Source organism: Aquabacterium sp. (assembly GCF_036273115.1).
Classification (GTDB): Bacteria; Pseudomonadota; Gammaproteobacteria; order Burkholderiales; family Burkholderiaceae_C; genus Aquabacterium.
Window position 1 is genome coordinate 1 of record NZ_DASUIN010000024.1, and the last position, 56600, is coordinate 56600.

49 protein-coding genes, 2 tRNA genes and 1 pseudogene (1 of these 52 running past the window's edge) are annotated in these 56600 nt (G+C 59.8%); 37 read left to right on the top strand and 15 right to left on the bottom strand.

From position 1 onward, the window contains the following. Positions 1-386: 386 nt before the first annotated feature. Positions 387-1373 (top strand): integron integrase, encoded by a 987-nt coding sequence (locus tag VFW72_RS10175; protein WP_329674186.1) that lies wholly within the window; start codon positions 387-389, stop codon positions 1371-1373. Positions 1374-1511: 138 nt separating this feature from the next. Next, a complete protein-coding gene (locus tag VFW72_RS10180; protein ID WP_329674187.1) occupies positions 1512-2411 on the top strand; it encodes a recombination-associated protein RdgC in 900 nt (299 codons plus the stop codon). Positions 2412-2433: 22 nt separating this feature from the next. On the opposite strand, the gene fabI is transcribed toward VFW72_RS10180, so the two are convergent. After that, positions 2434-3222: an enoyl-ACP reductase FabI gene (fabI, locus tag VFW72_RS10185; protein WP_329674188.1), complete on the bottom strand. Its 789-nt coding sequence runs from the start codon at positions 3220-3222 to the stop codon at positions 2434-2436. A 210-nt stretch (positions 3223-3432) separates the two neighbouring features. On the opposite strand from fabI, the gene rimP reads away from it, so the two are divergent. The 7 genes from rimP (at position 3433) to dusA (ending at position 13154) form a co-directional block, all read left to right on the top strand. Continuing rightward, complete coding sequence (gene rimP / locus VFW72_RS10190; RefSeq protein ID WP_329674189.1) at positions 3433-4098, top strand: ribosome maturation factor RimP; 666 nt, start codon at positions 3433-3435, stop codon at positions 4096-4098. Then, positions 4095-5573 (top strand): transcription termination factor NusA, encoded by a 1479-nt coding sequence (gene nusA / locus VFW72_RS10195; RefSeq protein WP_329674190.1) that lies wholly within the window; start codon positions 4095-4097, stop codon positions 5571-5573. The genes rimP and nusA overlap by 4 nt, the downstream gene beginning before the upstream one ends. A 64-nt stretch (positions 5574-5637) precedes the next feature. Continuing rightward, positions 5638-8691, top strand: coding sequence for a translation initiation factor IF-2 (gene infB / locus VFW72_RS10200; protein ID WP_329674191.1), 3054 nt, complete (start codon positions 5638-5640; stop codon positions 8689-8691). A 96-nt stretch (positions 8692-8787) separates the two neighbouring features. Beyond that, positions 8788-9180 carry a 30S ribosome-binding factor RbfA gene (gene rbfA, locus VFW72_RS10205; protein ID WP_329674192.1) on the top strand — a complete coding sequence of 131 codons (393 nt, stop codon included), beginning with the start codon at positions 8788-8790 and terminating at the stop codon, positions 9178-9180. Between the two features lie 4 nt (positions 9181-9184). Then, complete coding sequence (gene truB / locus VFW72_RS10210) at positions 9185-10192, top strand: tRNA pseudouridine(55) synthase TruB (RefSeq protein ID WP_329674193.1); 1008 nt, start codon at positions 9185-9187, stop codon at positions 10190-10192. A 53-nt stretch (positions 10193-10245) separates the two neighbouring features. Then, complete coding sequence (typA, locus tag VFW72_RS10215; RefSeq protein WP_329674194.1) at positions 10246-12078, top strand: translational GTPase TypA; 1833 nt, start codon at positions 10246-10248, stop codon at positions 12076-12078. Then, the gene (gene dusA / locus VFW72_RS10220; RefSeq protein ID WP_329674195.1) at positions 12078-13154 is read left to right on the top strand and encodes a tRNA dihydrouridine(20/20a) synthase DusA; all 1077 of its coding nucleotides are present in this window, start codon (positions 12078-12080) and stop codon (positions 13152-13154) included. The genes typA and dusA overlap by 1 nt, the downstream gene beginning before the upstream one ends. An 80-nt stretch (positions 13155-13234) precedes the next feature. On the opposite strand, the gene efp is transcribed toward dusA, so the two are convergent. Next, positions 13235-13789: an elongation factor P gene (gene efp, locus VFW72_RS10225; protein ID WP_329674196.1), complete on the bottom strand. Its 555-nt coding sequence runs from the start codon at positions 13787-13789 to the stop codon at positions 13235-13237. A 104-nt stretch (positions 13790-13893) separates the two neighbouring features. Then, entirely contained in the window at positions 13894-15048 is a 1155-nt protein-coding gene (gene earP / locus VFW72_RS10230; protein ID WP_329674197.1) for an elongation factor P maturation arginine rhamnosyltransferase EarP, read from the bottom strand. 20 nt (positions 15049-15068) lie between these two features. Here earP and uvrC point away from each other — a divergent pair, with 20 nt between their 5' ends. The 7 genes from uvrC to VFW72_RS10265 all read left to right on the top strand — a co-directional run bounded on the left by uvrC (position 15069) and on the right by VFW72_RS10265 (position 20874). After that, positions 15069-17138 carry an excinuclease ABC subunit UvrC gene (gene uvrC / locus VFW72_RS10235; RefSeq protein WP_329674198.1) on the top strand — a complete coding sequence of 690 codons (2070 nt, stop codon included), beginning with the start codon at positions 15069-15071 and terminating at the stop codon, positions 17136-17138. Next, positions 17125-17628 (top strand): hypothetical protein, encoded by a 504-nt coding sequence (locus VFW72_RS10240; protein WP_329674199.1) that lies wholly within the window; start codon positions 17125-17127, stop codon positions 17626-17628. The genes uvrC and VFW72_RS10240 overlap by 14 nt, the downstream gene beginning before the upstream one ends. Positions 17629-17657: 29 nt before the next feature. Further along, on the top strand, positions 17658-18224 hold the full coding sequence (pgsA, locus tag VFW72_RS10245) for a CDP-diacylglycerol--glycerol-3-phosphate 3-phosphatidyltransferase (RefSeq protein WP_329674200.1): 567 nt from the start codon (positions 17658-17660) through the stop codon (positions 18222-18224). Positions 18225-18393: 169 nt separating this feature from the next. After that, a complete protein-coding gene (locus tag VFW72_RS10250) occupies positions 18394-18666 on the top strand; it encodes an HU family DNA-binding protein (RefSeq protein ID WP_329674201.1) in 273 nt (90 codons plus the stop codon). A 20-nt stretch (positions 18667-18686) separates the two neighbouring features. After that, positions 18687-18762 (top strand) — tRNA-Val (locus tag VFW72_RS10255). Positions 18763-18851: 89 nt separating this feature from the next. Continuing rightward, positions 18852-20774 carry a SurA N-terminal domain-containing protein gene (locus VFW72_RS10260; RefSeq protein ID WP_329674202.1) on the top strand — a complete coding sequence of 641 codons (1923 nt, stop codon included), beginning with the start codon at positions 18852-18854 and terminating at the stop codon, positions 20772-20774. A 24-nt stretch (positions 20775-20798) separates the two neighbouring features. Then, positions 20799-20874, top strand: a tRNA-His gene (locus VFW72_RS10265). Positions 20875-20955: 81 nt separating this feature from the next. Here the strand turns inward: VFW72_RS10265 and VFW72_RS10270 are convergent. From VFW72_RS10270 to VFW72_RS10285, 4 genes are all read right to left on the bottom strand, one after another. Continuing rightward, positions 20956-23574: an ATP-binding protein gene (locus VFW72_RS10270; RefSeq protein ID WP_329674203.1), complete on the bottom strand. Its 2619-nt coding sequence runs from the start codon at positions 23572-23574 to the stop codon at positions 20956-20958. Positions 23575-23762: 188 nt separating this feature from the next. After that, positions 23763-24197: a hypothetical protein gene (locus VFW72_RS10275; protein ID WP_329674204.1), complete on the bottom strand. Its 435-nt coding sequence runs from the start codon at positions 24195-24197 to the stop codon at positions 23763-23765. 205 nt (positions 24198-24402) lie between these two features. Further along, a complete protein-coding gene (locus tag VFW72_RS10280) occupies positions 24403-25128 on the bottom strand; it encodes a hypothetical protein (RefSeq protein WP_329674205.1) in 726 nt (241 codons plus the stop codon). A gap of 112 nt (positions 25129-25240) precedes the next feature. Beyond that, positions 25241-25600 carry an HU family DNA-binding protein gene (locus VFW72_RS10285; protein WP_329674206.1) on the bottom strand — a complete coding sequence of 120 codons (360 nt, stop codon included), beginning with the start codon at positions 25598-25600 and terminating at the stop codon, positions 25241-25243. Between the two features lie 331 nt (positions 25601-25931). Between VFW72_RS10285 and VFW72_RS10290 the strand changes: the two genes are divergently transcribed. The 5 genes from VFW72_RS10290 to VFW72_RS10310 all read left to right on the top strand — a co-directional run bounded on the left by VFW72_RS10290 (position 25932) and on the right by VFW72_RS10310 (position 32924). Next, entirely contained in the window at positions 25932-26198 is a 267-nt protein-coding gene (locus VFW72_RS10290; protein WP_329674207.1) for a hypothetical protein, read from the top strand. A gap of 140 nt (positions 26199-26338) precedes the next feature. Continuing rightward, positions 26339-26857 carry a DUF1566 domain-containing protein gene (locus tag VFW72_RS10295; RefSeq protein ID WP_329674208.1) on the top strand — a complete coding sequence of 173 codons (519 nt, stop codon included), beginning with the start codon at positions 26339-26341 and terminating at the stop codon, positions 26855-26857. Next, positions 26857-28167: a TAXI family TRAP transporter solute-binding subunit gene (locus tag VFW72_RS10300; protein WP_329674209.1), complete on the top strand. Its 1311-nt coding sequence runs from the start codon at positions 26857-26859 to the stop codon at positions 28165-28167. Before VFW72_RS10295 ends, VFW72_RS10300 begins: the two co-directional genes overlap by 1 nt. Positions 28168-28287: 120 nt before the next feature. Then, positions 28288-31839: an indolepyruvate ferredoxin oxidoreductase family protein gene (locus tag VFW72_RS10305; protein ID WP_329674210.1), complete on the top strand. Its 3552-nt coding sequence runs from the start codon at positions 28288-28290 to the stop codon at positions 31837-31839. Positions 31840-31916: 77 nt separating this feature from the next. Continuing rightward, positions 31917-32924, top strand: a complete 1008-nt coding sequence (locus VFW72_RS10310) for a DMT family transporter (protein WP_329674211.1) — start codon at positions 31917-31919, stop codon at positions 32922-32924. Here VFW72_RS10310 and ybiB read toward each other — a convergent pair. The 3 genes and pseudogenes from ybiB to VFW72_RS10325 all read right to left on the bottom strand — a co-directional run. Continuing rightward, a complete protein-coding gene (ybiB, locus tag VFW72_RS10315; protein WP_329674212.1) occupies positions 32906-33847 on the bottom strand; it encodes a DNA-binding protein YbiB in 942 nt (313 codons plus the stop codon). The genes VFW72_RS10310 and ybiB overlap by 19 nt on opposite strands. 44 nt (positions 33848-33891) lie before the next feature. Continuing rightward, complete coding sequence (locus VFW72_RS10320; protein ID WP_329674213.1) at positions 33892-36720, bottom strand: molybdopterin-dependent oxidoreductase; 2829 nt, start codon at positions 36718-36720, stop codon at positions 33892-33894. Between the two features lie 65 nt (positions 36721-36785). Further along, positions 36786-37988, bottom strand: a pseudogene (locus tag VFW72_RS10325) (NAD(P)/FAD-dependent oxidoreductase); the annotation flags it as partial. Positions 37989-38211: 223 nt separating this feature from the next. Between VFW72_RS10325 and VFW72_RS10330 the strand changes: the two are divergent. Beyond that, positions 38212-39948 (top strand): bifunctional protein-serine/threonine kinase/phosphatase, encoded by a 1737-nt coding sequence (locus VFW72_RS10330; RefSeq protein WP_329674214.1) that lies wholly within the window; start codon positions 38212-38214, stop codon positions 39946-39948. Between the two features lie 68 nt (positions 39949-40016). Here the strand turns inward: VFW72_RS10330 and VFW72_RS10335 are convergent, their stop codons facing one another. Continuing rightward, positions 40017-41270 carry an MFS transporter gene (locus tag VFW72_RS10335; RefSeq protein WP_329674215.1) on the bottom strand — a complete coding sequence of 418 codons (1254 nt, stop codon included), beginning with the start codon at positions 41268-41270 and terminating at the stop codon, positions 40017-40019. Between the two features lie 217 nt (positions 41271-41487). On the opposite strand from VFW72_RS10335, the gene dcd reads away from it, so the two are divergent. The 4 genes from dcd (at position 41488) to VFW72_RS10355 (ending at position 44296) form a co-directional block, all read left to right on the top strand. Continuing rightward, on the top strand, positions 41488-42057 hold the full coding sequence (dcd, locus tag VFW72_RS10340; protein WP_329674216.1) for a dCTP deaminase: 570 nt from the start codon (positions 41488-41490) through the stop codon (positions 42055-42057). A 265-nt stretch (positions 42058-42322) separates the two neighbouring features. Next, positions 42323-42706, top strand: coding sequence for a DUF1801 domain-containing protein (locus VFW72_RS10345; protein ID WP_329674217.1), 384 nt, complete (start codon positions 42323-42325; stop codon positions 42704-42706). Between the two features lie 66 nt (positions 42707-42772). Further along, the gene (locus VFW72_RS10350; RefSeq protein ID WP_329674218.1) at positions 42773-43630 is read left to right on the top strand and encodes a 3',5'-nucleoside bisphosphate phosphatase; all 858 of its coding nucleotides are present in this window, start codon (positions 42773-42775) and stop codon (positions 43628-43630) included. A gap of 36 nt (positions 43631-43666) precedes the next feature. Then, the gene (locus VFW72_RS10355) at positions 43667-44296 is read left to right on the top strand and encodes an L-threonylcarbamoyladenylate synthase (RefSeq protein WP_329674219.1); all 630 of its coding nucleotides are present in this window, start codon (positions 43667-43669) and stop codon (positions 44294-44296) included. Here VFW72_RS10355 and VFW72_RS10360 read toward each other — a convergent pair. Both VFW72_RS10360 and plsY read right to left on the bottom strand, forming a co-directional pair. Continuing rightward, positions 44254-44685, bottom strand: coding sequence for a glutaredoxin family protein (locus VFW72_RS10360; protein ID WP_329674220.1), 432 nt, complete (start codon positions 44683-44685; stop codon positions 44254-44256). The genes VFW72_RS10355 and VFW72_RS10360 overlap by 43 nt on opposite strands. Continuing rightward, positions 44682-45299, bottom strand: a complete 618-nt coding sequence (gene plsY, locus VFW72_RS10365; RefSeq protein WP_329674221.1) for a glycerol-3-phosphate 1-O-acyltransferase PlsY — start codon at positions 45297-45299, stop codon at positions 44682-44684. The genes VFW72_RS10360 and plsY overlap by 4 nt, the downstream gene beginning before the upstream one ends. 189 nt (positions 45300-45488) lie before the next feature. Between plsY and VFW72_RS10370 the strand changes: the two genes are divergently transcribed. From VFW72_RS10370 to VFW72_RS10420, 11 genes are all read left to right on the top strand, one after another. Next, on the top strand, positions 45489-46241 hold the full coding sequence (locus VFW72_RS10370) for a hypothetical protein (RefSeq protein WP_329674222.1): 753 nt from the start codon (positions 45489-45491) through the stop codon (positions 46239-46241). 41 nt (positions 46242-46282) lie between these two features. Further along, positions 46283-47359 (top strand): AI-2E family transporter, encoded by a 1077-nt coding sequence (locus VFW72_RS10375; protein WP_329674223.1) that lies wholly within the window; start codon positions 46283-46285, stop codon positions 47357-47359. A 5-nt stretch (positions 47360-47364) separates the two neighbouring features. After that, a complete protein-coding gene (locus tag VFW72_RS10380; protein ID WP_329674224.1) occupies positions 47365-48132 on the top strand; it encodes an HdaA/DnaA family protein in 768 nt (255 codons plus the stop codon). Further along, positions 48129-48797 carry an HAD family hydrolase gene (locus VFW72_RS10385; protein ID WP_329674225.1) on the top strand — a complete coding sequence of 223 codons (669 nt, stop codon included), beginning with the start codon at positions 48129-48131 and terminating at the stop codon, positions 48795-48797. Before VFW72_RS10380 ends, VFW72_RS10385 begins: the two co-directional genes overlap by 4 nt. Then, complete coding sequence (pcnB, locus tag VFW72_RS10390; RefSeq protein WP_329674226.1) at positions 48794-50302, top strand: polynucleotide adenylyltransferase PcnB; 1509 nt, start codon at positions 48794-48796, stop codon at positions 50300-50302. Before VFW72_RS10385 ends, pcnB begins: the two co-directional genes overlap by 4 nt. A 3-nt stretch (positions 50303-50305) precedes the next feature. After that, positions 50306-50839, top strand: coding sequence for a 2-amino-4-hydroxy-6-hydroxymethyldihydropteridine diphosphokinase (folK, locus tag VFW72_RS10395; RefSeq protein ID WP_329674227.1), 534 nt, complete (start codon positions 50306-50308; stop codon positions 50837-50839). A 250-nt stretch (positions 50840-51089) separates the two neighbouring features. Further along, positions 51090-51302 (top strand): 30S ribosomal protein S21, encoded by a 213-nt coding sequence (gene rpsU, locus VFW72_RS10400; RefSeq protein ID WP_012346814.1) that lies wholly within the window; start codon positions 51090-51092, stop codon positions 51300-51302. Positions 51303-51428: 126 nt separating this feature from the next. Then, on the top strand, positions 51429-51875 hold the full coding sequence (locus tag VFW72_RS10405; protein WP_329674228.1) for a GatB/YqeY domain-containing protein: 447 nt from the start codon (positions 51429-51431) through the stop codon (positions 51873-51875). A gap of 26 nt (positions 51876-51901) precedes the next feature. Beyond that, positions 51902-52255 (top strand): TIGR01244 family sulfur transferase, encoded by a 354-nt coding sequence (locus VFW72_RS10410; RefSeq protein ID WP_329674229.1) that lies wholly within the window; start codon positions 51902-51904, stop codon positions 52253-52255. A gap of 7 nt (positions 52256-52262) precedes the next feature. Beyond that, the gene (locus tag VFW72_RS10415) at positions 52263-52793 is read left to right on the top strand and encodes a TRAP transporter small permease subunit (protein WP_329674230.1); all 531 of its coding nucleotides are present in this window, start codon (positions 52263-52265) and stop codon (positions 52791-52793) included. Beyond that, on the top strand, positions 52793-54352 hold the full coding sequence (locus VFW72_RS10420; RefSeq protein ID WP_329674360.1) for a TRAP transporter large permease subunit: 1560 nt from the start codon (positions 52793-52795) through the stop codon (positions 54350-54352). Before VFW72_RS10415 ends, VFW72_RS10420 begins: the two co-directional genes overlap by 1 nt. A 101-nt stretch (positions 54353-54453) precedes the next feature. Here the strand turns inward: VFW72_RS10420 and VFW72_RS10425 are convergent, their stop codons facing one another. Continuing rightward, positions 54454-55536 (bottom strand): TRAP transporter substrate-binding protein DctP, encoded by a 1083-nt coding sequence (locus VFW72_RS10425; protein ID WP_329674231.1) that lies wholly within the window; start codon positions 55534-55536, stop codon positions 54454-54456. A gap of 44 nt (positions 55537-55580) precedes the next feature. Continuing rightward, a protein-coding gene (gene pmbA, locus VFW72_RS10430) for a metalloprotease PmbA (RefSeq protein ID WP_329674232.1) crosses the window boundary here: on the bottom strand, positions 55581-56600 show its 3' portion. It continues 366 nt past the right edge of the window; only the last 1020 of its 1386 coding nucleotides appear in the window; the start codon falls outside the window, past its right edge; its stop codon occupies positions 55581-55583.

Here is a 56600-nt window from a genome sequence, read left to right on the forward strand (position 1 = left end):
AATCGCGCGTTGAACGAAGGCAAAAGTCAAAAGTGCAATTGCGGCGACAAGCCAAAGAACGAAAGCAAATTTTCCAGTAGTGCTCTTTGGCAAGTTCGACCTTTCGACCTGGGTGTGACGGTTGCAAGAGAAGAGCCTAACTGCAATGTAGGGATCAAGTTGATGTAACAAAGAAGTTAGGGATCAAGCTTGCATTTGAAAATTTGAACATGATTCCCCCTGACAACCACAGAAAGCCTTGCGTCGGTTGATCCCTAACCAGAGTAAGGCGTTGGTACTTCATTTTGCTGCATTCGCGTGCATCTTGGCGCCGCTGAGGTCCCCCTCTTGGGGGTAGTTTCGAGTGCTGTACAAATATACAGTTCCGGCATTCGAATGACACAGCCATGCCAGCAGCCGCTCAACACAACGCACCCAAGTTGCTTGACGAACTCAGGCACGCTATCCGCTTGCGCCATTACAGCCTTCGCACCGAGGAACAGTATGTGTTTTGGGTTCGCCGGTACATCCTCTTTCATGGCAAAAGGCATCCCAAAGAAATGGGGCCCAACGAAGTGTCGTCATTCATGACCCACTTGGCGGCCAATAAGCAAGTTTCAGTCTCCACACACAAGCAGGCTTTGTCGGCCATCCTCTTTCTCTACCGGCATGTGCTGAGGCAAGAGTTGCCTTGGCTGCAGGAAATTGTTCGCCCCAAGGCGGTTCAGAAGCTGCCGGCCGTGCTCACCCCTCAAGAAGTCCAAGTGGTGCTTCACGAGTTGCAAGGGGTGCAGTTGCTGTTGGGCAAGCTCCTCTATGGCACGGGCATGCGAATCACCGAAGCCCTGCGTTTGCGCATCAAAGATGTCGACTTCGGTCACAAGACCTTGGTGATCCGCGAGGGCAAGGGCGCCAAAGATCGCGCAGTCATGCTGCCTGACGCGCTCATCAAGCCGCTCAAACTTCATTTGGCGCAGGTAAGGCAAATGTGGGTCAACGACCGTCGCTCCGGCGTGGGCCCGGTTTGGATGCCCGATGCGCTGGCCCAAAAATTTCCTCACGCGGGGCTCAGTTGGCAGTGGTATTGGGTGTTTCCTCAGTCCGCACTCAGCACAGATCCTCGAACTGGGGCGGAGCGCCGTCACCACATGCAAGACCAGATGTTTCAGCGGCATTTCAAGCAGGCTTTGCAGCGAGCTGACGTTGCCAAACCTGCCACGCCACACACGCTGCGGCACAGCTTCGCCACCCATCTCTTGCAAAACGGCTACGACATCCGCACCGTGCAAGACCTCCTGGGGCACGCTGATGTCAGCACCACCATGATCTACACCCACGTTCTCAAGGTGGGTGGTGGTGGCGTGCGCAGCCCTCTTGATTGGATGCAGACCTGACCGGGCATGAATCGGTGTTTGCGCTAGCTGGGGCTGCGCGTCCAAAGGGAAAATTCAGCACTACACTCCCACGCTCTTCGCGCCACGGGCTGTCGGCCTGGGTCGGGCAGCGAAGCAAGTTGACGAAGAAGGATCTCAGTGTTTAAGAACATGGTCGTCTACCGCATCGGGCCTGAATGGCAGGCTTCTTTGACGGTGATTGAATCGAGCTTGCAGAAAATGCGGTTTGCTCCCTGTGGGGCAACGCAAAAGCAGTCTGTCGGTTGGGTTGAGCCGCGTGGGCTCAAGCACGCCCCTTTGGTTGAGTCCATTGGCGGGCAATATCTGCTCAAACTCCAGGTCGAGCAGCGCGTGTTGCCCGGGGCGGTGGTCAAGCGCCGAACCGAAGAGTTGGCGCGCAAGGTCGAAGATGAAACTGGCCGCAAGCCTGGGAAGAAGCAAACCAAAGAGCTCAAAGAGCAGGCCGAACTCGAGTTGCTGCCCATGGCCTTCACGAAGCAGTCGTCCATCCATGTCTGGATTGATCCTGCGCGTCACCTCTTGATGCTCGATACTTCCAGCTCAGCTCGCGCGGAAGATGTCATCACCAGCCTGGTGAAATCACTGGACGGGTTTGCCGTATCGCTGCTGCAAACCAAGGACTCGGCTGCGGTCGCCATGAAAGAGTGGTTGGCCAGTGGTGAGCCCCCCAGCTATTTCACCATCGACCGTGAGTGCGAGCTCAAATCCATGGACGAAATGAAGTCGGTGGTTCGCTACGCACGCCACCTGCTCGACACCGACGAAGTCAAGGCGCACATCGTGAGCGGCAAGATGCCGACCCGTTTGGCCATGACCTGGGAGGGGCGAGTTTCTTTTGTGTTGACCGAGTCGATGCAGCTCAAGAAACTGGCGTTCCTTGATGTGGTCTTTGAGGGGCACAAGCCAGGCAAGGACGAGGCATTCGATGCCGACGCCGCCATTGCCACAACCGAGATGAGTAAGCTGATCCCGGACCTCATTGATGCGCTGGGCGGAGAGTTGCAGTTGCAGCAGTGACGCTGCAACTGCGAGGCGTGGGTCAGACGCTTTCGCTGACCCCGCCCATGACGTGGCTGAAGCCGCCGTCGACGTAGGTGATCTCAGCGGTCACGCCGGCAGCCAGGTCAGACAGCATGAAGGCGGCCACGTTGCCCACGTCTTCAATCGTCACATTGCGGCGCAGCGGCGCGTTTTGCTCGACCACATCCAGGATCTTGCTGAAGCCCTTGATACCGGATGCAGCCAAGGTCTTGATCGGGCCCGCAGAAATGCCATTCACGCGGATGCCCTTGGGGCCCAGGCTGGCGGCGGTGTAGCGCACGCTGGCTTCCAGCGACGCCTTGGCCAGGCCCATGGTGTTGTAGGCCGGCACAATGCGTTCGGCGCCCAAGTACGACAGCGTCAGCAAGGCCGCGCGGTCATTCAAATAGGGTAGGGCCGCCTTGGCCATCGCTGGAAAGCTGTAGGCGGAAATGTCATGCGCCACGCGGAAGCCCTCGCGCGACAGGCCTTCCAGGAAATCGCCGGCAATGGCCTCACGCGGGGCAAAACCGATCGAGTGAACGAAGCCGTCGAGCTTGGGCCAGGTTTTGGCCAGTTCGGCGAACATGGCGTCGATTTGCTCGTCGCTGCTGACGTCGCAATCGAAAATCAGATCCGATTCGAATTCCTTGGCAAATTCGGTGATGCGGTCCTTGAAGCGTTCTCCGACGTAGCTGAATGCCAGTTCAGCACCCTCGCGCTTGCACGCCTTGGCAATGCCGTAGGCGATCGAACGGTTGGACAGCAGGCCTGTGATCAACAGGCGTTTGCCGGCGAGAAATCCCATGAGGTCTCCAGACAGTGAACGAGAAGAGGCCCGGATTTTCGCATGCGACGAGACGTTTTCAGAGAAATTCCGGGCCCGATCTTGATCCGGGCAGGTTCTGAGGCTAAAATACAGGATTGGCTACCCAAATTTCCTGGGTGGCACGTCACGTGTCAGACACGTATGGGCGGATTTTCCTGCCCATTTTTTTTGCTTGAGACTTTTTATTGGATGACTTGGCAAACCGTTGTTGAAAACACCGTAACCGGCTTGGGTTATGAACTGGTGGACTGCGAACGCAGTTCGCATGGCTTGTTGCGCGTGTACATCGACCGTTTGCCTGAGCAATCGTACGATTTGCCGGGTGAATTCATCACCGTCGATGACTGCGAAAAGGTCACACGTCAGTTGCAGTACGCCCTCGAGGTGGTCAACTGCGACTACTCTCGGCTTGAGGTGTCCTCGCCGGGGCTGGATCGTCCTTTGCGCACCGCAGCGCATTTCGAACGCTTCCAGGGTGAAGTCATCGAGATCACTTTGAAGTCGCCCTTCCAGGGGCGGAAGAAATACAAAGGCGTGTTGGAGGCTGTTCCTGCCACCGCCGAGGGCGAGACTCCTTCCTGGCAGATCGTGCTGGTCAAGGATGTCGACCCCAAGAGCAAAGCTGGGCAGGCGGCCAACAAACCCCCTTCCAAAACAGCATTGAAGAAGGCTGCGGCGCGTCAAGCTGCCGAGTCTGAAGTGGAGCAAGCATTGGGTTTCACGCTCGACGAAATTCGCGAGGCGCGTTTGGTGCCGGTTGTGAGTTTCAAAGGGCGAGGCAGTCGGGAGGCAACCCCGGCTACCGGTGGAGTCACCGTGGATGAGGCGCAAGAACTCGGAGGTCAGAAAAAATGAACCGTGAACTGTTGATGTTGGTGGACGCGATTTCGCGCGAGAAAAGTGTTGAGCGTGATGTCGTGTTCGGTGCAGTCGAACTGGCCTTGGCCTCCGCTACCAAGAAGCTGTACACCGGCGAAGTCGACATCCGTGTGTCGATCGATCGCGAAAGTGGCGAATACGAAACCTTCCGTCGTTGGTTGGTCGTGCCTGATGAGGCCGGTCTGCAAAACCCGGAAGCCGAAGAAATTCTGTCTGATGCCCGTGATCGCATCGCCGACATCGAGGTGGGCGACTACATCGAAGAATCGATTGAGTCCGTGCCCATCGGGCGCATCGGTGCACAGGCCGCCAAGCAAGTCATTCTGCAAAAGATCCGTGACGCTGAGCGCGAGCAGCTGCTCAACGATTTCCTCGCTCGTGGCGACAAGATTTTTGTGGGCACCGTCAAGCGCCTCGACAAGGGCGACATCATCGTCGAGTCCGGTCGTGTTGAAGGTCGCCTCAAGCGTGGCGAGATGATCCCGAAGGAAAATCTGCGTTCCGGCGACCGCGTTCGCGCCTACATCCTGGGTGTGGACACCAACGTTCGTGGTCCTCAGATCATGCTGTCGCGCAGCGCCCCCGACTTCATGGTCGAGTTGTTCCGCCAGGAAGTGCCTGAAATCGAGCAAGGTTTGCTCGACATCAAGAGCTGCGCACGCGATGCCGGTTCGCGAGCCAAGATCGCCGTCCTGTCTCACGACAAGCGCGTTGACCCCATTGGTACCTGTGTCGGTGTTCGCGGCTCTCGCGTCACCGCTGTGACCAATGAGTTGGCCGGCGAGCGGGTTGACATCGTGCTGTGGTCGGAAGATCCCGCTCAGTTCGTTATCGGCGCGCTGGCCCCGGCTAACGTGCAGTCCATTTTTGTGGACGAAGAGCAACATGCCATGGACGTCGTCGTAGACGAGGAAAACCTGGCAATTGCAATTGGCCGTGGTGGCCAGAATGTGCGTCTGGCCTCCGATCTGACGGGCTGGCGCATCAATATCATGACGGCTGAAGAATCTGCACAGAAGCAGGCCGTTGAGTCTGACAGCATCCGCAAACTCTTCGTCGAGAAACTCGACGTTGATGAAGAAGTGGCAGACATCCTGATTGCCGAGGGGTTCACCAGCCTCGAGGAAGTGGCCTATGTGCCGCTGCAGGAAATGCTGGAAATCGAATCGTTTGACGAAGACACGGTCAATGAGCTGCGTACCCGCGCGAAAGATGCTTTGCTGACCATGGAAATCGCCAAGGAAGAAGAAGTTGAAGCTTTGTCGGAAAATCTCAAGGGTCTGGAAGGCTTGACCCCTGAGCTCATCACCAAGCTGGCCGATGCAGGCATCCACACCCGTGATGACCTGGCAGACCTGGCTGTGGATGAACTCACTGAGATCACTGACCTGTCTGACGATCAGGCTCGCGCCTTGATTCTGAAGGCACGCGAGCACTGGTTTGCCAACTGATCTGACAACAGAACTCGACACCAACTCTTCCAATTATTAGCAAGCTCATCGCAAGGATTACACAATGGCCGTGACCACCGTCGCACAACTCGCCGCGGAGCTCAATCGCCCGGCTGCGACACTGCTGGAACAGCTGCAATCGGCAGGCGTGCCCAAGGCATCGCCTGACGATGCGCTCACGGAAGCCGACAAGGAACGTCTGCTTGACCATCTCCGTCACGCCCACGGCTCGGCCGGCGGCGACCGCAAGAAGATCACGCTGACCCGCAAGTCGACCACCGAAATCAAGCAGGCCGATGCCTCAGGCAAAGCACGCACGATTCAAGTCGAAGTCAAGAAGAAGCGCGTCTTCGTCAAACGTGACGAATCCGGTGCCGATGAGGCTGCTCAGGCGGCTCAGGAAGAGGCTGAACTGAAGCGTCGCGAAGAAGAGGCCAATGCTCAGGCTGAAGCTCTGCGTCAGCAGGAAGAGGCTTTGGCTGAGCAACGCCGTCAGCGCGAAGAAGCCGAGCGCCAAGCCAAGGAAGAGGCCGAGCGCCGCGCGGCCGAAGCTGCCGAGCGCGCTGCCCGTGAGTTGGCCGAAGCCGAGGCTGCTGCTTCGAACAAGGCGGCAGCCAAGTCTGCCGAACAAGAGAAGGCTGATCGTGAAGCCGCAGCCGCACGCCGTGCCGCTGCTCAGGAAGCTGCGCGAGCCGAAGCCGCCGCACTGACTGCCGCAGCCCAACGCGCTGCCAAGGGGGGGAGCCTGAAGGCCGCCGCCGCTGCGCCTGAAGCCGCTGCCGAGCCCGTGGCCGAACAGGCATCCAAGCCAGAGGTCGCGACCGAGGCCCCATCTGCAGCGCCCGCACCCGTCGCTGCGGCCCCAGCTGAAGCCGCGGCCAAGCCTGCTGTGCGTGTGGTGAAAGCCGCCGATCGCGAGGCCGAGGAAAAGCAACGCCTGGCTGATCTGGAGCGTCGTCGCAAGGCTGCCGAAGCCGAAGCCGCGGCCATTCGCGCCATGATGAACGCACCGAAGAAGGTGCTGACCGCCAAGAAGCCGGAAGAACCCAAGCCTGCCGAAGTCGCAAACAAGGACGGGATCAAAGGCACCATCCACAAGCCCAAGGGAGCGCCCGGCGCTCCTGGTGCAGCTGCACCGGCAGGTGCGGCCAAGCCTGGCGACAAGAAGTCGGTCAAGTCCGAAAAGTTGTCCTCCAGCTGGGCTGACGACAGCAAGAAGCGTGGCGCACCTGCAGGTAAGGGCCGTGGCGACACAGCTGGTGCTGGCGCCGGTCGCAATGCCTGGAAGGCGCCCGGTGGGCGTGGTGGTCGTCGTGACCGCGGTGACTCCCAATCCACCTTTGTGGCCCCAACCGAGCCGCAAGTGATCGAGGTCCACATCCCCGAAACCATCTCGGTGGCCGATCTGGCGCACAAGATGTCGGTGAAGGCTTCCGAAGTCATCAAGCAGATGATGAAGCTGGGCCAGATGGTCACCATCAACCAGCAGTTGGACCAGGAAACCGCCATGATCGTGGTGGAAGAAATGGGCCACAAGGCATTTGCTGCCAAGCTGGATGATCCGGATGCCTTCCTGGAAGAAGAACACGAAGAACAAGCAGCCGAGTCGCTGCCACGTGCGCCAGTCGTGACCGTGATGGGTCACGTCGACCACGGTAAGACTTCGCTGCTCGACTACATCCGCACGACCCGCGTGGCTTCTGGCGAAGCGGGTGGCATTACCCAGCACATTGGCGCCTACCACGTTGACACGCCTCGCGGCATGATCACCTTCCTCGATACCCCCGGTCACGAGGCCTTCACGGCCATGCGTGCTCGCGGTGCCAAGGCAACCGACATCGTGATTCTGGTGGTGGCGGCCGACGACGGCGTGATGCCCCAGACCAAGGAAGCGATTCACCACGCCAAGGCGGCGGGTGTGCCCATCGTTGTGGCGATCAACAAGATCGACAAGCAAGGTGCCAACCCCGACCGCGTGAAGCAAGAGTTGGTTGCGGAAGAGGTGGTCCCTGAAGAGTACGGTGGCGACTCCCCATTCGTGCCTGTGTCGGCCAAGGTCGGCACCGGTATCGACGAGTTGCTGGAGCAAGTCCTGCTGCAAGCAGAAGTGCTGGAACTCAAGGCGCCTGTGGCTTCCATGGCCAAGGGTCTGGTGATCGAAGCCCGTCTGGACAAGGGCCGCGGCCCTGTGGCCACCGTGCTGGTTCAGTCCGGTACGCTCAAGCGCGGCGACGTGGTGCTGGCTGGTTCGAGCTACGGTCGTGTGCGCGCCATGCTGGACGAAAACGGCAAGAACGCTGCAGAAGCCGGTCCGTCGATTCCTGTCGAAATCCAAGGCCTCACCGAAGTGCCAGGTGCTGGCGACGAATTCATGGTGCTGAGCGACGAGCGTCGTGCCCGTGAAATCGCCACCTTCCGTCAAGGCAAGTACCGTGACGTCAAGCTGGCCAAGCAACAGGCCGCCAAGCTGGAGAACATGTTCGAGAACATGGGCCAGGGCGATGTCCAGACCTTGGGTCTGATCATCAAGGCCGACGTGCAAGGTTCGCAAGAAGCGCTGGCCGCTTCCTTGCTCAAGCTGTCGACGCCCGAGGTCAAGGTGCAGATCGTGCACGCTGCCGTGGGTGGCATCAGCGAGTCGGACGTCAACCTCAGTATCGCTTCGAAGGCCGTCATCATCGGCTTCAACACCCGTGCAGACGCCGGTGCTCGCAAGCTGGCCGAACACAACGGCGTGGACATTCGCTACTACAACATCATTTACGACGCAGTGGATGATGTGAAGGCGGCGATGGGTGGCATGCTGGCGCCTGAACAACGTGAAGAGGTCATCGGTTCTGCCGAGATCCGTCAAGTGTTCGTGGCCTCCAAGATCGGCACCATTGCTGGCTGTATGGTCACCGATGGCGTGGTCCGCCGCAACGCTCGTTTGCGTCTGCTCCGCGACAACGTGGTCATCTACACAGGCGAGCTGGAAGGCCTCAAGCGCTTCAAGGACGATGTCAAGGAAGTTCGCGAGGGCTTCGAGTGTGGTCTCAATATCAAGGGCTACAACGACATCAAGGAAGGCGACGTCCTCGAGTTCTTCGAAATCAAGGAAGTGGCCCGTACGCTGTAATCCATCGCCCAGGCCGCTCACCCGCACAACCCCGCCTGAGCCCAGGCGGGGTTTGTGCTTGAAAGGCCCGACTGAAACGGACAGCAGGAATTCACCATGCGCCATAAACGTTCCACACCGAATCGCAGCAACCGCGTGGCCGATCAGATTCAACGCGATGTGGCCGAGCTCATTCGCGATCTGAAAGATCCGCGCGTTGGCATGGTCACCATCAATTCGGTTGATGTCACACCCGATTACGCCCACGCCAAGGTGTTCTTCTCCGTGCTCATCGGCAACCCCGAGGAATGCGAAGAGGGACTGAACGAAGCTGCCGGATTCATTCGCAACAGCCTGTTCAAGCGCCTACAGATCCACACCGTGCCCACGCTGCATTTCCACTTCGATCGCACTACCGAGCGTGCAGCCGAACTCAACGCGCTGATCAACCGGGCCGTGGCCGACAAGGCCAAGGATGCGGATGACACGCCTCCATCGGCTGGAAACTGACCACATGAATCGACCTGCCCGTCAACCTCGGCGCGCCCTGCATGGCGTCATCTTGCTGGATAAGCCTCTGGGGCTCTCCAGCAATGACGCGTTGCAGAAAGTGCGTCGCTTGATGCGGGCTGAGAAGGCCGGGCACACCGGCACCCTTGATCCGCTGGCGACTGGTCTGTTGCCCCTGTGTTTTGGTGCAGCCACGAAGTTTTCTCAGGTCTCGCTCGACGCCGACAAGGCGTATCGCGCCACCCTGAGGCTGGGGCAAACCACCACTACCGGTGACGCCGAAGGCGAGGTGATCGAAACCCGTGAAGTTACGGCGGACAAGGTCAATCAAGCCAGCCTGGTTCAGGCCTGCGCCGAATTGACTGGGGAAATCGACCAGGTGCCCCCTATGTATTCCGCGCTGAAACACGAAGGTCGCGCCTTGTACGAGTACGCCCGTGAAGGGGTTGAAATCGAGCGTGCCTCACGCCGCGTGACCCTTCACGCCATTGACATCGTCAGCTGGCAAGGTAATGAGGTGGTTCTGGACGTGCGTTGCAGCAAAGGCACCTACATTCGGACTTTGGCCCAGGATTTGGGCGAAAAGCTCGGGGTGGGGGCACATTTGATCGGCTTGCGCCGAACTGGAAGCGGTGGCGTGACTTTGCAGGGCGCCGTGACCCTTGAGGCTCTGCAAGCCATGACCGAGGCCGAGCGCGATGCCTTGCTGGCTCCGGTTGATGTGCTTCTGTCCGACTGGCCAGAAGTCACACTTTCCGAGTCTGAAGCGGCCCGATTCCTGACAGGATTGCGGCGTCGCGTTAAATTGGCGGACTTGCCTCACGTCCGGGTCTACGGACCCCATCCGGCCCGTCCACAAGACGCGGGCGCCAAAGTTCTGCTCGGCAGTGCCCACATCAAGGCCGGCGAGCTGATTCCCACCCGGCTTTTGAGCCCTGACGAGGTTCAGGGACTGGTGCTGCAGTCGGGCGAGGCCTCAACTGAACCCAAGCTGCAACCGACGCCGGCGTGACCAGCCGCTCGATTGCCTAAAATTTTTTTGATTCAAAGAACTGTGAACGTGTCATGAGCACTCAAATTCGTAACATCGCGATCATCGCCCACGTTGACCATGGCAAGACCACCATGGTTGACCAACTGCTGCGTCAATCTGGCACGTTTGCCGAACACGAAAAAGTGGTCGACACCGTGATGGACAACAACGCCATCGAGCGTGAGCGCGGCATCACCATCCTGGCCAAGAACTGCGCGGTCAGCTGGAACGGGACTCACATCAACATCGTCGACACCCCGGGCCACGCGGACTTCGGCGGTGAAGTGGAACGTGCGCTGTCCATGGTCGACGGCGTGGTGCTGTTGATTGACGCGCAAGAAGGCCCCATGCCTCAAACGCGTTTCGTGACCAAGAAGGCCTTGGCCCTGGGTCTGAAGCCCATCGTCGTCGTCAACAAGGTCGACAAACCCGGTGCCAAGCCTGATGCCGTGATCAACGCCGCTTTCGACCTGTTCGACAAGCTGGGCGCCACCGACGAGCAGTTGGACTTCCCGGTGGTGTACGCCTCCGGCATCAATGGCTGGTCTTCGCTGGAAGAGGGCGAGCCCGGTGCGCAGTGGGGCCCCGATATGTCGGCGCTGTTCGAAACCGTGTTGAAGCACGTGCAACCTCATCAGGGCAATCCTGACGCACCTCTGCAATTGCAGATCTCCGCGCTGGACTACAACAGCTTCGTGGGTCGCATCGGCGTGGGCCGCGTCAACGCCGGTAAGGTCAAGCCTGGTCAAGATGTGGTCGTGATGGAAGGCCCAGGTGGCAAGACCGTCAAGGGTCGCATCAACCAGGTGCTGACTTTCCAAGGTCTGGATCGCGTGCAAGTGACCGAAGCCGGTCCTGGCAACATCGTGCTGATCAACGGCATCGAAGAAATCGGCATTGGCGTGACGGTGACCGACCCCGTCAACCCCGCTCCGCTGCCCATGCTGAAGGTGGACGAGCCCACTCTGACCATGAACTTCTGCGTGAACACCTCGCCGCTGGCAGGTCGTGAAGGCAAGTTCGTGACCTCGCGCCAGATCTGGGATCGCCTGCAGAAGGAACTGCAACACAACGTGGCGCTGCGCGTGAGCGAAACCGCTGAAGACGGCATCTTCGAAGTGTGCGGTCGCGGCGAATTGCACTTGACCATCTTGCTGGAAAACATGCGTCGCGAAGGCTATGAGCTGGCCGTGTCCAAGCCCCGCGTGATGTTCAAGGACATCGACGGCGTGAAGTGCGAGCCCATGGAGTTGGTGACCGCTGACGTCGAAGAAGAGCACCAAGGCGGCGTGATGCAAGCTCTGGGTATGCGCAAGGGCGAAATGATCAACATGGAACCCGATGGCCGCGGTCGCGTCCGTCTGGAATACCGCATTCCTGCCCGTGGTCTGATCGGCTTCAGCAACGAATTCCTGAACTTGACCCGTGGTTCCGGCCTGATCTCGTCGATTTTCGACGGCTACGAAGCCCACAAGGGTGAAATCGGTGGCCGTAAGAACGGCGTGCTGATCTCCATGGACGACGGTGAAATCTTCACCTACGCCCTGGGCAAGCTGGATGACCGCGGCCGTATGTTCGTGAAGGCTGGCGACCCTGTGTACGAAGGCATGATCGTCGGTATCCACAGCCGTGAAAACGACCTGGTGGTGAACGCGACCCGTACCAAGCAGCTGACCAACTTCCGCGTCTCGGGTAAGGAAGATGCTGTGAAGATCACGCCTCCGATCGAGCTGACTCTGGAATACGGTGTCGACTTCATTGACGACGATGAACTGGTCGAAATCACGCCCAAGAGCATTCGTCTGCGTAAGCGTCACCTGAAGGAACACGATCGCAAGCGTGCCGATCGCGAATCCAAGGCCTGATGAATCAAGGCGTGATGAGTGCCGTGACGGAAACTCAGTTGTCACCATGGCGGGCCTGCGTGGCCCCCATGCTCGACTGGACTGATCGTCACTGTCGCTACTTTCATCGCCTGATCAGCCCCGAGGCACGTCTCTACACCGAGATGTTGACCACGGGGGCGTTGATCCATGGTCAGATGACCCGCTTTCTGGATTACAGCGAGCAAGAACACCCCGTTGCGCTGCAACTGGGTGGCAGTGAGCCTGCTGACCTGGCGCACTGTGCTAAGCTGGCCCAGAAATGGGGCTACGACGAAGTCAATTTGAACTGTGGTTGCCCCAGTGAGCGGGTGCAGCGCGGGGCCTTTGGCGCCTGTTTGATGAACGAAGCCACACTGGTGGCGGACTGCGTCAAGGCCATGATCGACGCGGTGGGCGGTGACCCCAATGTGCCGATCACGGTGAAGCATCGCATCGGCATTGACCAGATCGAAAGCTATGACTTCGTACGCGACTTCGTGGGCACCATTGCCGATGCGGGTTGCCATGTCTTCATCGTGCATGCGCGCAATGCCTGGCTCAAGGGTTTGAGCCCAAAAGAGAATCGTGAGATTCCGCCTCTGCGTTACGAGTTCGTGCATCGCCTCAAGCGCGACTTTCCGCACTTGACCATCGTGCTCAATGGCGGGCTGGCAGACAACGCCAGTTGCGTCGAACAACTGCGACCTGGTGCCGTCCACGAAGGCGTGGCGCTGGATGGTGTGATGGTGGGCCGTGCGGCGTATCACACGCCTTGGATGATGGCAGACTGGGCCGAATTGCTGTTCGGCAAAGAAGCCAAGCCAGAGTCATTCACTCGCGAGTCGGTGGAGCGGGCCATGGTGGCGTATACCGAGCACGAAATGGCTCGTACCAAAGGCTGGGCTCATGGTGAGGTGCGTTGGCCGCAGGTGATGCGGCACGTGCTGGGGCTGTACAACGGGCTGCCTGGTGCAAGACGTTGGCGCCAGGTCTGGTCAGATCACAAGCTCAAAGATCAAATGCCTTCAGCCGTGTTTGACTTGGCACATCAGCGCCCGGACAAAGCCGCAGCTTGATCAAGGCCCCTTCGGGCTTGCCTGTTGGACACAAAAAAAGGACATCCTCGGATGTCCTTTTTCTTTGGGCGACTGAAGAATCAGACGCGCTTCTTGTACTCGTGGGTACGGGTGTCGATTTCGATCTTGTCGCCCGACTCAACGAACAGGGGGACCGAGATTTCGAAGCCGGTGCCAACGATGCGAGCAGGCTTCATGACCTTGCCGGAGGTGTCGCCCTTGACGGCTGGCTCAGTTTCGATTTCACGGACCACGGTAGTGGGCAGTTCGACGGAGATGGCGCGACCTTCGTAGAACACCACTTCCACTGGCATGGCGTCTTGCAGGTAGCTGATGGCGTCACCCATGTTCTCGGCTTCCACTTCGAACTGGTTGTAGTCAGCATCCATGAAAGCGTACATGGGGTCGGCGAAGTAAGAGTAGGTGCACTCTTTCTTTTCCAAGATGATCTGATCCATCTTGTCGTCAGCCTTGAAGACCACTTCGGCGCCAGCGCCGTTCAGCAGGTTCTTCATCTTCATGCGGACGGTTGCCGCGCCACGGCCACCGCGGCTGTATTCAGTCTTCAGGACGACCATCGGGTCCTTGCCCTGCATGATCACGTTGCCAGCGCGGATTTCTTGTGCGAGTTTCATGTTTGGTTCCCGAGAGGGTCTGGATCTGGATTCAAAAACGGGTGCCGGCAAGGAACGACAAGGCGTTGTTACAACGCGGTCCAATGCGAGCAAAGCCGCCTATTTTAACCCGGGTGGGTGACAAATTCGAGTGCGAATTCAAGCAATTGGCTCGTCAAGTCGGCTTGAATGGCCAAATTGCGGGCCGATTCTTGACTCGCTTTCAGCCAGTGGGTCGAACTGTTGGCCAGCTTCAACAGCTCAGATAGCGGCGCGCTGTCGGAATTCAAGCGGTTCCATGCCCGCCAGGTGGCTTGTACGTTGCGTGTCAAATCGGCGGGCCAATTTTCCATCCAGCGCTGCATGAAGGCGTTGAGCTTGTCGGCGTGTACGCCATCGTCTTGTTCATATATTTGCCACACGTGGGGCCGCCCGGCCCACAGGGCGCGTACAGCTGAGTCTTCCCCCCGTACCAGATTCAAATCGCACGACCAGAGCAGATGGTCAAACTCGGTTTGCGGCAGGTGGGGCAGTTCGTGCAGAGTCAGGTGCGGCGGGCAAGCGCCTCGATTCGCCGCCCACTGGCGCGCCAGGCGAGTGGCCGGGCCTGGGGTGAGCAGCAGCGTGGTTGCTTCAGCCGATGCGGCAGGTGCCTCGGCGAGTTGGTTCAACCAGGCGGGCAGGGGGGCACTGTCGTAGCAGAACACGCTGACCACATGACGTTTGCGGGGGCTTGTCTCACCCAGGTCCGACGTGTCCACACCCAGGCCCTGAAGCCAATCCAGTCGTGCATGGGGATTTTGTTGAAACGCGTCGCGGCGCGCCAGCAAACCGGGTTCGCGCAACAGCCCTCCGGTCTTGGGCGTGAAGCCGGGGTAGAAGAACCATTTTTTCAGGCCGTAGCCCGCGCCAGACCAAACGGGGGACTGCAGCCGGTGCGAGCGTTCCACATAATCTTCCGCACTCAGGTATTCAAGGTTGACCCAAAGCGGGGGATGGGCGCGTTGCATGCCGGCGACGAAGGCCTCAGGCAGATGGCAGCCAAAGGCTTCCACCACGACGTCGCCTGCGGGGGGCGGGGCGCTTTCGGCCTGATGCCAGTCCAGCACCTCGACGGCTTGCGGTGGGGGAGCCATCCAGTTCAGCGCTGAGGCGTCGTCGATCCACAAGCGAACTTGATGTCCTCTGGCGCATAAGTCGGCGCTCAGGCGCCAGCACACCCCGATGTCTCCGAAGTTGTCGATCACACGACAGAAGATGTCCCACAGCATGGCGGCCATTATCGGCACAATCACGAACCATGAGCGACCGTGTTGACAACAGTGTGCCGGCCGAACCCAGAGAGGCAGTCTGGGCGCGTTTGCTGGTTGAAGTGGCCTCTTTGCCGAATCTGCCCGGTGTGTATCGATACTTCGATGCGCAGGGTGATCTGCTGTATGTGGGCAAGGCCAGGGACCTGAAGCGTCGGGTCTCAAGCTACTTCCACAAAAACCATGGCGGCACGCGGATTGGTCACATGGTGTCGCGCATCGTGCGCATGGAAACCACGGTGGTACGCAGCGAAGCCGAGGCTTTGCTGCTCGAAAACAACCTCATCAAAACGCTCAATCCGCGCTTCAACATCCTGTTTCGGGATGACAAGAGCTACCCGTACCTCAAGATCGTCACCCATGAGTTTCCACGCGTGGCGTACTACCGTGGCGCGGTAGACCGCAAACATCGCTATTTCGGGCCCTATCCGAACGCCTGGGCGGTGAAGGAAACCATTCAGCTGCTGCAGAAGGTGTTTCTGCTGCGCACGTGTGAAGACGCGGTCTATAACCACCGTACACGTCCGTGCCTGCTCTACCAGATCAAGCGTTGCAGTGCGCCTTGCGTGGGATTCATCAGCGAAGACGACTACCGAGCCAGCGTTGGGCAGGCCGAGCGGTTCTTGCTGGGCGAGACTGATGGCGTGATCGCCAGCTTGCAAGAACGCATGATGGCTTACGCCGAGCGCCTGGAATACGAAAAAGCGGCAGAGGTTCGCAACCAGATCAACGCACTGTCGGCGGTGTTGCACCAACAGGCGATTGAAAGTGTGGGCGACAAGGATGCCGACATCCTGGCCGTGAAAGTCCAGGGGGGGCGGGCTTGCGTCAACCTGGCCATGGTTCGCGGGGGGCGCCACTTGGGCGATCGGGCTTATTTCCCGGTGCACGTGCAAGACCATTTCCTCGCGCCGGACGAGCAGGATGCAGAGAGCGCTCAGGAGGGCACCCCCGATACCGCTTCGCCAACGACGACGGCTGAAGCCTTGCTGCAGCAAACCGAGGTGGGTGTTCTGGAGGCTTTCCTCGCGCAGCACTATCTGGGTAACAGTGTGCCGACCTTGTTGGTCCTCAGTCATGGCGTCGATGCCGCACTCATTGATGCGCTCTCGGAACAGAGCGGGCATCGCATCACGGTCGTGCGGCAGCCCCGCGAGCAGCGGCGGGCCTGGCTGGACATGGCCATCAAAGGCGCCGAGTTGTCTTTGGCGCGTCTGCTCAGTGAAGAAGGCTCTCAACAGGCGCGCACCCGGTCGCTTGTGGAGGCTCTGGGGCTTGACATGGTTCTGGAAGACCGCGGCGCGGCGGTGGCGGCAACGGATCTGGAGACGGCGGGCGGTGACGTGGCTGTGGGGCAACCTCACGATGGCGCAAGTGCTGCCGATGGGGTCGAAGATACCCGAGATCCCAGCGCGCAAATGCGCATTGAATGCTTTGACATCAGCCACACAGCCGGGGAGGCCACGCAGGCCTCATGCGTGGTGTACGAGCAGCACAAGATGCAGCCTGCGCAGTACCGACGCTACAACATCAGTGGCATCACCCCGGGCGATGATTACGCCGCCATGAAGCAGGCCTTGGAGCGCCGATACGGCGCAATCAAACCCGAGCAGTTGCCCGATCTCGTCCTGATCGATGGGGGCAAGGGGCAGGTCAGCATGGCCCGTGAGGTGTTTCAGTCGCTGGGCTTGCCCATTTCCATCATCGTGGGGGTGGAGAAGGGCGAGGGCCGCAAAGTTGGCCTGGAAGAACTCGTGTTTGCCGATGGCCGCCCCAAGCTTCAGCTCGCACCTGACTCGGCCGCGCTGATGCTGGTGGCGCAGATCCGCGACGAAGCACACCGCTTCGCCATCACCGGTATGCGGGCCAAACGTGCCAGTGTTCGCACAGGTGGGAGCCGCTTGGAAGATATTCCCGGCGTCGGCCCGAAACGCCGGGCAAAATTGCTGCAACGCTTTGGCGGTGTGCGCGGCGTGGCGGCGGCCACGGTGGATGAGTTGGCCACCGTGGACGGCATTTCGAAGGATCTGGCGGAGGAAATCTATCGTGCCTTGCGTTGATTGGAAATGGTTCACGCTATGTGCCGCCTTGGCGGTGGCTGGCTGCGCGACGCAGAGTGGGGCGCCACAAGGTGGTGGGCAGACCTCCGCATCGACGCCTGTTGAGAGCAAAGCCTCTTCAGGCAAGGCCGGTGCGGCACGCCTGGTCCCCCCCTCAGCCCCCAGAAACTGGGACGAGGCTCGTGCCCAGGCTGCACGCCGCATGGTGGCCGCAAACCCGGATCAGACCTACACCGGCAAGCCGCCCGACATGTTGTTGGCCATTCCCGTGCTCAGCATCGAACTCAATGGCGATGGCAGCGTGCGCAACATCGAGGTGATGCGCAAACCCAGTCAGGCGCTCGATACCATCGAGTTGGCCAAGCAGGCCGTTCGGCGCGCCGCGCCCTTTGGCGATGTCTCTCGCCTGCCCAAGCCCTGGAAGTTCAATGAAACTTTTTTGTTCAATGATCAGCGCAAGTTCAAGCCGATGACCCTTGACCAGCGCTGAACCGTGTCCTTTGAGGGCACAATGGCTGCATGTTTCTGAATTTGCCCACCTTGCTCACCTGGGCGCGGATCGTTGCGATTCCGCTGATCGTTGGTGTGTTCTATCTTCCCTGGCCTGCGGCTGAGATCAATCTGACCGCCAGCGTCCTGTTCGTGCTGGTGGCGCTGACCGACTGGTTGGACGGTTGGCTGGCGCGACGGCTGAACCAAACGTCGGCTTTTGGCGCGTTCCTGGACCCTGTTGCTGACAAGTTCCTGGTGTGTGCGTCGTTGCTGATCCTCCTGCAACTTGACCGCGTCAATGCGCTTGTCGCGCTGATCATCATTGGGCGTGAAATTGCCATTTCAGCGCTACGTGAGTGGATGGCTCAGATCGGCGCCTCCAAAAGTGTTGCCGTACACATGCTGGGTAAGCTGAAGACCGCCTCCCAGATGGTGGCCATTGTTCTTTTGCTCTTTGACGGCGTCCTGTTCGGCGTACTCGATACCCGGTTGCTTGGCACTTGGCTGATTTACGTGGCTTGCGGCCTGACGATCTGGTCCATGGTGTACTACCTCAAGAAATCGTTGCCCGATATTCGAGCCAAGGCTCGTTGAGCTTGTGTATGGGGGCGAATATGTCAAGGGCACATCTACGCGAGGGGCGACCCCGCTATTGGACATAGAATGACTTTTTGCCCCCCGACGCGCTGCCCCTTGCTTCCATGTTGCGCGCACGGGCGTGAACCGGTAACTCGTTCTTGACAGCACATCTAAGGGGATTTCCGTGAACAAGTCGGAGTTGATTGATCACATTGCCGAGCAGGCTGATATTTCCAAAGCAGCCGCCGGACGCGCACTCGAGGCTTTGATTGGTGGCGTGGTTACCACGCTGAAGAAAGGTGATCCTGTTTCCCTGGTAGGATTCGGGACTTTCGCGGTCACCACGCGTGCGGCACGAACCGGTCGCAATCCACGCACGGGGGCAACGATCAAGATCAAAAAGGCCAAGGTGCCGAAGTTCCGTCCGGGGAAAGCCCTGAAGGACGCTGTGAACTAAAATACGATTTTCAAGCTGTCGGGTGCTTAGCTCAGTTGGTAGAGCGGCGCCCTTACAAGGCGTAGGTCGGGGGTTCGAACCCCTCAGCACCCACCACACCGATGGCGACTCAAGGCGAACCCCGGTTCGCCTTTGTGTCATCTAAAGCCCGGATTTTTATCCTCGCATCATTTCTGCGATCCGCCATGTTTGATTTCGTTCGCAAGCACACCCGTCTCCTCCAGTTCGCCTTGCTCATCTTGATCCTGCCATCCTTTGTGATGTTTGGGGTGCAGAGTGCGTCCAAGTTCGGTAGCGACGAAGGGGTGGTCGCCAAGGTTGCAGGCAGCAAGATCACTCAGCCGGAGTGGGACAACGCCCAACGCCAGTTTGCTGAGCGTGTGCGTGCCCAACGGCCAGAAACAGACCCGCGTGAATTCGACAAGCCCGAAGTCAAGAAGGCTGCTCTTGATCAACTGGTTCGGGAGTTTGTGCTTTCCGCCGCCGCGAAGGATCAGCATCTGACGCCGTCGGACGCACGCATTGCCCGCATCTTTGCAAACGATCCCCAATTCGCGTCGGTGCGCAACCCCGACGGTACCCTCAACAAGGAAATGCTCCAGGCGCGCGGCATGAGTGCAGCCCAGTTTGAAGCCTTGTTGCGCCAGGAGTTGACTGTTGGTCAGGTTCTCGCTGCCGTTTCGGCCACCGGCCAGACCTCGACTGTGGCCAGCCAGCAGGCCGTCAACGCGCTGTTCCAGGTGCGCGATGTTCAGTGGCAGAAATTCGAAGCCAAGCAATATGCTTCGCAACTCAACCCGACAGACGCACAGTTGCAGGCCTTCTACAAGGATCCGGCCAACGATTCTTGGTTGACCGCGCCAGAGCAGGCGGACGTGCAATTCGTTGTGCTCGACCTGGATACCCTCAAGCAGCGCATTACCTTGTCTGAGGATGACATTCGTGCCTCCTACAAGGAAAACCTGGCCCGTTACACCGAGCCTGAAGAGCGTCGTGCCAGCCACATCCTGATCAAGGCTGAAGCCAGTGCAACGCCTGAGCAGAAAAAGGCGGCTCGCGCCAAGGCCGAGCAGTTGCTGGCCGAAATCCAGAAGAATCCCGCTTCGTTTGCGGAGTTGGCCAAGAAAAACTCTGATGACCCTGGCTCTGCGGCCAACGGTGGTGACCTTGATTTCTTTGGCAAAGGCGCCATGACCAAATCGTTTGACGAGGCGGTGTTCTCGATGCAGCCCGGTCAGACCAGCGGGATTGTCGAGAGCGACTATGGCTTTCACATCATTCGACTGACGGCAGTGCGTGGCGGCAAGGCCCAGCCTTTCGAGGCCGTGCGTGCCCAGATTGAAGACGAGGCGCGCAAGCAGTCCGCTTTGCGTCAATATGCTGAGGTCGCAGAGCAATTCACCAACAAGGTCTATGAGGTGTCTGACAGCCTCAAACCTGTGGCAGACGAGTTGAAGCTGCCCCTCCAGTCTGCTTCCGGTGTGCTGCATAACCCGCAAGGCAAGGACCAGGGGGTGTTGTCGAACCAGCGCGTGCTCGATGCCCTGTTTGATCCAGTCAATCGCTCCAAGGCACGTAACACCGAGGCCATCGAAGTCGGGCCCAACAAACTGGTTTCTGCACGTGTGGTGAAGTATCAGCCTGCAGCACGGTTGGCCTTCGATCAAGTTCAAGCCAAGGTGCGCGAGCGTTGGGTTGCGGCCGAGGCCGTCAAGCTCGCACGTCGTGATGCCGAGCAAAAAATGGCGGCCTGGAAGCAAGCGCCAGACAAGGCTGAGTTGCCTGCTGCGGTGCAGATGTCACGTCGTAACATGTATGGCCAACCCATGCAGGTGCTCGATGCGGCCATGCGTGTTGCCGCAGACAAGCTTCCCGCATGGACGGTTGTCGATCTGGGCGCCGAAGGCAGTGCCGTGATTCGTGTCAACAAGGTGTTGCCACCCAGCCTGTCTGCTGCTGAGCAGCGCGAGACCGAGGCGCAGTTCGGTCCTATCTGGGGGCGTGCTGAAGCCGATGCCTACTACCGAGCGTTGCAAAGAGAATACAAAGTTCAGTATCTGAATGAAGGCAAAAAAGTGACAGAGGCTGTCACAGCTGCGAAAAAATAGTATATACTTTATGTCTTTCCGGCGGTGGCTGTAGCTCAGTTGGTAGAGTCCCAGATTGTGATTCTGGTTGTCGTGGGTTCGAGTCCCATCAGCCACCCCACCGAAATATAAAAAAGGCGCCTAGTGCGCCTTTTTCTTTTGCTGAACCGATTCGGTTCACGTCGCGGCACCCTTCGGTTGTCTACTCGGTTGAGTGCAGGTGTTTGTCGATCAGTGCCAAGGTTCTGTGCACGTCAAGGGGTTTACGCAGATAGTCCTGCGCACCGGTATGCCTTGCCTTGATCGTGGCCTCTTCTGTCGCGTCGGCAGACACTATGACCACCGGCGTTTGCGCGGTTTCAGGCTGCTTGCGCAGCGAGGTCAGGAACTCGAGGCCATTGCCATCGGGCAACTGCATGTCCAGTAGGATCAGGTCGTATTGATGCGACTTGAGCAGGCCTTTGGCCTCCTCAATCGTGGTGGCAAAGCTGAGATCGATCTGAGGTCTGAACGCCAGGATGCCGCCCATGATTTCGCAGTTGGTTGCGATGTCTTCAACATACAGCACCGTGCGAGCGCCATACGAGGCTTTGTCGGGCTCGCGCTGACTTTCATAAGCGGCATGTGGTGCGTCACGCAAGGCCGTCACAGGTGCGGTCAATGCATTGTGGTCTGCGGCATGGCGTGCCAGGGCAAACGAGAACTTGCTCCCCTGATCTGGGGTAGAGGCAACGCTAAGGTGGCCTCCCATCATCGTGACGAGCTTTTTGCTGATCAGCAGGCCAATGCCGGTGCCAGGGGTGCTGCTGAACTCCCGTCCAAGTCGGTTGAACGGCTCGAAGAGGTGCTGCAGCTGGTGTTCCGACAAGCCAATGCCCGTGTCTTTCACCTCAAACCGAACCGTTGCCCCCTCCGGCTCCAAGGTCAGTTCGACGCTTCCGTTGGTGCGGTTGTATTTGATGGCATTACTCAGCAAATTGAGCAGAACTTGTTTGAGTCGGGTTCGGTCTGTGCGAACCATCAGTGGCGCGCTTGGGGTGTTCAGGGTCAATCTGACCCCCGCCTTTTGTGCCTGATCGCGAAGCATATCGACGCAGTTCTGTGCAACCGCATGGGCATCGACGACATCCAGGCTCAATGCCATGGTGCCGGACTCGGCTCGTGAGACATCGAGCACGTCGGTGATCATGCTCAACAGGTGCTGGCCAGCCTGTTCAATTTGCTGAATCATCCGTGCTTGTCGTTCGGACAGCGTCGACAATGTGTCTCTCTGAAGAATTTGTGCGAACCCGATCACCGCGTTCAGTGGCGTTCGTAGCTCATGGCTGATTCGCGATAGGAACTCGCTCTTGGCCTTGTTCGCAGCTTCCGCTGCGCGTTGGGCCTGCTGAGCTTGCTCGTATAGACGTGACTCGGTGATGTCTCGGCAGTAAACCGACAGGCCTTGCTCAGACGGGTAGATCCGGATCTCGAGTTCCATGCCTTTGCGGCTCAACGTGGCGTTTCGAGTTCGTGGTTGCCCGTCGCTGGCGCAGCGTTCATAGTCGCTTCTCAAAGCAATGATTTCCGGGCTGGGGATGGTCAGCCAGTGGTCTTTACCGATCGTGCTGTCGCCGGGCAGCGAGAACATTTCCTGTGCCTTGCGGTTGATATACGCAAACCGCCACTCATGGTCGAGTAGGTAGAACCCATCGCTGATGCTCTCCAGGGTCGAACTCAAGCGGCGGATCATGGTCTCGCGATCGTGTTCGCGTTCCTGGAGGCGCAGCGCCATGTCGTCCAGCCCTTTGTCTAGAGCGAGGAATTCGAGGTTCGATGCGATGGGGGCGTGTGGATTGGGCAGCGCTCCCAGAGAAACCATGCGCATGCGATCCCGCAATTGTTGAGCGGGGGCAATGACGTTTCCGTTTGCAAATCGCCAGGCGATTCCTACAGCCAGGCCAAGCAATGCGACGCAGCCTGCTGTCAGGATCGCGAGTGAGCGGTGAAGCTCAGCTGTCAGCGCTTCGTTGGGAATGCCGACCGCGACGGTCCACTGCGAGCTCGATGAGCGGCTGAAGGCTGTGGTGACCGGAATGCCGTCAAGCGTACGGGTTTCGAGGATGCCCTCGGGGCTGCGTCGAGCCTCCGCAACCAGTTCGGGGGTGGCGGATTGACCAATGTAGCGATTCATTTCGTGGCTGCGTGCCACGATCTTGCCTTCGCTGTCGAGAATGGCGCAGACCCAGTTGCTCGGCAGGCGCTGTCGCATCATCAGTGCTGAAAGCCGCTCCGGGAAGATCCCGACGTTGATGCTGTAAATCGCTTGCCCGTCTTTGAATACAGGTACCCCCATTGCAAGGATGGGCTTGCCAGTGACCGGGCCTGTGAACAGGTCGGTTAGAACCGTCTGGCGAGTGTCAAAGATCCGCTGCAGGACGGGTGGATTGCCTGTTTGCGGCAAGGCTTCACCCAAGTCTCTCAGGGTGTTGAGTACCTGGCGCCCTTTGGGGTCGAGCAGAACATAGTTGCTGATGTTCTGGTAGGGAAGTGCATCTTTGGTGAACTTATAGAAAGTGGTCAGATCACCGTTGAGCAGAGGGGGGCTGACCGACAGCACGCGCAGGCCTGACTCGATGCTGGCGAGGTCCTTGTCCATGGCGGACGCCAATGCCCGCGCACTCGCGATGGCGTTCTGGGAGAGGTGCGCCCGCTCCAGTCGGTAGTTTTCGGCCATGAAATAGGCCGAACTCAGAGCGCCAGGTAGCACGCAGGCTGTAACCAACAGCGCCAGGCTGGCGCGAATGGTCAGGGGCGGGCGGTTGGGTTTCAGCCAGACCATGGGCAAGCCATTCCTCCGATATTTTTTTATTTTCTGATATCGAAGTAAACCACAGGCGACATCCAAAAGAAAACAGCCTCCACGCGGGAGGCTGAAATATCTGAAGTCATGCCTTAGTGTTATCGGCAGGAGGTCTTCAGACTTGAGAGGTATTTTTCGTGAAAGAAGTCACGTTGTGCCTCTGACCCTCATTCTTCATTGGTGGCGATGGTGCTTTGGTAGGGAGCCAGCGCAGCTTTATTGCCTTGGTAGCTGTGTTCGAATTCCTTGCGGGCACGGATGTGCTCGTCAGCGCAGGCGGTAAAGAGCACTTGAGTGGTGGGGTGCTGACAGGCCTCTGGCTGCTTGTAGTAGGCCTGCCAAGCCTGTTCTCGGCTCATCCGTTCCCGATGGGTTTGCGCACGTGCCAACTCTTCGAGTTTTCGGTCTTCGCGCAGCATCGCCAGACGGGCTGCGGCTTGGCGGTGCTCCTCCTCGGCGGCTCGGATGGTATCGGCGGAGGGTTTGTAGGCCACGGTATGGCTGGTTGGGCGATGTTCTCCGAACCAATACTGCGCCATGCAGGCGACGATCAGGCCCATGGCTGCGAAGCCGCTCACGTGGAGGTAGCTGAAGTTTTTCACGGAGGTACTGCCTTTTTGCGGAATAGTTGGCGATCGAGGTCGATCCTAACCGGCTGTACATCTCGTTACACTAGGGTTCCCCCGCGAAATGACGGGCGGCAACCTGAATGAGGGGGGCGCTGTTCAAGGCATGAACAGCAAAAAAAACAGCCCGCGCACTGGCGGGCTGTTTTGTCGGTTTGGCTTACTTGACGAGCCGGGGTGCTCAGAAGCGAACGCCCAACTTCAAGGTGTACGAGTTGGCTTTACCGGTGCGGTCGCCTTCCAGTCCCAGGTTCATCAGACCCAGATTCATGTTCAGACCAGCGAAGTATTTGGTCTGGCCCACTTTTTCGGATTCGAGAGCGGGAGACTCCGGAGCAGAAACGCGAGACTGGACGTAGCCAATACCGGCGTACGGCGTCAGCAGGGTGAAGCCTTTCGAGATCGAAATGTCGTAACTGGTGCTGCGCAGTTTCAGTTGGTCGAGCCCCATGGTCTGTGACAGAGCGAGGCGTGCCGCCACTGCAGGCATCAAGGTGCTGCCGGGCATGAAGGCCCAACGCAGTTCACCACCGATAGCGCCCAGGCCAGTACCAGGAACGGTGGTGTAGGAGGCGCCAACGTTCAGATTCAAGGGCAGGCCCTTGTGCACACGGATCGCAGCGGTTGGCAAAACAGAGGGAACCGAGGCGCCGGCCGCTGCCTTTTTGATCACGTCGCGATTTTCCAGCTTGGTGCCGCCAGCTGTGGCACTGATGTCGAAGCCGGTCAGCCCCATGTTTTCGGCTGGGATGATCGCTTTGTATGACATGGCAGAAGAGAAATCTTCGCTCAGGCGCCGAAACTCATCCTGGTTGAGATTGCTGATGGCGTTGAACTCGTAGGCCTGGGCAGACAGCCCCGTCAAGGTCATCAGGGCGAATGCAGCGGAGCGGAATTGGGGTTTCATGGCGTGGGTTCTCAAAATGTGTGGGCCCATGGTGACAGGCCACCTGCCTCCGCGTGGAGAGGCAGGTGGCCTGTGCCAGTGGATGTCACGGTGCGAGAGAGCACCGCGGGCATCACTTCTTAGCCTTGGCAGCTTTCTTGGCAGGTGCCTTCTTGGTGGCGGCGGGAGCCTTGGCAGCAGCCTTCTTGGCGGCAGCCTTGGGGTCAACCGCAGCCTTGAAGGTGGCGCCGGGGGTGAACTTGGGCAGCTTGGCGGCCGCGATCTTGATCTTGGCGCCGGTGCTGGGGTTCACGCCGTTGCGAGCCGCACGAGCGTGTTGCTTGAAGGTGCCGAAGCCTGGCAGTGTGACGGTGCCACCCTTCTTGACGGTGGTCACCACGACATCAAGGAGCGTATCCAGAATGCGACCAGCTTCTGCTTTGGACAGTTCATGCTGGGTAGCCAGATGCTGAATCAGTTCGCCTTTGTTCATCTGAGAAAACTCATGGTTGCACCCGCAACATTGCGGGCAATCCTATTGTGCAGGACATCAACCGGGTTGATACCGGTTTTGCCCCTAGAAAGACGCGAAAAAGCCAGTTCTGATCGGGTGTGTAGCGTGATTGCAGCTTTTCTGAGGGGTTGCTGGATGACTGTCACGCTATCAACACACCCAACTTGTAAACAAGCTGTTTCTGTCGTGATTTTTTACCGCTGAGCAAAGCGGTCTGGCTGGGGGGCGGTCTTGGGCCGTTACACGTGGACGCAAGCGCTCCCCGGTCCGCTTCTAAAGTCACGCGTCGTTGTTCAGGTGGGAGTATGTGATGCCTGCGATTCAATTGGTTTTCAAAGGGCAGACCTGGTTTGGTCTGTCGGTCAGTGTGGTTGCTGCAGCGACCGCCTGGATGGTCTGGGGCATTTGGGGCGGCTTGATTTGCTTTGCCGCTTTTGCCGGCGGAACGCTGTGGTTGGAGTCCCGCAGCCGACGTGTTCGGGGGCGTCAGGCTCGTGCCGTCTACAGAATGACCGAGTTTCTTGGTTTGCTGGGTGCACTAGGCGTGCTGATGACTGTGGCGACCGTGCTGAATTGATGGGCGCGCGTCGCTCTTTGTGTATGGTTGGGCACACCGGTCTGAGGGGGACCGTGGTTGTTCCGGATTGTGTTTGCCGTTGCGGCAGTGCAGGATCAGCGCCCTGAGAATCAATCCTGCAGGCTTGCGAGAGGGTAAAAATGGGGCGTTCACGTTGTTTGGCTGCGCTAATGGCCGTCGGTCTGGTACTGACCAGCGGACAGGCTTTCGCCGGTTGCAATCCCAATAAGCCCGCTCCGCCTGTGGCTGAACGCTTCACAATCAAGGGCGCAACGGTGCTGGATAAGGTCACTGGTTTGACCTGGCAGCGCTGCAGCGTCGGACAGAAGTGGAAAGAAAAAGTGGGCTGCGTGGGCTTGGTTGATCGGGTCAATTTCGCCGCAGCGAGGGATGAGGAGGGCGACGGCTGGCGACTGCCACGTCCGGCAGAGTTGCGCTCGTTGCTGATTGGCCGTTGTCGTAACCCCGCGATCAACGAAGAGGCCTTCCCTGACATGGATCCGACCGTCCTTTGGTACTGGGCCTACGACGGCAAACTGGATCAGGTCGTCAACTTCGGTGAGGGCAACCCTGGCTACTGTGCGGACGCACGTTGCGCCGGTAATGCAGCCCGCTTGGTCAAGCGCGAAGTTGATGTGGCCTTGCCTCCGGCCAATTGATGCCGCCTAAGCGTTTGCGTTGGCCGTCGGCTGATTTCTGGGTTGTACTGCTGCTCGTCTTGGCCGTGCTCGCCGCTGGGTGGTGGGCTGTGGTGCGTTTCATTCAGCCTGCGCCTCCCCGTCGCATCGTCATGACGGTAGGGCCGGAGGGCGGTGGCTACGAAGGGTTTGCGCGCCAGTTCAAGGAAATACTGGCTCGCGACGGCATCGAAGTTGATTTGCGCCCGACCAATGGCGCCATCGAGGATCTGAAGCTGCTCAACGATGAGCGCAGTGGGGTGACCGCAGCACTGGTGCAAGGAGGCGTGGCACAAGATTCTGATGGCGAAAACCTGATGAGTCTGGCGTCGCTGTACTACGAGCCTGTGTGGGTGTTTTATCGCCACGGATTGCCTGTCGATCGGCTGACCGGGTTGCAGGGGCGTCGGGTTGGTTTGGGCCCGCGAGGCAGCGGGATGAATGCCCTGGCTGTTCAATTGTTCAATGCGAACGGTCTGGATAGCGAGAACACTCATTTCGAGGCTTGGTCGCCTCAGGAGGCGGCCCAACGCCTGTTGGATGGCAAACTCGATGCCGTGTTTCTTGTTGGTGCACCGGAGTCATCACTCATCAACCGAATGATGCACGCGCCGGGTATCAACCTGCTGTCTTTTAGGCAGGCTGAGGCTTACTCCCGCATTTTTCCTTACCTGACCCGGGTGGTGTTACCAGCGGGTGGTTTTGATCTGGCCAGGAACATTCCATCTCGCCCTATGGAGTTGGTGGCGCCGACGGCGATTCTGGTGGTTCGAGACACCATTCACCCGGCTTTGGTCACCTTGTTCATGCAGGCCTCCACCGAGATATTCGGGGGCGACGGCCTGCTGCAGCGTGAAGGCGACTTTCCTTCGCCCAAGGGGGTAGATATTCCCTTGAGCCTGGATGCCGACCATTACATGAAGGCCGGCCCATCGTTCCTGCACAAGCATCTGCCGTTCTGGATTGCAGTCTGGTTCGATCGCGTCATCGTGTTTGTGATTCCGGCTTTGGCCTTGCTGGTGCCATTGTTTCGATACGCACCCGCGCTGTATTCGTGGCGGGTGCGGTCGCGCATCTACAGGTGGTACGGCAAGCTCAAGAAGCTCGAATTCGAGCTCGACGTCGACAAGCAGGCTTTGGATGTCCCGTCCGCGCTGGCCCAACTCGACGCGGTAGAGCGTGGGGTAAGCCAGATTCGCACGCCTCTTTCCTACGCTGAGCACCTGTACAACCTACGTGCGCACATTGAGCTGGTGCGCCAACGCATTCAGAAATTGTCGTCTGCGGCGTGATTTAGTGCCGCGCCAGGGGCTGCCTTGCTCTGCAGGAGACCCGGGAACCCTCCGTAAAACCGATAAGCCTGTCAGAGCCCTGCAGGCCTAAACTGGGTTACGCATTGATGGAGGTGTTTCATGAATGCTCCGCTACCCGACCATGTCCTGAAGGCCCTGGAGACCTTGTCGCTCGACGACAAATACACGCTGGAGCGGGGCACCGCGTTCATGAGCGGTATTCAGGCGCTGGTGCGTCTGCCCATCCTGCAGCAAACCCGTGATGCCATGAGTGGCCTGCATACGGCCGGGTTCATCAGCGGATATCGGGGCTCTCCTTTGGGGGGCTACGACCAGGCACTGTGGAAGGCCAAGTCGCATCTGGCCAGGCACAACATCGTTTTTCAGCCCGGGGTGAATGAGGAGCTGGGGGCGACGGCCGTTTGGGGCACGCAGCAGCTTGACTTGCACCCAGAGCGGCAGCGCTTCGACGGTGTGTTTGGTTTGTGGTACGGCAAAGGCCCCGGTGTGGATCGTTGCTCGGATGTGTTCAAGCACGCGAACATGGCTGGAACCGCCAAGCATGGTGGCGTGATCGCCGTGGCCGGTGATGACCATGCCGCTAAGAGTTCTTCTGTGGCGCACCAGAGTGACCACATCTTCAAAGCGTGTGGGCTGCCCGTTTTCTTTCCCAGTTCGGTTCAGGAAATTCTTGATCTTGGGCTGCATGCCTATGCCATGAGCCGGTTTTCCGGCTTGTGGGCGGGTATGAAGACGATTCAGGAGGTGGTGGAGTCCGCCTCGACGGTGTCGGTTGACCCCGATCGGGTCCGCATCGTGGTGCCGACTGAATTTGGTATGCCAGCGGGCGGCTTGAATATCCGTTGGCCTGATACGGCGCTGGAACAAGAAGCCCGTTTGATGGATTACAAGTGGTATGCCGCGCTGGCTTACATCCGTGCCAATCATTTGAATCAAACGGTGCTCGATTCGCCGCATGCTCGCTTGGGATTGATGGCCAGCGGCAAGGCCTATAACGATTTGCGGCAGGCGCTGCATGATCTCGGGCTGGACGAGGAGGCATGCCGGCAGATCGGCTTACGGGTTCACAAGGTGGCCGTGGTGTGGCCTTTGGAGGCCAGCGCCACGCGCGAGTTCGCCACCGGGTTGCAAGAGATCTTGGTGATCGAAGAAAAGCGTCAGATCATCGAGTATCAGCTCAAGGAAGAGCTTTACAACTGGCGTGAAGACGTGCGCCCCAATGTGCTGGGCAAGTTCTGCGAGCCCGAGGGGGACCGCACCGGAGGGGAATGGTCACACGATCACCCTGCGTCTCAATGGTTGCTCAGGGCCCAGGCTGACCTGAACCCCGCACTGATCGCCAAGGCCGTGGCGCTGCGCATTGACAAGCTGGGCTTGCTTGAGGGGCGTGACCCGGCCCTGCGTGAGCGAATCCAGGCGCGTTTGGCGGTGATTGACGCCAAGGAGCGATCACTCAAAGAGTTGGGCAAGAGCGCCGAGCGGGTACCCTGGTTCTGCAGCGGTTGCCCCCACAACACCTCCACGAAGGTGCCCGAGGGGTCGCGGGCGTTGGCTGGCATTGGCTGCCATTACATGGCCATGTGGATGGGGCGGCATACCGAGACCGTGACCCAAATGGGTGGGGAAGGGGTGAACTGGGTAGGCCAGGCGCCTTTCACCAACGAGTCGCATGTGTTTGTGAACCTGGGCGATGGCACCTATTTCCATTCCGGGGTTCTGGCGATTCGCCAGGCCATTGCGGCCAAGGTCAATGTAACCTACAAGATTCTGTACAACGATGCGGTCGCCATGACGGGCGGCCAGCCGGTGGATGGTACCTTGAGCGTGGCAGCGATGACACGAGAGCTGGAGGCTGAAGGAGCAAGCCGGGTGGTCGTGGTGACTGACGATGTTGAGCGCTATGCCAACGTCACCGATTTGGCTCCCGGTGTTCAGGTCCACCATCGCGACGAGTTGGACAAGGTGCAGCGCGAGCTGCGCGAGGTTCAAGGCTGCACGGTGATCATTTACGAGCAAACCTGCGCTACCGAGCAGCGTCGTCGTCGCAAGCGTGGTCTGGCGCCTAAGCTGGCCAAGCGCGTGGTCATCAATGAGCTGGTGTGCGAAGGGTGCGGCGATTGCTCAGAGCAATCGAACTGCCTGAGTGTGGAGGCGGTGGAAACGGAATTCGGGCGCAAGCGCCGAATCAACCAAAGCTCATGCAACCAGGATTTTTCTTGTGTAAAGGGTTTTTGCCCCAGCTTCGTGACGGTGGAAGGCGGGCAATTGCGGGCCCCAAAGGCAGGGGGCGGCATCCCGTCACTGGCCAGTTTGCCGGTGCTGCCTGAGCCTGCCTTGCCCAATGCCGAGTCGGCCTTCGGCATCGTGGTGGCGGGCATAGGCGGAACGGGGGTGATCACCATTGGCCAGTTGTTGGGCATGGCGGCACATCTGGAGGGCAAGGGCATCGTGACGCAAGAGTCTGCTGGCTTGGCCCAAAAAGGGGGCGCCACCTGGAGCCATGTGCAGATTGCGAACCGCCCTGAGGCTGTTTACACCACACGGGTGGGCATGGCCGAGGCCGACCTGATCATGGGGTGTGACCCGATCGTGGCGGCTCATTCGAGTACCTTGGCCATGATGCGGGCAGGGCGAACACGTGTGGCACTGAATACGCACGAAACGCCCACAGCGGCATTGGTTCATGAGCCTGGTTGGCAATTCCCTGCACACCAATGTGACCATGCGCTTCGGCATGCGGTGGGCGATGGCAACGTTGGGCAACTCGATGCGGTGGAGCTGGCAACCCGGGTGTTGGGGGATGCAATCTATGCAAACCCTTTGATGTTGGGTTACGCATGGCAGAAGGGTTGGATTCCTCTGAGTCGATCGGCCCTTCGCCGGGCGATTGAGTTGAATGGTGTGCAGGTGGACAACAACCTGACGGCCTTCGAGTGGGGCAGAAGAGTCGCGCACGATGCGGCTGCAGTGATGCGCATGGTGATTCCGCCTCAGCCGGTGGTGTGGGCTCGCGCAACCGCGCCCGCAGCTGGGGATGTGGAGCGTTTGATTGAGCGCCGCCGCGCCTATCTGGAGTCCTATCAGGATGCTGCATATGCCGAGCAGTACGTGCAGCTGGTTCGCCGTGTTCAAGCTGCGGAGCGCGCGTTGGGGGGCTCTCGTCTGACGGAAGCGGTGGTGCGCAATCTGTTCAAATTGATGGCGTACAAGGATGAGTACGAGGTCGCACGGTTGCTCACCGACCCGGCCTTCCATGAACAGATCGCGAATCAGTTCGAGGGGGACTACAAGGTCTCATTCAACCTGGCGCCGCCGTGGATGGGCGGGGGCAAGGGCGGTCAAGCGCCCAGCAAGCATGTGTTCGGATCCATGTGGCAGCCTTTTTTGCGCAGCCTGCCCTGGTTCAAGCGGCTGCGCGGTACCTGGATGGACCCCTTCGGCTATACGGCAGACCGACGCCTGGATCGGGCTTTGCTGAACGAGTATCGCGATCGTCTGGAGTTGGTGTTGCGTACGCTTCGTGCGAGCAACTTGGCCCGATCCATCGAAATTGCATCGGTGCCTGAGACGATCAAGGGGTATGGCCACGTGCGCATCAAGAGTGTGGAGGCGGCCCGGCTGACCTGGCAGCAATTGCAGCCTCAGGGTTGAGCGCGGACGGCGCTGTTCACCAGATTGTCCTTGCGCTCGGTGGTGCCAATAGGCCTCGCCTCGGTTAGGGTACGGGTATGGCGACGACACGTACACAACAAATGGAGGGGCTGCTCTGCGCGCTTGCGGGTGCCATTGCGTTCTCCGGCAAAGCCATTGTGGCGAAACTGATTTACCGCATGGGCGGCGATGCCATTGCTGTGGTGGGCATGCGCATGACGCTGGCCTTGCCACTTTTTCTGGTGATGGCGTGGTGGGCCCAACGAGGGCGTGAGGCCGAACCGCTTGAGCGCGCGGTGAAGTGGCAGATTGCGGGATTGGGGGTGACTGGCTACTACCTTGCCAGCACGCTGGATTTTCTCGGCTTGCAGTACATCAGCGCCAATCTGGAGCGGGCCATTCTGTATCTCAATCCAACCATGGTGCTGGTGTTGTCGGCACTCTGGTTTCGGCGTCCGATTGCCTTGATGCAGTTGCTGGCCCTGGGCGTGGCCTATGCCGGTGTCAGCGTGGTGTGGTGGCATGACTGGACGACCACGCCTCTGGTTTCGGAGCACGTGCACTCGGGATGGGGCGTAGACCCGTCGCATGCTTTGACCTTGGGCAGTTTGTTGGTGCTAGGTAGTGCGCTGTCGTATGCCCTTTATCTGATGGGCAGCGGGGCTTTGGTGCAACGCCATGGTTCTTTGTGGCTGGTGGGGCGCGCCTCGAGTGTGGCCTGTGTGCTGTGCATGTTGCAGTGGGGCCTGGTTTACGCAGCCACTTCGGGTGAGGTGGGGCGGGTGAGTCAGCTTGGATGGCAGGCCTGGGCTCTGTCCGCAGTGAATGCGGTGTTTTGTACTGCGTTGCCTGTCTGGCTGGTGATGCGCGGGGTGCAGTTGCTCGGCGCGACCTCTGCAGCCCAAGTGGGCATGGTGGGCCCGTTGTCGACGATCTGGATGGCTGCCTGGACCTTGGGTGAGCCCATCACGCCTCGGTTGTTGCTGGGAACCGGCACGATCGTGATCGGCATCTTGCTGCTCACTCGGGTGAGCGCTAGCCCCCAGGTCAAACAGGCAGCGAACCGTCAGGCACGCAGCGCCTGAACCAGGCAGTCGACCTGAGTGGCAATGGCTTCGGGCAGCGGACGTTGGCCCGAGACCACTTCGCTGATGTAGCGGGCGGTGGCTTCAGGGTCAATGGTGGCCGGTAACTCGGGCAGGGATGTGAGCACCCCTTCTTGCGGCGCACGGCTGAGTTCGGCGTTCTTGCTGCCCTGGGTGAATACGTCAAACCGGGGCTGGCGCCGCGGGTCGGCCACCGGCTCGCCCTCGGTGCCTCGCATCAACAAGGCCTGGCTGCGTGTGTGCGCCAGATACTCGGTCAGCGAGTGGGCGTATTCCGGGTGGGTGTGGTTGACGACCTGGATGGACGGCACATCCGCCTGTGCGAACGGGTTGAGCAACTTGGCGACGGTGTGGCCTGGGTTGCGCAGGCCCACTGTCCAGCGCACGTCGAGCAACTTGGCCAGGGGGCGGCACAGGGTGGCAATGTCAATGAAGGCCGGAAGCCCTTGCTGCCAGGCGGCTTGCAGCCCGACGGCATCGGCCACGTGGGGCCAGCCCAGGGCGTCGAAGATCTCGGCCGTGGTCACGCGGGTCTTGTCACGCAAGGGGCCGTGGATCAGCACCGCCACGCCGCGTTGAGTCAAGGCCCATCCCAACAACGCAGTGAGGTTGGGCAGCTTGCGGGCGCCGTTATACGATGGCAGCACCACCACCGGGCGCTGAAAGGCTGTGGCGGCATCGGCCAGGGGGATGCTGTGCTCGCTGGCAGCACGAACGAAGCCTTCCAGTTCACCAACGGTTTCACCCTTGATGCGCATGGCCAGGCAAAACGCGCCAATTTCCAGATCTGTGACTTGACCCGAGAAGATCTGGTTCAACAGGTCATGTGCCTGATCCGCCGCCAAGGGCCGAGCGCCATCTTTGCCTCGACCGATTTCTTTGATGTAGCCAGCAATGCTCATGGGGGAATGCCAAGGAGGTACCGGCGGCCATTATCGGGGCTGGATCAGGCCGGAGCTGTTTCAGCGAGGTGCAGTTTGATGATCTTGCGCAACTCTGGAACGCACGAGCCACAGTTTGTGCCGCATTTCAAGGCGCCTTGCAAGTGGCCCAGTTGTTGGTCGGCCGATTGGCCTGGGCAGGCCTTCAGGGTGTCAAGAATGCTGGGCTCTGTGACGTTGAAGCAGGCGCAGACCTGACGCCCCTTGCTCGCTACGGCGACGGGGGGCTTGGCGCCGGGGACCAAGAGCGTGCCGCGGTACGCGTCGGCCGCCTGATCTTCCTGCAGCACGGGGCGAAGCCATTCCTCCGAGCTGACGTCACCGGCCAGCAGGAAAGCCTCGACTCGAACCCCATCGGTATGCTGCGAGAGTTTGACCCGCCGGTGTTGGGCTGCGTGGCGGTCGTCATAGCGCAGGAGATCGGCCCCCGATAGACCCAAGATCGCTTCGATCTGCTGACGGGTGTCCTCGCTGCAGCTTTGCGAGGAGGCTGCACGGAACAAGACACCCACTTTGCCGCTGTCACTTGGCTCGCGTCCGAAAGGGACGCAGCTGCTGAAGGCAAACTCGGCCATCAAAGGTTTGAGTGCTTCGCGCGCCCGCAAAGCGTCGTCCTGAGGTAGCCAGGCCACCCCGACCAAGCGCCAGGGGAGAGAGGCCGGCGCTAGCTGAACAGCCGCATGCTTGAGTTCAGGTTGTTTGGCGGTGGGGCAGAACTGGGGCGTAGTCAGCCCGTTGACGCCAGGGATGACATGGCCTTGCGGGTCACGGCCACTCAGGAACTCCTGTCCCCAGTGCATGGCCACATAGGCTTGCTGCACGCCGATGGCGTCATTGGCTTTGGCGGGGGCGTAGAGCATGCCTCGACGCGAGCGCAACTCGACCAGATCGCCTTCTTTGACCTTCAGGCGGGACATGTCGGAGGGGTTGAGTTCAACGCAAGGCTCGCTGACGTGGCCGAACAGTCGCCCCAGATTGCCGGTGCGGCTCATGCCATGCCACTGGTCGCGCAGGCGCCCGGTGTTCAAGCTGTAGGGGTAGGCGTCATTCAGCGCTTCGGCGACGGGGAAGTAAGGCGCCGCGCTGAATTTGGCTCGACCGCTGGGGGTGGGGTACTGCCCATCGGTGTAGAGCCGAGCCTGGCCTTGCGAGTGGCCCTCTGGCATGGGCCATTGTTGAGGGCCTTGCTGCTCCAGAATGGTGTAGCTCAGGCCGGTGATGTCCAGGTCGCGTCCGCGCGTGGACTCCCGGTGCTCGTTCCAGACCGATTCAGGCGAGTCATAGGGAAACAAGGTGCTCATGCCTGCGCGGTAGCGGGCAGTCAGGGTGGGCAGGCGTTGCTCCAGGCGGCGGCCCATGTCTGTGAAGATGGCCCAGTCATGGCGGGCTTGCCCGGCTGGGGCGATGGCGGGCCGTACGCGGCTGATGCGGCGCTCGCTATTGGTGACGGTGCCATCCTTCTCACCCCAGGTGGTGGCTGGCAGCAGGATGTCGGCATAGGCGCAGGTGGCCGTCGTACCGAATGCTTCCTGAACAATCACCAGTTCGACGCGTTCCAGGGCACGGCGCACGGTGGCTTGATCAGGCAGCGATTGGGCCGGGTTCGTGCAAGCAATCCACAAGGCCTTGAGCTCGCCGCGGGCTGCGGCTTCAAACATTTCTACGGCAGTGAAACCCGGCTTTTCGGGCACATCGGGCACCCCCCAAAGGGCAGCCACTTCGGCCCGGTGTTGGGGGTTGGCCAGGTCTCTGTGGGCCGATAGCAGGTTGGCCATGCCCCCCACTTCGCGTCCGCCCATGGCATTGGGTTGTCCGGTCAGTGAAAACGGGCCGGCGCCGGGCTTGCCAATCTGGCCTGTTGCCAAGTGCAGGTTGATGAGGGTGGCGTTCTTGTCGGCGCCACGGCTGCTTTGGTTCAAGCCTTGGCAGTACAGCGACAGTGTCGGGCCGTGGGCGCCAAACCAGCGTGCGGCCTGAATCAAATCCTGCTCGGCAATGCCACACAGCGCAGCCACCCGGGCGGGTGGGTAGTGTTGCACCAGGGTTTGCAGAGCCTCAAAGCCCTCGGTGTGCTGTTGAATGTAGGCGGCGTCAAGCAACTGCTCTGTAAGCATGACGTGCAGCATGCCGTGAAACAGCGCCACGTCGGTACCCGGTTGAATCTGCAGGAACAGATCGGCCATGTCGGCTGTTTCGGTGCGCCGCGGGTCGGTTACGATCAACTTGAGATCCGGGTTGGCGCGCCGGGCATCCTCAATGCGGCGGAACAGGATGGGGTGGGCGTAGGCCGTGTTGGCGCCGACGATGAAAATCGTGCCGGCGTGGTCAAAGTCCTCATAGCAAGCGGGTGGGGCATCGACACCCAATGTGGCTTTATAGCCAGCCACCGCGCTACTCATGCACAGGCGGGAATTGGTGTCGAGGTTGTTGGTGCCGATCAAACCTTTGACCAGCTTGTTCAACACGTAATAGTCTTCGGTCAGCAATTGACCCGAGCCGTAAAAACCGATCGACTCCGGGCCGTGCGCTTGCATGATGGCCACCAGTTTGTCGGCGGCGGCGTCGAGCGCTTCGTCCCAAGAGCAGGGCGAAACGACTTCATGGCGATGGCGCCGCAGTTTTGGGGTGAGCAGGCGCGTCTGCTTTTGAATGTGCTCGGCGGCGGTCAGGTGCAATGTGCTGCCCTTGGTGCAAAGGCGACCAAAGTTGGCGGGGTGCTGTGGGTCACCTTGCACGTTCACAATGCGGCCATTTTGCGACTCGATCAAGACACCGCAGCCCGTGCCGCAATATGAACAAGTGGCACGAGTTTGAGTGGTACCGGCTGTGTTCATGCTGCGACTTTCGATTCAATGTGCGGTTCAACTGGGGCCGGGGCTTTGCATGTGGATGGCGCTGGTTCGCCAAACATCAATGAATGGCGCCGCTCACGTATGCACGTGCCTTCTCGTATCAGCTTGAAGTAATAGCTGCCATCAGCGGTGTCGCCATACAGGCATGCACCGACCAGTCGGTTGCCTTGGATGACCAGTTTTTTGTAGACCTGAGCCAAGGGGTCAAACAGAACGATGTCTTCTGTGTCAGCTCCCCCCATGAAGTTGCCGGCGGAAAACAGATTGATGCCCGTGACTTTCAGTTTCGTGGAAGTTTGTGATCCGCCATAGCGCCCAATGCCATACATGGCCAAGTGGTTGGCGCACACCTTGCCCTGGTCAAACAAGGGGGCGACCAGACCATACGCAATGCCACGGTGGCTGGCGCATTCACCCACCGCATAAATGCGCGGGTCGGTCACCGTTTGCATGGTGTCGGTGACCACGATGCCTCGGTTGCAATGCAGCCCCACCTTTTCTGCCAAGGTTGTGTTGGGGCGAATGCCGGCGGCCATCACCACCAAGTCGGCGGCCACTTCAGTGCCGTCCTTGAAACGAACGGCCTGCACGCGCCCATCGGCGCCGCCCACAAGCGCCTCGGTGTGGGCGCCAATGCGAAAGTTCAGCCCACGCTCTTCCAATGAGCGTTGCAGCATCTTGCTGGCGACTTCGTCAAGCTGGCGGTCCATCAGCCAGGGGGCAATGTGCACCACCGTCACGTTCATGCCGCGCAGATTGAGACCATTGGCTGCCTCCAGCCCGAGCAAGCCGCCCCCAATCACCACCGCATTCTTGTGCGTGCGGGCCGTTTCGATCATGGTGTGCGTGTCGGCAATGTCGCGGTAGGCAATCACGCCCTCAAGGTCATTGCCAGGAACGGGCAGGATGAAGGGCGTGGACCCTGTGGCGATCAACAGCCGGTCGTACGCGGCTTCGGTGCCATCATCGGCCACGACCACGCGGCGCTTGCGGTTGATGTCAACAATCGTCTTGTTCGTATGCAGCGTGATGCCATGCTTGGCATACCACTCGAATGAATTGAGGATGATCTCGTCGATGGTTTGCTCACCAGCCAGCACCGGCGACAGCATGATGCGGTTGTAGTTCGGGTGCGGCTCAGCTCCGAACACCGTGATGTCATACAGGTCCGGGCAGAGCTTGAGCAACTCTTCCAAGGTGCGAACACCGGCCATGCCGTTGCCGACCAGCACGAGTTTCATCTTCTTCATCAGCGTACTCCACGTGGGGAGCTAGGAATCGTTATGCGGCGTATGAAGCAAGATGAAGGCCAGCCTTGATCTGGATCACAAGGTGGGCGCACCAAGTGCGACCCATCTCGGGGCCTTGCACTGCAAACGGGCTCGAAACTTGCACGCACTCGGGGCGCCATTTGATGGCGCACCAAGCTGGGGCTGTTTGTGCGGCCCTCGCACCTATCTACATCGTGAATTCATGAGTTTTGATCTGGATCTTGGTTACGCCAGTGAGCGTGGCCCTCGCTCTGCGCTGGAAGACTTCGCTGGCGTAGGGCAACCCGCGCCCCATGAAGAGGCGTGGGGCGTGGTGGCGGCCATTGCCGATGGCGTGTCCTCTGGAGGCTTGGGCCGGGAGGCGGCTCAAACCACTGTGATGACCTTGCTGCGAGACTACTTCGCTACGCCTGCCACCTGGGATACCACTGTGGCCTTGGACCGTGTCATATCGGCCCAGAACGCCTGGTTGGCCGACCACAATCGTCGTCGTGCCGCGGCGGAAAAGGGCGGGGCGGGGCAGGCGGGCATGACCACCTTGACGGCCGTGGTCTTGCGTGGCCACAGCTACACCTTGGCCCATGTGGGCGACAGTCGCGCCTACTTGATCCGCGCGCAAGCCTGCGTTCAACTCACGCAGGATCACACCATGGGCCTGCATGCCTTCCAGAACGGCTTGACCCGTGCGGTGGGGCTAGATGATGGCCTGCGTGTCGATTACGAAGAAGGTGAACTGCAAATCGGCGATACCTTTGTGCTGACCACCGATGGCGTGCACGGAGTGCTGAAGAAGGCAGAGATCCTCAAGCATGCTCTGAGCGGCACGGCGCAGGAGGCCAGTGAGGCCTTGGTGCAGGCGGCCATGGCCGCCCATGGCCGAGATAACGCCACCGCCTTGGTCATCCGTGTCAAGGGCTTGGCCGCATCCAGATTGCACGATGCGCAGCGCCGGGGGCGACAACTGCCCGTGCCGCCCAAGCTGATGCCCGGCGAGCGGCTTGATGGCCTGTTGGTTCATTCATGCGTGTTTTCCAATGGGGTGCATCGCGTCTATAAAGTGCGTGATGAAGGCCGCGCAACGTGGATGGCCCTCAAAACCTTGCACGAATCACGTGCGAGCGATCCTGAGGAACGTGCCATGCTGGCGCATGAGGCTTGGCTTGGGGCACGGGTCACCGAGCGTCAGGACACAGGTCTGGTGCGTGTGTTTGAACCCATCGCCCCCACTTGTTTCTACACCCTCTACGAGTGGGTTGACGGTGACATGCTGAGCGACATGCTGGTGCGCAAGCATGCCTTCAGCGTAGCTGACATCGTTGGGGGGGCATCTCAAGTGGTGCGTGCCTTGGGGCGATTGCACCAGCATGGTGTGATTCACCGCGACATCAAGCCCGATAACGTGCTGCGGGGTGCGGACGGGCAATGGCGATTGATGGACCTGGGGGTGGCCTTGTCAGGCAAGGAGCCAGAGTCGTTGAAGGTGCTTCATGCGGGGACGCCCAGCTACATGAACCCTGAGCAATGGGAAGACGATCCTGCGGTGTCCAAAGTGACGCCACAGAGTGACCTCTTTGCATTGGGCGTGACCCTGTACGAATGGATCACCGGGCGCCTGCCTTACGGGGAAATCGAGCCCTACCAGGTCGGGCGGTACAAGCGGGTCACCCCCGTGGCACCTTCTCGCCTGCGTCCTGATGTGCCCATCTGGTTGGATCACATCGTGCTCAAAGCCATTGCGCGCGATCCCAAGCAGCGCTTTGAAACGGCCGAGGAAATGCTTTTGGCCTTGGATCGTGGTGCCTCGCGTCCCTTGTCTGCGATTGCCGCCACCCCGTTGGTCGGGCGTGACCCTCTGGTTCTCTGGCAGGCCGCCTTTGTGATCTCGCTCATGTTCAACCTCTTGTTGATTTACTGGCTGACGTTCCTGCCGCGGCGTTGAGTCCTTGAAGCCCATGAAAAACGCCCCGACCAGCGGGGCGTTTCAATTTCAGCGGGGTGAGGTCGCCATCATGCCTTGGCAGCTTCTTGTCGGTAAGCCGCAGCCGTGCTGCCACCGGTTCGTGCTCGGCCGCCTTTTTCCGCCCAGGTACGAGTCCAGCGAATCTGCATCACGCGCATCATCAGCAGCACGCCCACGCCCAGAATCGCAAAGGCCAGGAAGCCGTAGAAGTAGGTGCCGAAGTGTTGCTTGGACAGGCCCATCGCATTGGGAATGAAGCCGCCACCCAGCGCGCCCAACTCACCAATCATGGAGCCGGCCACGGCCGTGGTCAGAGGCCAGCGCAGGGGCACCAATTGGAACAACGCGCCGTTGCCAGCGCCCAGCGCCGCAAAACACAGCATGAACAGCAAGGTGGTGGCTGTCAGGTTCTGCCCCATGGTGCCGCAAATCACCAGGGTGGTGCACACCAGCACCAACACACCCGTCAGGGCGTTGATGCCGCCCCAGCGGTCAGACACGTAGCCGCCCACCACACGGGTCGCCGACCCCATCAGGGTTGCCAGCATCGTCAACTGGCCGGCTTCGATCTTGGTCACCTTGAATTGATCGTAGAAGTAGCTGGGCAAGAAGTTGGCCAAGCCGATGAATCCACCAAAGGTGATCACATAAATCAGGCTGAATGCCCAGCCATCCTTCTCAAACAAGCAGGCAATGTGCTCGCGGAAGGTCTGGTGCTCACGATCAGGGGGCTCTTTGGCCAGCACCGCCATCACGATCATGGGCAGGACCATGGTGGCTGCAGCAATGCCATACACCGTTTGCCAACCGAACTTGGTTGCCAGTGGGGGTGCAAACAGCACAGCGAGCACAGTACCGCTGTTGCCCGCCCCGGCAATGCCCATGGCCAGGCCCTTGTGCTTGGCGGGAAACCAACCCGAGCCCAGCGACAAGGCAATCCCGAAGCTGCCGCCGGCAATGCCCAGCAACACGCCCATCGCCAAGACCTCGTCGTGGCTGTTGACGAAGAAGTAGCCATACATCAGCGCCACGATGATCAAGGCCATTTCAACCATGGCGGCGCTCTTGCGCCCGATGTACTGCGCCATCACCCCAAGAGGGAAGCGCATCAGTGCGCCGGCCAGAATGGGCACGGAAATCATGAAGCCCTTCTGAGCTGGGGTCAGATTGAAAGTCTCGCTGATGAACGGGGCCATCGCGCCGTTCAACACCCAGATGGCAAAGGTGAAGTCAAAGTAAAGGAAAGACGCGAGCAGCGTAGGCGGATGCCCCGCCTTCAGGAAGGTTTTGAAATCTGACATGAAGAGCCTCAGCGAATAGCGCCAGCCTGATGTTGGCTGGCTTGTTTTAGTGGCTCTGGGGTAGCGAGAACCGTGCCAGCCCCCGGTGCGCTGAATTGGTGCAACAGTTTGGGTGCGGCAGTGAACCGAAACTGAGGTGGCGCAACGCAAGTGTTGTCGGTCATGTCGGAAATGGCCCCGCGATCAGAGACAATTCCACCAGTTCCAAGGAGATTGCATGAGCATCAAATCAGATCGCTGGATTCGCCGCATGGCCGAAGAGCAGGGCATGATCGAACCCTTCGAGCCTGGTCAGATCCGGGCATCGGCAGACGGCCAGAAGATCGTCAGCTACGGCACGAGCAGCTATGGCTACGACATTCGCTGCGCCGACGAGTTCAAGATCTTCACCAACATCAATTCCACCATCGTGGACCCGAAGAACTTCGACGAAAAGAGCTTCGTCGATTTCAAGGGCGATGTCTGCATCATTCCGCCCAATAGCTTTGCGCTGGCTCGCACGGTTGAGTACTTCCGCATTCCACGCAGCGTGCTGACCATCTGCCTGGGCAAGAGCACCTATGCGCGCTGCGGCATCATCGTCAACGTGACACCGTTCGAGCCCGAATGGGAAGGCTACGTCACCCTGGAGTTCAGCAACACCACACCGCTGCCGGCAAAGATTTACGCCGGAGAAGGTTGCGCGCAGGTGCTGTTCTTCGAGAGTGACGAAGTCTGCGAAACCAGTTACAAAGACCGCGGCGGCAAGTACCAGGGCCAATGCGGCGTGACCTTGCCCAAGACTTGATCGGGCCGTAACTCGGACGGAAAGCCGGCGAACCGTGAAATTTCGTCGGCTTGCGCGCGCAACGGCTCATTACGTTCGGTTACGATTGGGGGTAGGCATTGAGCACCGTCAGGTGCCCTGCCACTGACTCTGCAGTAACAGACGACAGTCGCCAACTCGGCCAAGCCGGGGGCCAAAACAAAAGCAGTAGGTGGTGTTGGTGTTTCGCGCCCTCAAGGGCACGGGCTCAGTGTCCCTGTTGTACCTTTTGTTCGAGTCTTTTTCGATGCGTCGTCCGCTCCAGTCCCCAGCGTTGGTTAACGCGTTCTATGACAGCCTCCGTCCAGAACAGCGTGAAACGGCCCAGTCCATGCACAAGGCCATCTTGGCTGCTGCGCCGCAACTCCGCCCTGAGGTCAAGTGGGGCAATCTGTGTTTCATGAACGATGGCGACAACGTCATGGCCATCGTTTTGCACAAGGTCAACGCTCACCTGCAGGTGTTCAATGGCGTCCAGCTGGTAGCTGATTTTCCTGAACTCGACGGGGCCGGCAAAGGCATGCGGCACATCAAGGTGCGTTACCGTCAGCCGGTGGATGAGCAACTGGTTCGTGAATTGACGCAAGCCTGCTTGCACGCCTGGGGCCGATCGACACCGCGTTGGGGTTAATCGGGCAGCAATGTGGGCATGCAGCCAGGGCTGATACGATTTGACCTGGAATAAGCTTGGAAGCGCATGCACCGAATCAACGCTGATCTGCACTGTCACTCTAATGTCTCGGACGGCACCCTGTCGCCCGAGGACGTGGCTGCGCGCGCCCATGCCAACGGGGTTCAGCTGTGGTCTCTGACCGATCACGACGAGGTCGGTGGTCAGCACCGCGCTCATCAGGCAGCCTCGAAGCTCGGCATGGCCTATCTGGCAGGCGCTGAAATTTCAGTCACCTTTGCCCAGAAAACCGTTCACATCGTCGGACTGGGCTTCGATCCTGACGACCCCCAACTGGTTCAAGGCCTGGCCGACACCCGCAATGGCCGTGAACGGCGTGCGCGCGACATGGCTGCTGACCTGGCCCGAGTCGGCATTCCCAACGCGTTTGAAGGGGCCTTGAAGTACGTTGGCAATCCTGACCTGATTTCCCGTACCCACTTCGCCCGCTATATGGTCGAAATCGGCGTGTGTGCCGACCCGCACGACGTCTTCAAAAAATACCTCACCGAAGGCAAGCCGGGCTTCGTGGAGCACCGTTGGGCCAAGCTGGCTGATTCAGTTCGCTGGATCACTGAGGCGGGCGGCATTGCTGTCATTGCCCATCCCGGCAGATATGACTTCACCCCCAACGAAGAGTACGCGTTCTTCTCTGAATTCAAAGCCCACGGCGGGCAGGGCGTTGAAGTCGTGACGGGCAGTCACACCGTGCCCGAATACCAGAAGTACGCCGACATGGCCAAAGAGTTCGATCTGCTGGCCTCGCGCGGATCTGATTTCCACAGCCCAGGCGAAAGCCATACCGATCTGGGAGCCCTGCCTGACCTGCCGGGCAGCTTGAGTCCAGTGTGGGAAGCCCTTGAGCATCGCATTTTGATGCCCTGAGCCACTTGGGGGCCTGACTGCGGTAGGCTATGCCTTATGGCTCAATATTTTGAAGTTCACCCGCAGCAACCTCAGATCAGGCTTCTGAAACAAGCCGCGGAAATCCTGCACCGTGGCGGCATTGCTGCCATCCCGACCGACTCCAGCTACGCTCTGGTCTGTCACCTTGATGACAAGTCGGCGGTCGACAACCTGCGCCGCATTCGAGGCGTCGATGAGCGCCATCACCTCAGCTTGCTGTGTCGTGATCTGTCTGAGTTGGCCAACTATGCTCGGGTCGACAACCAGCAATACCGTTTGCTCAAGTTGGCGACTCCCGGCCCATACGCCTTCATTCTGGAAGCCACCAAGGAAGTGCCGCGTCGGGTGTCGCACCCATCGCGGCGCACCATCGGCCTGCGCGTTCCTGACAACGTTGTCACGCAGGCTTTGTTGGAGCAGATGGGGCAGCCTTTGCTGGCCACCACCTTGATTCTGCCGGGTGAAGACGATCCTTTGAACGATCCACACGAGATCCGAGAAAAGCTGGAAAAGCGAGTTCAGGTCATCGTGGATGCTGGAGCTTGCCAGCTCGAACCCACCACGGTCATTGACCTCAGCGAAGGGGAGGCGAAGCTCGTGCGTCAGGGGCGCGGTGACGTGTCCGTCCTGGGCTTGGTGTTCTGAGCCTGCAAAGCCAGAACCAGCCACTCCGGATCGAAACCGATTCGCCACTGCGAGCGGACCTGCATCAAAGGCACACCGGGTGCTCCCTGGGCTTCAAATTCGCTTGAACATCTGGCGCTGTGCTCGATGTTGCACTCTACAAAGGGCACATGGTTGGCTTGCAGCCACTGCCGAGCCTGCGCGCAATAGGGGCACGTCGAGGTGGTGTACATCACCACGTCCTGCGCTACCACGCGGTGCTGCTGCAGCACCTTGGCGACCTCTGCGGCCTGCCTCTGGGTTTGCCACCACTGAAGCCCTTGTGACAGGGCCCAGACCAGGCCCACCACGCCCACCAGTGACCACAGCGTGCGGGCTGGTGGCGAGGAGGGCGGAGGGGTTTGTGTCATGCCTTCTGACCGAGCTTGCTTTCCTGCCCAGCCAGCAACTTGCGGATGTTTGCTTCGTGACGCCAGATCAGCAAGGCGCTCATGATGACAATGGCCCCGGTGGTCACGTTGAGCCCCCAGCCCACATAGTGGATCACGGGCGCGGCCAGCGAGGCGGTCAGGGCCGCCAGCGACGAATAACGGAATATGGCGGCCATCGCAATCCACACCAGCAGTACGCTGCCACCCAGGGCGCCAGAAAAACCCAGCAGCACGCCTGCCGCAGTGGCCACGCCTTTGCCGCCTTCGAATTTGAAGAAAACGGGCCACAAATGGCCCAGGAAGGCGCCCAGGCCTGCAGCAGCGACCACCGAGTCGGGCAAACCCATGTGCTGTGCCACCACCACAGGCACATAGCCTTTGACGGCGTCAAACAGCAGGGTCAGGATGGCCGCGCCCTTGTTGCCAGAGCGCAGCACATTGGTGGCGCCCGGGTTGCCTGAACCGTAGGTGCGCGGGTCTGCCAGGCCAAACAGTCGGCTCACGATCACGGCAAAAGACAGAGAACCAATCAGGTAACCAATGAGTGCGGCGCCCGCAGCCAGAGCCATCGGGTCAATGTGATTCAGATTCATGGGAAAAGACAAGCGCGTTCAGGCGGGCCAAGAATGTCAACAGGCCGCAAGTGTAGTGCCAGTGGCCTGTGTTGCAAGTCGTGACACATTCTCCGCTCGCTTCGGGGGGCGTCTTGGGTTTCTACCAGGGTCTCTCGGAGCGACGCCTCACCACAATGCGCGAGTTTTCAGCATCGAGCATTTGTCGTCATGATCACGTACCAAAGCCGTCAGGTCTGGCAGCGCCCTTGGGTGGGGGCTGTGCTCGTTGGAGCCATTGCGGGCGGAGCCATCTGGTGGTGGGTGACGCGAGTCCCTGCGGAGGACGCAGCGCAGCCCGTGGCGGCCGCGGCATCTCAAGCAGGCAACTGGCCTGGCGTGAGAGCCAGCGCGCAAGTCGTGGAGTCGGCCCTGGTGACCCCGCCCCCGGTGATGGAGGACGGGCGTCCGGCCGATTTCTCCGCCGAAGAATGGCGAGCGTTGAAAAGCGCGGTGGCCACAGCTCCCAATCCGCCAGCCGAAATGGAACGCATCATCAAATACCTCCGCTTTCAGCGAGGGTTTGAGCAGTGGCAAGCCCTCAAGGGGTCGCCCGATGTGGCTCACCGCCAGGAATTGGCCAAGCGCCTGCTGGAACAGGTGCCGGAGCGTTTGCGTCAGGGTGAAGCCAGCATGGGCGAGGCCTTGATGCTCGCCGCGGCCTTGTGGGAAGACCTGGAGCCCAACGAACAACTGCGCAAGCAGCGCGTTGAAGAGGCTAAAGCGATGTTGGCCCATGCCGCGCCCAAACCTGACCCGGTTGAAGCCGCCAAAGACGCCGCACGCCAGGCGGAGTACAAGCGACGTGAGGCCGCCATCGTGGCCGATTGGCAGGCCCGGCCTGCCGCGCAACGCGACCAGGCCAAACTGGAAGAGGCTTTGGAGGCGGCTCGCCAGGCTGTTTACGCAGCAGATGCGCATTGAGTCGGCCGGAAGGGGCGGGACGCCGATAAAATGCGCCCCGCATGACAAGTTCAACCGACACCCGCACCAAACTCATCTGGAGCTTGCTCGCTCTCGGGGTGGGGGCTTTGCTGTGGCGTCACGCCACCGTACTGGCGCCGTTTTTCCTTAGCCTGGTTCTGGCCTACAGCCTGCAGCCGGTCGTGGAGCGGCTGGTTCAGTTTCATCTGCCTCGTGTGCTTGCGGTCGCCCTCAGCCTGGTGGCTGTGGCTGCGGGCGGGGCCGTCGTCGTCTTTCTGCTTGTGCCCATCATGTCCGAATTGGGGCCCCGTTTACGGACTCAGTTGCCTGACTTGGCGGTGTCTGTCTGGCATGCCGTGGCCCCTTGGTTGGCCAAATGGGGACTCGAATTGCCCACCAGTGCGGAAGCCATCAAGGCCGAGTTGATCCACCTGATGCAGGCCAACTTTCCCCAGTGGAGCCGTGCGGTGTTGCAGTCGGTGCTGATTGGTGGCAGTGGCTTGCTCACATTGCTGGGCTTTCTTTTCCTGGTGCCTGTGCTGACCTTTTACTGCCTGCTTGACTGGCATACGCTGACCGCCAAGTGGCGAGAGTTGCTGCCGCCGCGTTACCGCGAGGTGGTTCACGCCATGCTGGACGAATGCGATGCGGTCGTGGGGCAGTACTTGCGTGGCCAGTTGCTGGTTATGCTCATCCTGGCGGTCTATTACGGACTGGCCTTGAGCCTGGCTGGCTTCGAGCTAGGGCTGCCCATTGGTGTGTTCACCGGTCTGGCCATCTTTGTGCCCTACCTGGGCTATGGCTTGGGTCTGCTGTTGGCCGTGCTGGCTGGGCTGCTGCAATACGCGGGCGCGTCGCAAGGGCTGGTTTATCCCTTGGTGGTGGTCGCTGTGGTGTATGGCGCCGGCCAGATCATCGAAAGCATTTTTCTCACGCCTCGTCTGGTGGGCGAGCGCATTGGCTTGCATCCGGTTGGGGTGATCCTGGCCTTGATGTTGTTTGGTCAGTGGGCAGGGCTGTTGGGCGTCTTGATCGCCTTGCCTGCCGCCGCTGTGGCCATGGTGTTGCTGCGGCATCTCATGGCTTACTACCGCGCCAGTCGCTTGTATCAGGGGTAGTGGTCGTGCCGAAAAGCTCCGCTTTGTTCGACACGGCACTGGTCGAGCAACCCATGCGTCAAATTCCACTCGACCTGGGGCCTGCCGTCAGCCCTGGTTTCGATGACTTCATCGTCGGGGCCAATGGTGAGGCGTTGACGTGGTTGGACCAGTGGCCCGCGCCCGGGTACAACCAATCGCCGGTTTACCTCTGGGGGCCGTCAGGCTCGGGCAAGTCGCATCTACTCCGCGCCTTGGTCGAGAAGGCGGTGGCTTTGCAGTTCGGGGTGATCTGGCTGGGCGCACACAACGCCCAGATCTGGGATGCGCCTGACGAAGCTTCGCCCACCTTGGCTGTCATTGACGATTGCGACCAGCTTGACGCCCACAACCAGCATCTGGCCTTCAACCTGTTCATCGAATCCGCCACGGCAGGGCGATCACACATGGTTGGCGGTGATGGGGTGCCCATGCTGGGCATTGTGGCCGCAGGCCGTTTGCCTCCGGTTGATTTGCCTGTGCGCGATGATTTGCGCACCCGCCTGGGGTGGGGGCTGACCTTCGCCCTGCAACCCCTCGATGAGGCTGGCGTCAAGGAGTCCTTGCAGCGTGAGGCTGCACGTCGAGGCATTGGCCTGGCTGACGGCGTGGTGAGCTACCTGTTGACCCGCTATTCGCGTGACCTGGGCTTCCTCATGGCCTTGCTCGAGCGCCTGGATCGCTTCGCCCTGGCGGAACACCGTACCGTCACCGTGCCCCTGTTGAAACAAATGCTGGCTTTGGAGACCGCATGAATCTGTGTCTGTTTGACCTCGACCACACCCTTTTGCCGCTCGACTCCGATCACGAGTTTGGCGAATTCATCATCCGTCAGGGTTTGGCCGATGCGGTTCAGTACCGCCAGACCAACGACGGCTTCTACCAGCAATACTGCGATGGCACCTTGGTGCTGGCTGACTACATCCGCTTCACCACCAGCGTGTGGCGCGAGATGTCGCACACCGAGCAGCAAAACCTTCAGCAGGCGTTCATGGATCAGGTCATTTACCCGGCCATGCAACCCCAAGCGGTTGAACTGGTGGAACGCCATCGCGCCCAGGGCGATCTGATTGCCATCGTCACGGCCACCAACGAATTCGTGACCCGCCCCATCGCCGACGCGTTCGACGTGGCCGACCTGTTGGCTGTTCGCCTCGTTCGCGACCAGCAGGGCCGTGTTACGGGCGAAATCGACGGCGTGCCGTCCTTCCGAGAAGGCAAAATCACGCGTGTGGAACAATGGCTGGCCGAAAAAGGCCATCGGCTGAGCGATTTCGAGCGCGTCAGCTTCTACAGCGATTCACCTAACGACCTGCCTTTACTGGAACGTGCCAACGACCCGGTGGCCACCAACCCCAGCCCCGCGCTGGAAACCGTGGCCCGTGAGCGAGGCTGGCGTGTCCTTCGATTGTTCGCATGATCAAAAGTCTGATTGACAAGATTCTCAAGCCTCGCGCTGGCGCCTCTGCCAAGGCTGGCAAGACCCGCATCCCCACCGGGAAGCGAGTTGACGTTCCGGCCAGCGTGCACGGGATTGACCCCTCGCTGGTAGACGACCGCGCCATCCGCGTGGTCGAGACTTTGCAAAACGCGGGCTACGAAGCCTACATCGTGGGCGGCGCGGTGCGCGATCTGTTGCTGGGACTGCGTCCCAAGGATTTCGACGTAGCCACCAACGCCACCCCCGAACAAGTCAAGAGCCTGTTCCGTCGAGCCTTCATCATCGGGCGTCGTTTCCGCATCGTGCACGTGGTGTTCGGTCGGGGCCGCGAAAACGAAGTCATCGAAGTCTCGACCTTCCGTGCCTACCTCGACGCCAGCGCAGCGGAGCAGGTAGCAGGAAACGAAAAGACCTCTCGCAAGGAGTTGGCCGACAAGTCGCATGTGATCGATGCCAGTGGGCGTGTGCTGCGCGACAACGTGTGGGGCCCACAAGACCAGGATGCCGCGCGTCGCGACTTCACCGTCAATGCCATGTACTACGATCCCAAGACCGGGGTGGTGGTTGACTTCCATCATGGCATCAAAGACGCACAAAAGCGTGTGTTGCGCATGATTGGCGTGCCCGAGGTTCGCTACCGCGAAGACCCGGTCCGCATCATCCGCGTGGTTCGCTTTGCAGCCAAGCTGGGCTTTGAGATCGAGCCCAAGACCCGCGAGCCCCTGCAGGAAATGGCTCAACTGCTGAGCAACGTGCCGCAGTCGCGCCTGTTTGACGAAATGATCAAGCTGCTGCAGACCGGGCACGCGCGCGCCTCTTTGGATCAGTTGCGCAAGCAAGGCCTTGACCGCGGCGTGTTCCCCATTCTCGATGCGGTATTCGATGAAGCCCGCCGTCACCCCGGTCGCGAGCAGTTCGTGCAGTTGGCTTTGGCTGACACCGACCGCCGCGTGTCCGAAGGCAAGCCCGTGGCGCCCAGTTTCCTGCTGGCTTGCCTGCTTTGGCACGACGTTCAAGACCAATGGAAGCGCCTGATGGCCAAGGGGGAGCCTGCTTTCCCCGCCTTGCAGGCCGCCACTGATTCCGTGTTTGATGCCCGCATTGGCGACATTTCAGGGCGCGGCAAATTGGCTTCCGACATGCGTGAAATCTGGACCATGCAACCGCGTTTTGAAAAGCGCGTTGGCAATGGCCCCCTGACGCTGGTCGAACAACCCCGTTTCCGTGCTGGGTTTGACTTTTTGCGTCTACGCGGTCAGTGTGGCGAAGTCGACCCGGCGCTCGCCAGCTGGTGGGAGGCGTTCTCCCTGGCTGATGCGCCCGAGCGCAAGAAGCTGCTGGACGAGGCTCGCCATCAGGAGTCGGCACGCCGCGCGGCCCAGGCTGCCAACGGTGAAGTGGTTGATGCCCCCGCAAAGAAGCGCCGCCGTCGCCGTCGTAAACCAGCAGGCGAGGGTGGTGGTGGTGATGCCGCACAGGATTGAACAATGAGCCCATCCTCCATGCCTCCCACTTTTCGAGCCTTTGTGGGCATGGGGGGCAATCTGGGTGACGTGTTTGCGCGCCTGAGGTCCGCCGTCGCGGGCTTGGGACAACTTCCTTGGACCGAGGTCGAGGCTGTATCCGGTGTCTATCAAACCCGGCCAGTCGATGCCGATGGCCCTGACTACCTCAACGCTGTGGTCGCCCTGCGCAGCAGCCTGGGTCCGCAAGAGTTGCTGCGCGCTTTGCTGAGCCTGGAATGCGAACACGATCGCACACGCCCTTACTGGCACGCGCCTCGCACGCTCGATCTTGATTTGCTCTGGTATGGCGGCGTGCGTCTTGACACACCCACTTTGACCTTGCCTCACCCACGCATGTTGGATCGCGCCTTTGTGCTGGAACCTTTGTGCGATCTGATCCAGAATCAGGGCTGTCTCTGGCCACATGATTTGCCCCAACCCAGTGCGGCGCGGCGTGCTGAACTGGCTGCGTTGCAAGGTATTTCGAAAATGGAAAGCATTTCCCTGACTAAATAGTGGAAATTTGTTGAAAATCGGGGTAGAATCTCAGGCTTTGTTGGTGGGGCTTGCTTTGATGCTTGCAAAAAAGTCCCCTGGCGTGGCGGTTTAGTCCCAGTCATGCACACCCCGTTGGGCAGACCCGTTTCCATCCGCGGAAACCGGGAGCGGGCCCTGGCCCGGAGGCCTGTGTGATTGATCTGAACGGTGCGGCAGAGGCCATTGAAGCCAGCCCTTTGAATGCATTCAAACTGAAAGCGAATCTGTAATGACGACCATCCGTGTCAAAGAAAACGAGCCGTTTGACGTCGCTCTGCGCCGTTTCAAGCGCACCATTGAAAAGCTGGGTCTGCTGACCGAACTGCGCGCCCGCGAGTTCTACGAAAAGCCCACCGCTGAGCGCAAGCGCAAGAAGGCCGCCGCCGTCAAGCGCCACTACAAGCGCGTGCGCAGCATGCAACTGCCCAAGAAGCTGTACTGATCCGTACAGTTTCTTAACCAGTCAAAATTGGCGTATCCGCCTGACTGGTCTGCACAAAGCCCGCGCGGGGACGCCCATGCGGGCTTTTTGTTTTTCGTTCCGTTTTCAACAGGAAGAACCATTGCCATGAGCTTGAAAGCACGTATCTCTGACGACATGAAGGCCGCCATGCGCGCCAAAGAAGCCGATCGACTGGGCACCATCCGCATGCTGATGGCTGCCATGAAGCAAAAGGAAGTCGATGAGCGCGTGGAGTTGGACGACGCGATGATTGTTGGCATCGTTGACAAGCTCATCAAGCAACGCAAGGACGCGGCTCAGCAATACACCGCGGCCGCCCGTCAAGATCTGGCTGACAAGGAAAACGCCGAAATCGTCGTGCTGGAAGGCTATTTGCCCCAGCGTTTGACGGCCGAAGAAATTCAGGCTGCGGTCAAGGCCATCGTGGTTGAACTGGGTGCCGCAGGCCCTGGTGACATGGGCAAGGTCATGGGCGTGGTCAAACAACGCCTGGCTGGTCAGGCTGATATGGGCCTGGTTTCCGCAGCGGTGAAGGCCGCTTTGGCCGGCTGACACTCAAGCACTCAAGGAGACGGACGATGAGCAACTCTGTGGCGCTGCAGCCTATTGCCCCTGACGTTTACGTGGCCCCTCAACTGACACCCGAAGCCATGGCTTCGGCTGCTGAGGCGGGCTTCAAGGCGGTGTTGAACAACCGCCCCGATTTTGAAGGCGGCCCCGATCAGCCCACCAGCGCGGTCATCGAAGCTGCGGCCAAGGCGGCCGGCCTGGCATACGCCCATTTGCCTGTGCAAGGCGGCTACCAGTCGCCCGAGGAAATTGCGCAGTGCGCTGAGTTGCTCAAGTCTTTGCCTCGTCCGCTGCTGATGTTCTGCCGCAGTGGCGCCCGTTCGACCAAGCTGTACCAACAAGCCGTCGCACTCGACGATTGAGGCTGTCATGAACGCATACATCCGTGGGATGGATGCGTTGTCGCGCTTGTTTGGCCATGTGGCGAGCATTCTGGTGCTGGCCACATGCCTCATTTGTGCCGGCAACGCCAGCGCGCGCTACGCGCTGCACATGGGCTCCAACGCCTGGCTTGAAATCCAGTGGTATCTGTTTTCTGCCACCGTGTTCTTCGGTGCGCCTGCCCTGGTCACACTCAATGAACACGTCCGTGTCGACGTCGTGTATGGCTCCCTGAGCGGTCGCGCCAAGGCCATCATTGATCTGCTGGGCTTCGTCTTTTTCTACATGCCGGTGTGCATCGTCATGGTGTGGGCCTCATGGCAGTTTGTGCAAGACGCCTGGGTGCAACAGGAAATGTCGAACAACTCCGGTGGTCTGATTCGTTGGCCGGTGAAAGCCTTGATTCCGGCCGGCTTTGGCTTGCTGATCTTGCAGGGCGTGGCTGAGATCTTGAAGCGCATTGGCTTCCTACGAGGCACCTACAACATGGACACCCATTACGAAAGGCCTCTGCAATGATCCCGATGGAGTACATGGCTCCACTGATGTTTGCGGCCTTGGTGGTGGTGATGCTCATTGGCTTTCCAGTGGCGTTTTCTCTGGGGGCATTGGGCTTGGGGTTTGGCTTTCTCGCGGTCGAATGGGGTTACTTCCCTGAAGCCTTTTTGAACGTACTGCCCCTGCGCATTTTCGGCATCATGTCCAACGACCTGTTGCTGGCCATTCCCTTTTTCACCTTCATGGGGGCCATCCTGGAGCGGTGCGGCCTGGCAGAGGACTTGCTCGAAGGCAGTGCTCAGTTGTTTGGGGGCGTTCCGGGTGGGCTTGGCTTTGCCGTCATCATCGTGGGGGCCATTCTGGGCGCCATCACCGGTACGGTGGCCGCCAGTGTGATCGCCATGGGCGTGATCTCCTTGCCCATCATGATGCGCTATGGCTACGACATGCGCTATGCCACGGGTGTCATTGCCGCGTCGGGCACGATCACGCAGCTCATCCCGCCATCGCTGGTTCTGGTGGTGTTGGCAGACCAGATGGGCAAGTCTGTGGGCGACATGTATAAGGGTGCCATTGGCCCCTCCATTCTGCAAACAGCCATCTTCTTGCTCTACACCCTGGGTGTGGCCTTGTTGCGCCCGCAGTGGGTTCCGCCCATTCCGGCGGAAGCACGTTTGACCCGGGGGTGGGAGCTGTGGCGCCGTGTGCTGTGGGGCATGATCCCTTCCATCGTGTTGATCTTCCTGGTGCTGGGCACGATCTTCATGGGTTTGGCGACCCCAACCGAGGCAGGCGCCCTGGGCGCGATGGGCGCTTTGGCACTGGCTGCCATGCACAAGCGCCTGAACTGGAAGCTGGTCTGGCAGGGTATGGATTCGACCATGCGGGTGTCGGCCATGGTGGTCTTCATCTTGATTGGCTCGACCGTGTTTTCGCTCGTGTTCCAAGGGGTGGACGGCAACAAGTGGATCGAAGGCATGTTGTCGCATTTGCCTGGGGGCAAGGTCGGCTTCCTGATAGCGGTCAACGTCTTCGTGTTCTTCCTGGCCTTCTTCCTCGACTTCTTCGAGATCGCCTTCATCATCGTGCCGCTGCTGGCCCCGATTGCCGACAAGATGGGCATTGACCTGATCTGGTTCGGTGTGCTGCTGTGTGTGAACATGCAAACCAGCTTCATGCACCCGCCATTCGGCTTTGCTCTGTTCTATCTGCGCGGCATTTCTGACCAGATCTACAAGAGCGGTTCGATTGATCGGCCTGTGCGCTCCAAAGACATTTACCTGGGGGCATTGCCCTGGGTGGTGATGCAGTTGGTCTTGGTGGCGGTTGTGATTTTCTGGCCCTCGTCAGTGACCTATTGGTTGGACAAGGAAGAGGTGGTGGACCTGGACAAGGTTCAGATCCAGATGCCTGATTCAGATGATCGTGATGACGCCAGCGCACCCCAAGTGCCTGATGACGATCAGATGCCATCTCCTGCTGCGCCTGAGGCGGCTGCCTCGGGGGCCTCTGCGCAAGAAGCTGAAGACGCGAATACCCGTGCCTTGGAAGAGGCATTGAAGGCCGAACAGCCACGTTGAGTGCGGTGCAGACCGGTCGCATAAAACGTGACAAAAAAAGCCGCTGGAATTCAGCGGCTTTTTTCTTTGCGCCAGACGTTTGCCTGACGTTGGTTTGTGGCTTACAGCTTGGCGTTTTGCATGTAGCTGTCGTAGCGCGCTTCGGTGAAGCGGAACCACAGGTTCTGGTCCTTCAGGAACTTGGCGTAATCGGTGTACACCTTGCGCCAGTTGGGGTTCTTGGCATTGAGGTCGGCATAGATCTCTTGCGAGGCCTTGAAAGCCGCGTCCATGACGTCCTTGGGCATGGGGGCCAGGTTCACTTTCTGAGCTGCCAGTTGCTTCAAGGCTGTGGGGTTGCGGGCATCGTACTTGGCTTGCATTTCGACGTGGGCCATATAGGCGGCCGTCTCGATCATGCTCTTGTACTCATTGGGCAAGGCGTTGAAGGCTTTGTTGTTGATGAAGAAGTCTAGTTGGGGGCCGCCTTCCCACCAGGCTGGATAGTGGTAGGTGGACGCGACTTTGTGGAAGCCCAGCTTCTGATCGTCATAGGGGCCTACCCATTCGGCGGCATCAATGGTGCCCTTTTCCAGTGCGGCATAAATCTCGCCGCCGGGAATGGCTTGGGGCACGGCACCCAGGCGCTCGATCACACGGCCGGCAAAGCCGCCGATGCGCATGCGCAAGCCCTTCATGTCGGCCACGGACTTCAGCGGCTTCTTGTACCAGCCGCCCATTTGAACGCCGGTGTTGCCGCCAGGGAAATTGATGATGTTGTACTTGGCGTAGAACTCACGCATCAACTTCAGGCCGTTGCCCTCCATCATCCAGGCGGTGGTTTGACGGGAGTTCAGACCGAAGGGAATGGCACAGCCAATGGCGAAGGTTTCATCTTTGCCGAAGAAGTAGTAGGGGGCCGTGTGGGCCATTTCCACCGAAGCGTTCTGTACCGCGTCAACCACTTCGAAGGGCTTCATCAGCTCGCCGCCTGCGTGCACCGAGATCTGGAATTTGCCGCCCGACATGTCGGCCACCTTCTTGGTAAAGGTTTCGGCTGCGCCGTAGATGGTGTCCAGCGATTTGGGGAAGCTGGAGGCCAGACGCCAGCGAATCGTGGTTTGGGCGTGCACGATGGCTGGTGCCGCGCCGGCTGCGAGGATGCCGGCAATCCCGGCCTGGTTGATGAACGAGCGACGTTGCATGTGGGCTTCCTTGTCTTTTTGTGTTCAGGGCAGGGCGGTGCAGTTCAATGCCCGGCAATTTTCATTTTTTCGATCAGCACCGAGCCAATCGTTTTGCTGCCATAGGTGTAGGCATCGGCACCCACGGCCACGATTTGCTGGAACATCTCGCCCAGGTGACCGGCGATGGTGATTTCGTGAACCGGGAATGCAATTTCGCCGTCTTCCACCCAGTAGCCTGCGGCGCCGCGAGAGTAGTCTCCGGTCACGTAGTTCACACCCTGGCCCATCAGTTCGGTCACGAACAGGCCACGGCCCAGTTTGCGCAGCATGGCCTTGAGGTTGTCCTTGGGTTGGGTCAGTTTGCTGGTCAGCACCAAGTTTTGCGAGCCACCGGCATGCCCAGTGGTGCGCATGCCCAGTTTGCGGGCGGAGTAGCTCGACAGGAAGTAGCCTTGCACCACGCCGTTCTTCACGACGTGGCGTTTGCGGGTCAACACACCTTCGTCATCAAACGGGGCACTGCCTTTGCCTTTGAGGATGTGGGGGTCTTCCAGCACATTGATGTGTTTGGGAAAAATGGGCTGGCCCAGGCTGTCGACGAGGAAGGTGGCCTTGCGGTACAGCGCACCACCGCTGGTGGCTTGAACGTAGGCGCCCAGCAGCCCGGCTGCCAAGGTGTTTTCGAACAAAACGGGTACTTCGCAGGTGGCAATCTTGCGTGACTTCAAGCGGGCGAGGGCGCGTTCGGCTGCGTAGCGACCCACGGCCTCGGGCTTGGCCATGTCTCTGGCGTCGCGCTCGGAGGTGTACCAAAAGTCTCGCTGCATGTCGTTGCCACGACCGGCGATAGGCGACACCGACAAGGAGTGGCGCGAGCTGGCGTAGCCCCCCCGGAAGCCCCGTGTGTTGCCGGCAAAGAAATGCGATTGTTGGGCCGATACGCCAGCACCTTCGGAATTGGTGATGCGTTTGTCCACTTCCAGGGCGGCTGCCTCGCAACGTCGGGCCAGTTCCGCAGCCTTGTCAGCGGTGACCGACCAGGGGTGGAACAAGTCCAGATCGCGCTTGGCAGCCTTGCCCAG

What these genes read in the sequence shown, in the direction of transcription:
- VFW72_RS10405 (WP_329674228.1), top strand. Translation starts at nt 51,429, where the DNA reads ATGAGCTTGAAAGCACGTATCTCTGACGACATGAAGGCCGCCATGCGC.
- rpsU (WP_012346814.1), top strand. Translation starts at nt 51,090, where the DNA reads ATGACGACCATCCGTGTCAAAGAAAACGAGCCGTTTGACGTCGCTCTG.
- VFW72_RS10310 (WP_329674211.1), top strand. Translation starts at nt 31,917, where the DNA reads ATGGCGACGACACGTACACAACAAATGGAGGGGCTGCTCTGCGCGCTT.
- rbfA (WP_329674192.1), top strand. Translation starts at nt 8,788, where the DNA reads ATGCGCCATAAACGTTCCACACCGAATCGCAGCAACCGCGTGGCCGAT.
- VFW72_RS10300 (WP_329674209.1), top strand. Translation starts at nt 26,857, where the DNA reads ATGCCGCCTAAGCGTTTGCGTTGGCCGTCGGCTGATTTCTGGGTTGTA.
- VFW72_RS10350 (WP_329674218.1), top strand. Translation starts at nt 42,773, where the DNA reads ATGCACCGAATCAACGCTGATCTGCACTGTCACTCTAATGTCTCGGAC.
- VFW72_RS10370 (WP_329674222.1), top strand. Translation starts at nt 45,489, where the DNA reads ATGATCACGTACCAAAGCCGTCAGGTCTGGCAGCGCCCTTGGGTGGGG.
- VFW72_RS10295 (WP_329674208.1), top strand. Translation starts at nt 26,339, where the DNA reads ATGGGGCGTTCACGTTGTTTGGCTGCGCTAATGGCCGTCGGTCTGGTA.
- earP (WP_329674197.1), bottom strand. Translation starts at nt 15,048, where the DNA reads ATGGCCGCCATGCTGTGGGACATCTTCTGTCGTGTGATCGACAACTTC.
- dusA (WP_329674195.1), top strand. Translation starts at nt 12,078, where the DNA reads ATGAATCAAGGCGTGATGAGTGCCGTGACGGAAACTCAGTTGTCACCA.
- VFW72_RS10270 (WP_329674203.1), bottom strand. Translation starts at nt 23,574, where the DNA reads ATGGTCTGGCTGAAACCCAACCGCCCGCCCCTGACCATTCGCGCCAGC.
- VFW72_RS10285 (WP_329674206.1), bottom strand. Translation starts at nt 25,600, where the DNA reads ATGAACAAAGGCGAACTGATTCAGCATCTGGCTACCCAGCATGAACTG.
- VFW72_RS10375 (WP_329674223.1), top strand. Translation starts at nt 46,283, where the DNA reads ATGACAAGTTCAACCGACACCCGCACCAAACTCATCTGGAGCTTGCTC.
- VFW72_RS10175 (WP_329674186.1), top strand. Translation starts at nt 387, where the DNA reads ATGCCAGCAGCCGCTCAACACAACGCACCCAAGTTGCTTGACGAACTC.
- VFW72_RS10385 (WP_329674225.1), top strand. Translation starts at nt 48,129, where the DNA reads ATGAATCTGTGTCTGTTTGACCTCGACCACACCCTTTTGCCGCTCGAC.
- VFW72_RS10335 (WP_329674215.1), bottom strand. Translation starts at nt 41,270, where the DNA reads ATGTCAGATTTCAAAACCTTCCTGAAGGCGGGGCATCCGCCTACGCTG.
- infB (WP_329674191.1), top strand. Translation starts at nt 5,638, where the DNA reads ATGGCCGTGACCACCGTCGCACAACTCGCCGCGGAGCTCAATCGCCCG.
- VFW72_RS10305 (WP_329674210.1), top strand. Translation starts at nt 28,288, where the DNA reads ATGAATGCTCCGCTACCCGACCATGTCCTGAAGGCCCTGGAGACCTTG.
- VFW72_RS10330 (WP_329674214.1), top strand. Translation starts at nt 38,212, where the DNA reads ATGAGTTTTGATCTGGATCTTGGTTACGCCAGTGAGCGTGGCCCTCGC.
- nusA (WP_329674190.1), top strand. Translation starts at nt 4,095, where the DNA reads ATGAACCGTGAACTGTTGATGTTGGTGGACGCGATTTCGCGCGAGAAA.
- pgsA (WP_329674200.1), top strand. Translation starts at nt 17,658, where the DNA reads ATGTTTCTGAATTTGCCCACCTTGCTCACCTGGGCGCGGATCGTTGCG.
- VFW72_RS10410 (WP_329674229.1), top strand. Translation starts at nt 51,902, where the DNA reads ATGAGCAACTCTGTGGCGCTGCAGCCTATTGCCCCTGACGTTTACGTG.
- uvrC (WP_329674198.1), top strand. Translation starts at nt 15,069, where the DNA reads ATGAGCGACCGTGTTGACAACAGTGTGCCGGCCGAACCCAGAGAGGCA.
- VFW72_RS10355 (WP_329674219.1), top strand. Translation starts at nt 43,667, where the DNA reads ATGGCTCAATATTTTGAAGTTCACCCGCAGCAACCTCAGATCAGGCTT.
- plsY (WP_329674221.1), bottom strand. Translation starts at nt 45,299, where the DNA reads ATGAATCTGAATCACATTGACCCGATGGCTCTGGCTGCGGGCGCCGCA.
- VFW72_RS10425 (WP_329674231.1), bottom strand. Translation starts at nt 55,536, where the DNA reads ATGCAACGTCGCTCGTTCATCAACCAGGCCGGGATTGCCGGCATCCTC.
- VFW72_RS10260 (WP_329674202.1), top strand. Translation starts at nt 18,852, where the DNA reads ATGTTTGATTTCGTTCGCAAGCACACCCGTCTCCTCCAGTTCGCCTTG.
- VFW72_RS10415 (WP_329674230.1), top strand. Translation starts at nt 52,263, where the DNA reads ATGAACGCATACATCCGTGGGATGGATGCGTTGTCGCGCTTGTTTGGC.
- pcnB (WP_329674226.1), top strand. Translation starts at nt 48,794, where the DNA reads ATGATCAAAAGTCTGATTGACAAGATTCTCAAGCCTCGCGCTGGCGCC.
- truB (WP_329674193.1), top strand. Translation starts at nt 9,185, where the DNA reads ATGAATCGACCTGCCCGTCAACCTCGGCGCGCCCTGCATGGCGTCATC.
- VFW72_RS10280 (WP_329674205.1), bottom strand. Translation starts at nt 25,128, where the DNA reads ATGAAACCCCAATTCCGCTCCGCTGCATTCGCCCTGATGACCTTGACG.
- efp (WP_329674196.1), bottom strand. Translation starts at nt 13,789, where the DNA reads ATGAAACTCGCACAAGAAATCCGCGCTGGCAACGTGATCATGCAGGGC.
- VFW72_RS10360 (WP_329674220.1), bottom strand. Translation starts at nt 44,685, where the DNA reads ATGACACAAACCCCTCCGCCCTCCTCGCCACCAGCCCGCACGCTGTGG.
- fabI (WP_329674188.1), bottom strand. Translation starts at nt 3,222, where the DNA reads ATGGGATTTCTCGCCGGCAAACGCCTGTTGATCACAGGCCTGCTGTCC.
- folK (WP_329674227.1), top strand. Translation starts at nt 50,306, where the DNA reads ATGAGCCCATCCTCCATGCCTCCCACTTTTCGAGCCTTTGTGGGCATG.
- VFW72_RS10320 (WP_329674213.1), bottom strand. Translation starts at nt 36,720, where the DNA reads ATGAACACAGCCGGTACCACTCAAACTCGTGCCACTTGTTCATATTGC.
- ybiB (WP_329674212.1), bottom strand. Translation starts at nt 33,847, where the DNA reads ATGAGCATTGCTGGCTACATCAAAGAAATCGGTCGAGGCAAAGATGGC.
- VFW72_RS10345 (WP_329674217.1), top strand. Translation starts at nt 42,323, where the DNA reads ATGCGTCGTCCGCTCCAGTCCCCAGCGTTGGTTAACGCGTTCTATGAC.
- VFW72_RS10290 (WP_329674207.1), top strand. Translation starts at nt 25,932, where the DNA reads ATGCCTGCGATTCAATTGGTTTTCAAAGGGCAGACCTGGTTTGGTCTG.
- dcd (WP_329674216.1), top strand. Translation starts at nt 41,488, where the DNA reads ATGAGCATCAAATCAGATCGCTGGATTCGCCGCATGGCCGAAGAGCAG.
- rimP (WP_329674189.1), top strand. Translation starts at nt 3,433, where the DNA reads ATGACTTGGCAAACCGTTGTTGAAAACACCGTAACCGGCTTGGGTTAT.
- typA (WP_329674194.1), top strand. Translation starts at nt 10,246, where the DNA reads ATGAGCACTCAAATTCGTAACATCGCGATCATCGCCCACGTTGACCAT.